Raw genomic sequence first — 57671 nt, 5'->3', positions numbered from 1 at the left:
AAATAACGAGTCAGTACAGGATATTGTTGATCTTTTGACGAAGAAGGGTTTTCTGCGTGAAGACTTTAACATTCAAGACATCAACCAACAGACCGTGCTCAAGGAGTTAATAGATGCTCTTGGGAAACTTGAACGCTCCAATTACGACCTGAAGACAGAAATTGCTCAAGCTAACGGTAAAGCAAACTGGAAGTACGTCAAAGAAGATAAAGATGGCTATGTTCAGTTTGAAAAGACCGCTAATTTTGAACTAGGTGAAAAACTTGGCGATATGTTTTCCAACTATGTCGCTAAAAATCAGAAGGCGGTAGACAACCTTCTTAACGGGACAATTCGCTCCTCCTTCTTTAATCCCGCAGGCAATGACAAAGAATACGAGTACAAAAACCTTCTTGATTATCGAGAAAAGGTTCTTAAGTTCAATGCCGAAACAGACGAACAAAAAGAGAAGAAAAAGGCTGAGCTGGCTCGTGTAGATGCCCTGATTGTTGAAGCAACCAAGGAAGAATATGAAGCGTTTACCGAGCTTACTAAAACAGTAAAAGACAACGAGAAAGCTTTATATGCATTTTCTGAGCTTTTGAGCGAACTGGTGAGCAGACAGCTTCTAAAGACAGGTTTGACTTCTTTGGAGAGCGATAAGATCGGCACTGAAATACGTGTTGACGGAACGCTTCAAGAAAGTATTAAAAATGGTGGCGGTTCAATTGTTGTCGATACTAGTAAGTTATTTTTTGCTGATAATCCGCATATTGTTTTAGACAAAAATGGGAAGAAGGCTTATAAAGAGTCCCCATTTACAGACTTAGCTACTCCCAAAGACAAAGGCACTCCGCCGTCTTATTACGTTCCTCAGAATGTTAAGTTCTTAAATACTCTTCAAGCTCAGATTGAAGAAGGTAAAGCCAATACATTGTCTCTGCTGGCGGGACAAGGCAAGAAGGGCATGGATTATGCCAGAGCAGTTGTCTTGCAGAAACTTCTTAACGGAGGTCTTTCTTTAAGTAATAAGAATCCGCAAGATTCTCCTTATCTTATTGATAAGAAGAAGGGATTGTCGGCTGAAAATGTTGATTGGAATAAGAAAGACCCTGTAACTAAAAAGACTCTTGGCGAACTCGCTGAGATGAAATATTTAGCTGAGCAATTTAAATTAGCAGAAAACGCCGCTTCTAAATTTGCTCAAAGTTCTGCAAAAGCCGAAGAGGATTTAGATGTCGCTTCTGAATTAGTAGCAAACGGTGGTGTTGAAAAACTTCCGACTGCCATCACTTCTTTAAATAGAGAAGTTGCCAAATTTCTTAGTCAGCTTGACCCCAAGTCTCCGATCTATGAACAAATTAAAAAGATCACAAATGAAATAAAGCTAAATACCGCTAGTGCAGAGTTAATGAAGAGCACATCTTCGAGAATGATTGAAAACAAGAATCTCGAAGCTGAAAGACGTGCTTATGGCATGAATTCAACTCAAGCTAGTTGGGAAAAATATCAAGCTGACAAAAAACAAAAATCGGATAATTTTGAACACGAAATAGCTAATCTCGAAGATCAAAAAGCAGAAGCCCAAAAGAGAGGCGAAGACGTTAAAAAGATCGAAGACAATATCGTAAAAGCCAGAGAAGTCTTCAATCAAAATATGTTTGAGCTTGACCAAAAGTGGCTTAGAGATAATGAAACGGTTGGACAAAGTTTAGTCAGACAATGGACTGATCTCTCTAGCGCTTTGGACAACATTCAGTCAGAAATGATGTCGGGATTTATCGACATGACTGAAGAAATGCTGGACGGAAATCTCGATTCTTGGAGGGACTACGCTTATAAGCTTCTGACTCTTATTAGAAGGCAGATTCTTCAGGGCACGTTTGCCCCGTTACTCTCTATGATTAGCGGAACGATAAACAAAGGCATAGCTACTTTATTAGGCGACACAAAAGAAGCAGATAGACAAGATGCAAGTCTTCAGAATTCTGGCAACGTTGGTGTCGGCATGCTTGGTAACGGCTTTTATTCGGCTTTCGGCGGAAAGGCAATTCAAGATTTAATTCTAAGCAAAAATAAATCAAAAGCTACAACGGGGGTTGACTCTAATGGTGTTGAAACCTCTTATACAGGGTCCATTGACGACGGCACCTCTTCGTTGCTAGTTACTGCCGCAAGTGGAGAGGAGCAATCAACTTGGTGGGATTCCTTTACCACTTCTTTTTCTGAAGGATGTGGTTCTCTTTGGAACTCAACGAAGGAAATATTTTCTTGGATGGGAAACGGGATTTCCTCTCTCGCAGATGGGTTCATGGAACTTTGTGGAAGCCCAATTGAATGGCTTAAGAATGCTTTTTCGTCTGCCGCAAATGTGATTGTTGAGTTTATCGCTTCTTTATCTGCAAATAGTTCGGCAAAGGCAGTCACAGGAATAATTACCTCAGTGATTGGCGCTGTTGGCGGTGCTGTTGGCGGGAGTTCAGGGGCGTTTGCAAACGGTTCAGCTGGAGCTACAGGCGTTTCGATGGGCAGTACAGCTGGCGTGGGAATTAAAGTTCCAGATGCTAGTAGTTGGGGTTGGCAACCAAGTTCATTTGCTAATGGTGGCATTATGACCTCGAACGGAGAAATTGATTTACGCAAATATGCCTCTGGTGGCGTCGCAAATTCTCCACAATTAGCTTTGTTTGGCGAAGGCTCTATGCCAGAAGCATTTGTTCCTCTGCCTGACGGTCGTTCAATCCCTGTTTCATTTAGAAATAACGGCGGTGTTTCTGAGACTGCTGGTGGTAATCAAATTAGCATTGTCATAAATGTTAATAACACATCAACAACAAGTTCTTCAGAGTCTTCTTCTACCGACGCTACTCAAGCAAGTAAGGATGCTTCCGATATGACAAAACTTGCGAATCGAATTAAAGCTATTGTGAAGCAAGAAATCGTTGTTCAATCTCGTCCAGGTGGACTTTTAGCACAATCATAGAATGGAATATCCTAAATTTATATGGGCACCTGACTTAGGTGCTAGTTGCGAAGAACAGCCGTTTGTTAACGTTACAAAATTTGGAGACGGCTATGAAGCAAGAGTTGGCTATCTAATCAACTCTACGCCGAAAAATTGGACAGTAACTTTTACTACTAATCTCGAAACTCACACAGCCATAAAAAATTTTTTAAGGGCTAGAAACGCTACTGAAAACTTTGAATGGAAGTCTCCCGATGGGGATGTTAATCGATACGTTTGCCGATCTTGGACAACAAAACAATCGAGTTTTGGCGTTTATGAAATATCGGCAACTTTTGAACAGGTTTTTGAGTAATGACAATTAAAGCGGAACAACAAAAGCTCGCTCCAACTGCATTAATAGAGTTGTATGAAGTTACGTTAAAAGAAGCTCCAGCAAACGAAGAGCCATTTAGATTTCATACTGGAACTTCTGGTCTTAATAAAAATGTTATATGGAGGGGCAATGAATACGTTGCTCTTCCCATTGAAACTGAAGGTTTTGATATAAACACTCAGGGTAGTCTTCCACGTCCAAAACTTAGAGTTGCTAATGTCAACGGTATTTTCTCAGCTTTGCTTAGAGAAACCGAAGACTTAATTGGAGCGACTTTAACAAGAAAACGAACTTTCGTAAGATATTTAGACGCAGTTAATTTCCCTGACGGCAACCCCTCTGCCGACCCTACGCAAGAATTTCCCGCTGATGTTTGGTTTATTGATAAGAAAACACTTGAAACTCGTTACTTGATTGAATGGGAGTTGGCTAGCGCTTATGACTTGCAGGGCGTAAAACTACCGAGACGGCAGATCATTCAAAACTCTTGCCAGTGGAATTACAGAGACGGCAACTGTAACTATCAAGGTAGTTATTTTGATAAAGACAACAAGCCATGTTTAAACAAGAAGGACGACACATGCCCTAAAACATTGAAAGCGTGTGAAATTCGTTGGTGTTCGGTTGGTGGAGGAACTGCAATTCTTCCCTTTGGTGGATTTCCTGGAGCAACAAGAACTTAAAATGAAAATTACAAAAGAACTCTATAACCTGATGAAAGAAGCAGGAATTAAAAACTACCCCAAAGAATCTTGCGGCTTGATTTACAAGAAAGGAAAGAAGGGTGTTCCAGTGGAATGTAAAAACATTTCTAGCGAACCCGAACATAACTTTTTAATCTCAGCCTCAGACTATGCAGAGACTCTCTGTAAGGGGGAAATTATTGGGGCTTGGCACACACATTGCAATTGCGATGCAAAACCTAGTGACGCAGATAGACAAGGGTGTGAAAATACTGAACTTACTTGGTTTATTGGCGAAGTTCATAAAAACGACAAGGGAGAAGTTTACTTCGGCGAAAATGTCGAGGTTTTAGCCCCAACGGGTTTTGCACAACCTCTTCTTGGCAGAAATTATTGTTATGGAACCTTTGATTGCTATACCTTACTTAGAGATTACTACAAGCAAGAGTACAGCATTGATCTAGGTGAATGGGAAAGAGAAGAAGACCCATGGCTTAATGAAGATAATTATTTTGAAAATAAAGCCAAAGAGCTTGGTTTTGAACTGATTAACGGAGAGCCGAGAAAGGGTGACATTTTCCTTATTCAGATAGGACCAAGCGGAGCTGATCATGTAGCTATTTATGTTGGAGAAGATAAGATTCTGCACCACATTAATGGTCGTCTTTCCAATACCGATGTTTATGGCGGGTCTTATTGGCAAATACGCACCCTTTCTCATTGGAGACACAAGAATGTTAACTAAGGTTTACTTAGAGGGGGCTATGGGTAGAAACTTCGGCAGAGAGTGGACTTTAGATATTCATACTCCTGCTGAAGCGTTACAGCTAATACGGGCCAACAAACCGCATTTTGCTCAATGGGTTAGAAACAATCTTAGTCGCTACGAAAAGTGCATGATTATTTGTAAATATGCAGACGGAAGAGTCGAAGCGTTGGATGAAAAAACAATGTTAATGCACAAGGAACCGCAAGAGATTCATTTTGTTCCGACCGTCTATGGTGCGGGTAAATTTATGGGCGCTGTTGTCGGGGCGCTCATGATCGTTGTTGGTGTTGTTGTTTGCATTTGTACGTCATGGACAGGAGTTGGTGCGCAATTTGGTGCTAGCTTAATTGTTGCAGGAGCTGGAATGTTGGTCAGCTCTATTGTTACCGCCATTATGGGAAGGGTAAAAAGAAATGATAACGATGATAAAGGCACATCTTATTACTTCAACGGCGCTCAAAACACCACTCGACAAGGAGTCCCAGTTCCTTTGATTTTTGGTCGCTGTAAAGTAGGTTCCGCAGTAATCAGCTCCTCTATCAACACTTCTGAAGCGAACGAAACTCAGACTGGAAAACCTGGAATTGTTGAGTTAATTAAAGATAGAAAATGACAAATTACGTTGCGGGAGCAGGAGGCAGTAAGGGGAATAAGCAGTCTAATGACGAAAATACTTTATTTTCTATTGCCTCGTTACAAGTTTTAGATTTAATTTCCGAAGGTCAAATTGGAGGTCTTGTTGATGGAGCAAAATCAATTTATTTTGATGATGTTCCGCTTCAGAATCAGTCTGGCTCCTTTAACTACGATAATGTCTACGTTAAAGAAGCCAGAGGTACTCCTTTTCAGGACACGATGCAGGGCTTTGAAAGCACGGTTATTCCTGTCGAGGTCGGAGCTGAAGTCAAACACGATTATCCTGTTGTACGTTCAATTACAGAAACTAATATTGATAAAGTTCGTTGTGGAATTTCAATTCCCTATCTTTATCGAGTTGATAACGGCCTAAAGAAAACCTCTATTGAATTTAAATTTGAGATTGCCATTAACAACGATGATTTTGTCGATTATGGCACTAAAAAAGTTGAAGGCAAAACATCTTCTCAATACCAAAGAAGCTATACATTTGAGCTTCCGCAAAAAGATTCAAAGGGGAAGGCGCCAGAGCGGTGGCTAATCAGATTAACCAAACTGTCTCCTGAAGCGGATGATGATTATGTTGCCGCACTTTCTTTTACAACGATGTTTCTTATTTCAGAAACAAAGCTGAACTATCCAAACTCAGCAATTATTGGTATTTCTGCCACTGCTGAAAATTTAAGCAATATTCCAGCTCGCTCATACATCGTTGATGGCTTATATCTTCAAGTCCCAAGCAACTATGACAAGGCCAGCAATACATATACAGGTGTTTGGGATGGCACTTTCAAACTTGAAGTCTCAGACAATCCTGCGTGGATTTTGTATGGTTTGCTTACTAACCCTAGATGGGGATTGGGTCAGTTTATTAAACCAGAACAAGTGAATAAAGCCAAACTCTATGAGATTGGACGGTATTGCGACGAGCTTGTAGATGATGGTTTTGGAAAAAAAGAAAAGCGCTTTTCCATTAATACACAGGTCACAGAACGTTCTGAAGCCTATGAATTAATCAATTCAATTACGGCAGTTTTCAGAGGTATGACCTATTGGGCAATGGGTCAAGCCAATTTTACCTGTGACAAACCAACCGAACCGTCAGTCCTTTTTACTCAAGCTAATGTCGTAAACGGGGAGTTTAGATATACAGGTTCTTCAAGGGCTGAGCGACATTCTGTTGCTTTGATTACATGGAACGACCCTGACCAAAACTATAAGCAGGTTGTTGAGTACGTTGAGGACAGAGACCTTATAGAAAAATGGGGCGTGCGTGAATCAGAACTGACGCTTTTTGGATGTACATCCAGAGGCCAGGCGATTCGAGCAGGCAGATGGGTTCTTTACACCGAGCAGTACGAATCAGACATGATTTCATTTACTGTCGGTTTGGACTCTGCCCTTGTTCTTCCTGGCGACATCATTAAGATTCACGACCCATACCATGCGGGCAGAAGACTTGGTGGGCGCTTGAAGTCATGTACGTTAACGAGCGCAACATTAGATGCTGAAACGGCGTTTAAAGCAGAGGCTAATCCAAAGATTTCTATCAGAATGCCCGACAATTCGTTCGTCACAAGAACGTTGAAAGTTTCGGATAGCGAAGCAAGAGCAGAGGTCTTCTGGGATGAGCCACTTCCATCTTTACCTGTTGATTATGCAATTTGGATTATTGAGGAAGAGAACCTTGTTCCTCAAATTGCACGAGTGGTCAACATTTCTCAAGGTGAAGAAAAAGGCACTTTCAATATTGACTGTATTACCTACAACAAAGGGAAATACGATCTTATTGAAAAGGGCTGGGAAATTTCGCTTCCCAACACTTCTGAAATTGATCCATACGATGTTGGTAAACCGACGAATCTCAACATATCAATTTCAATTTCAAAGTCCGCCACTGGCCTTAAAACGGGTAATTTGGAGCTGTCTTGGACGCCGGCACAAAATAACTCGTCGTGGATTGTTGAATATCGCATTGAAGATAAAGACGGCAACGGAGAAGCTTGGACCTCTGTAGAAACAAAGTCTCCGTACTACACGATTCCCAATGCTCAGAATGGTCTTTACCATATTTATGTCTATGCCAAAGGCGTTTTGGGAACTTTGTCTGACCCACTTGAGACATTCTATGATTCAGAAGACGGACTACCGTCGCCAGATGATATTCAAGACTTTACCATTATCAAGCGCTCTACCTATCTTGAACTGAACTGGACAGCGGTTGAGGGCGCTTTGGGTTATGAAATTAGAGTTGGCGACTCTTGGGATGCTAGCGAAACGATTATTACTAATTTCGCAGGCACTTCTTTTATTCACGACCAAGATAAAGCAGGGACCTATTATTACCACATTCGTGCAATTAACGCCGATGGTTCGCTCTCTAAGCACGTCACAACAACAAAGCTTGTCTTAGAAGCACCAATAACGCCCGTTAACTTTCAAGTAGTTCGTTCAAATGAGCGACTTGAATTAAAGTGGGACTCCAATCCCGAACCCGATATTACTTTCTATGAAATTCGAGAAGGTGTTAACTGGTCGGCTTCAACACTATTGGTTCAAGTAAAGGTGAACCACTGCACCATTCCTGTTGGTGCAGAAACAAGAAGAAAATTCTGGATTAAAGCTGTTTGTATGCCTGGAATTTATTCTGAATCTGCTGACTGGGTTGAAATTGGTGTTGTTAATGACAAAGACAAGAACATCGTTCTTGAAATGCACGAAAGAAGTCTTGGATTCCCAAATCATCGTGTTTACATGCACAACGAAGGTGATGACTTGGTCATGGATGATGATAGAAGACGTTGTGAATACATCATCCCTGTTGATCTTTACCAAACGCACTATGCTCATAACTCCTTCTCGGCAACTGTTGCATCTGTTGCTTCTTCAAGAGACGACACCACAACTTGGGATGATTTAACATGCGACTTTACTGCGCCAGGAGCAGAGCGATCTTGGAGTTTAGAAGGCGATCAAAACGACGTTGAGTCGTTTAAGCAAATTGCTTTAGCTTATGGACTAAGTTCTTCTGATTATGAAGGGATTGCGCTTGAGGGCAACACAAATACGCTTTCGGGGTATAAAGCGACTAGCGCACAGGAACATTATGATCTTGGCAGATACTCGTCGGGTTTTTTGACAAACCCGTTGACATATGCGAATTGGCAGTTGGTTGATATTCCAGAGCAGTTTAGATTCAGTTTTTGGTTTAAAGCTCAGAATCAAGGTCGTTACATTTGGGCGGAAATTTTGCAATTAACAACGGAAGACGGAAAAGGTTTCTACAAGTTTTATTACAACACAGAAGAAAAAACACTAAATGTTGAATGTAGCGACGGAAAGAATCTTTCTTTTGTTGTTGACATGACGCCTGATGATTATTACTGCATTGCCTTTCACCAAACCCCAACAGAACGTGGTTTCGGTTATGGGATATTAGGTAAACAAACAAACTTTTTTACAGTAGCCGCCACTCCTCAGGGTGTTATGAAAAAATTATCAGTGGGGCGAAGTTCGTAATTTTCTATAAAAAGTTCTTGACAATATTTTGAAATTTATATAAAATATTTTCTTCATAAGAATAAAAATAAAATGAAAAAATCAGATACTTTCAATATAGTTGGTTGCTTAACGGCTGAACTTTTCAAATCTGACGGCACATACGAGGTAACTCACAAACACAACGCCATTCTGAACATTGGATTTGATTTTATTGCAGACTCCATTGGCAACTCTTCATCTCGTCCTGCCCCGATGGGCTACATTGCTCTTGGCACTGGTACAACGGCGGTTACTGGTACACAGACAGAATTAGTTTCACAGTTGATGGCTAAGGCCGCAACATATGCGCACGATGCAGGAACAAAGGTATTTACCTTCGAAACAACCTTTAATAAAGGCGAAGCAACAGGCGCTTTGACCGAAGCCAGTGTTCAGAATGCTGAAACTGGAGGTGCTTTGATCGACCGTGTTGTGTTTCCTGTCATCAATAAAGGGGCTGAAGATACGCTCAAGATGACGTTTACCTTCACAATGTCTCAGTCCTCATAAATGTCCTCCATTGTTATTTCGCCCGCAGAGGCCAAGTGGCGAACATGGGTGAATGAGAATCAAGGATTGGGCACTTGGGATGACGATCGAAATTGGCTTTGGCACTTCCCAACAAATTATGTTGCCAATGTCGAAGAAGAAGTTGCAACCAGTGACTTCTTCGTCAACGATTTAGCTGTTGAAAAGATTGAGCCATTAAGCATTCTTGCCCAAAAGAGCGCAAGACCGCATCTCACTTTTGAAGAGAACATTCTTGCTTCTGACAGTCTCAGCAACACTCTAGTCTTCAATCGAGAGATTGAAGAGAGTTTTGCCTTGACTGAAGTAAGGGAAGCTCTTATTGGGAAAAATTGCGAAGAGATTTTCTTACTGAAAGACGAAATTAGAAAGGATATTGAACAGATTGTGCGTGATGCTTTAATTCTGCACGATCTTTGTGAAAGAAGAATTTCTTGGATTAGAGATTACAGCGAGGTTCTTTCGCTTGATTCTACAAAGAATGAAAAAGACATCAGTGTCTTTAAAGCGCAGACGATCAGTTTTTATGATGCTATCAAAGAGGTCGCTCGGGGCGTCTTGTCTGACATCTTCATTCAGAGCGGCATTTGGTCAAGAGACACGCTTGATAAATTCGTGCGTAATGGTGGCCGTCACGTCGGTTATACAACGTTTAAAGAATTTATTACGGGCGATTACGAATATCAGAAAGCACTGTTCCGACTAGCAATTGAATCAACTTCGGCAGACCGTGGGCTTGTAGAGCAAATTGATATTTCTATTGACGTTGATGACGTTTATGACAGAGGCTCCTGCACCGTCACAGACAGAAACTATGGCGGTAACGTTCAGTTCAGCAGACCTTTCAGTATTGCGCCAGAAGTCACAGTCACCATGCGTTCTGGTAACGCCCTTACAGCCATTAGACCTGTAGTCACAAACGTCACTACTGCGGGCTTCAATGTGATGCTCTACGACGTTGAGGGACAGAAGACTACAGGCACATTCACGTGGACAGCGGCAGGTTACTAATGAGAAAAATAATATCCGTTTCGGGCGGTAAAGACAGTACAGCAGTCGCTTTGCTCGCTATGGAACAAAACAAACCTGAAGACGTCATTTTCGTTTTTTGTGATACAGGAAACGAACATCATTTAACTTACGAATATTTGAATTATCTCGATGAGTTTTTTCAATCAAAGGGTTTTTCAAAGATCAAAAGGTTAAAGCGAGACTGCACCGAAAGATTGAAGCGTAAAGCGGAAAGACTTAAAGACAGACCTGAGATTGCAAAACTCATAAAGCCGACAGGAAACCCGTTTCTTGATATCTGTTTGGTTTATGGAAGGTTTCCCGACTTCAATCATCGGTTCTGCACAAAAGAACTGAAGGTAAAAGTTTTTGATGACTTTGTTAATCAGTTTCTTGAAAAGGGAGAGTCTGTTGAATCTTGGACTGGTGTCAGAGCTGATGAATCGGTGAAAAGATCAAAGCTCCCCGAAAGAGAATTAAGAAAAGAACACAAGAAAACGGGCGCTCAGTGTTGGGATATAAGACCTATTCTTACTTGGACTACAGAAGATGTCTTCAAGAAGATAGAAGAGAGCGAAATCAAGGCTAATCCGCTTTATGAAATGGGATTTTCTCGTGTCGGTTGCACTCCCTGCATCTTAGCTAACAAAGCAGATTTAAAACTTTTAAGTGATCTCTCTCAAATCGAGTTCTACAAAATTGAGATGTGGGAAAAGTATCTTCAAAAGGGTTCAGCTAACGGAACAGCGACTTACTACTACTCAAAGGGTCATGAAGGCGTCTGGGCGAAAGTTCTGTGGGCCAATACTTATATCAAACGGGGAAGGCCGAAAAAGGAAGCGATAGATGGCGGCACAAGGTTATAAAGAAATCCAATTAACGACACCGCTGAAAGATTCGTTGCCGTTAATTTTGCACAATGACGAAGCAAGCATTACGTGTTCGGCAGGAATTGAATTTCCTGAAGAGAACTTAAAGGAAGGCATGCTTTGCTTTCGATCTGACCTACAAAGACTCTTTCAGCGCAGAAGAGGAGTTTGGGTAGACATCCTAGCAAGTCTCGATAACGACATTATTGAGCTTGGTGAAGCGATTGTGGAGGCTTTTAACGAAGTTGACGAAGTGGTATTAAAAACAAAAGCCGATCAATCAGAGTTTGAAAAACTTAAGACAGAGTTTGAAGCGTTCAAAAACAGTGTCTCTGCAAATTATGTCAGCAAAGCAGAGCTTCAAGCTCAGATTGATGAAGCATACGCAAGTCTTGCGGGCACCTAGGAAGAGTTAAATGGCAACATTGAAACAATTGATTCAAAAAGCTGGCGAGGTTGCGGTTCTTAAAGCTCATCCTGTTGGAAGTTACTTTATTACTGAAGAAGACAGAAACCCTGCTGAAATTCTTGGACTGGGGGGGGGTAAGTACTTGGGTTAAACTCGAAGGTAGAGTTTTACTCGGAGCAAACTCAACTTATCCAGTAGGAAGTGAGGGCGGGGAAGCAACGCATACTCTCAGTGGTTCGGAAATGCCAGCTCACACCCACGACAGAGGCACGATGCAAATCACAGGCAACTTCCCGACATTCGATTGTGGCGGAAAAGAAGAACCTTATGGAGCTTTTTACTATGCAGGTGGTGGCAAAACAAGAAGAGAGGGAACTACAAATACTGGTTGGGATTATCGAGTAGGTTTTGAGGCCTCAAGAGCATGGACGGGCTCAACTTCTTCAGCAGGTAGTTCTCAACCTCACAATAACCTACAGCCTTACAGAAGCGCATACATTTGGCGAAGAACAGCGTAAATGAATTTAGAACAACTATTAGAAAAAGCAATTCAGAAAGCAAAGTTAGAAGCCCATCCCGTGGGCAGTTACTACTTTTCTGATGTATCTACCCCCCCCCAGTGAAATTTTGGCGGGACGTGGGTACAGGTAAAAGATAGGTTCATTCTGACCGCAGGAGACACCTATCAACAAGGACAAACGGGCGGTGAAGCAAGCCACACTCTAACGGCATCAGAATTGCCAATACACAGTCACTACATAACCAAACAGATTTTTATGGTTAGTAATCCTGGCGCAGTCTTCACGATCAACGATTCAAACTTTGATGCTTTGGCAGCCACTGACTGCGCCGTTGCAGATGGCGGCGTTATGGTTCCTGACAACTTAAAAAGCATTGTCAACGGCGGTGGTGGTAATCAACCTCATAACAACCTTCCACCGTATGTAGTTACTTACTGTTGGAAACGAACAGCATAAATGAATTTAGAACAAGTTTTAAACAAAGCAATCGAGAAGGCAGTTAAACAAGCAAAACTCGAACTGTATCCCGTTGGTTCCTACTGGTTAACAGAAGGTTCTCAGAATCCCGCTGATGTAATTGGGGGGGGGTATGGGAGAAAGTAAGAGGTCGGTTCCTATACGGTGAAACAGACACAATACCAGTTGGTACATTGGCTGGGGAATCGAACGTCACCTTAACTATAGAGAATATGCCGAGACATACTCACAGAGTGTACAAGGATGATTACTACTCGGCTAATAGCAACGGAGTAACTAACACCACTAATACTTGGAAGCAAGCGTTGGTAAACACAAGCAACACAACTTGCAATATCGCAACTGAATACGTCGGCGGAGGCCAATCGCACAACAATATGCCCCCTTTCCGATCAGTGTTCATTTGGCGCAGAACAGCATGACGAACTTAGAAGAAGTAATCAATAAAGCAGTCGAAAAATCGGTCAAAGAAGCAATATTGGCCGCGCACCCAGTCGGTAGTTTCTACTTTAGTGATAACGACATCAACCCCGCTGAAGTGTTCGGGGGGGGGGTATGGCAACGAATAGAAGAGGCATTTCTCTTCGGTAGAGATACTGCTCCCGCTATGGGTCAGACGGTAGGGGCAAGAGGAGGCGAATATTCTCACACACTTTCACAAGGTGAAATTCCAGCTCATCATCATAGATTAAAGTGGACAAGTCAAGATACATCAGTCGAACCCGCTGGAGATCATTGGTGTTGGGTTCTTAGATTTGGTTGCGGAAGAAACGAATGGGCGTGGGAAGAAGCCGAACCAAAGAAGCAATACGAAACGGTCGGCAGTTCCCAACCTCATAACAATATGCCCCCTTATTACATTACAAATATTTGGCAACGCACGGCTTAAATGACAGAACAAAAAGATTTAAAAGAACTAATCAGAGAAGTTTTGCTTGCGGTACATCCCGTTGGCTCGCTTTTCTTCACTAGTGACGACCGTAACCCCGATGTAATTCTATTCGGGGGGGGGTATTCTAAATGGAAGCGAATTGAAGGAAGATTTATTTACGGAGCTTCTGAGAATCGTCCCATCGGTCAGACTGGCGGTGAAGAAAGTCATACCTTGACATTGCAAGAAATGCCCACTCATAACCATAAAGGTATTTATTGGAGCTATGAGAACGAAGGTGGTTGGCAGGTTGATTTAAACGTTGGCACAATCGGATATGGTTTGTCATGGCAAGGATTGGGCGGTTCGACCACTGGTGGCGGCGGTGCTGGCGACCCAAATAAAGATCTGCAAACTGCTTCAACTGGTGGTTCTCAAGCTCATAACAATCTTCCTCCATTCGCAGTTTATGCGATATGGGAACGAATCGAATAAAAGTTTTCTCATTGAGACGAAACCAAGAAGGTCAATAAAATGGCAACACTAAAAGACTGTATAAACCTAATTCAAGAGCGCCTCGCTGACAAACTAGATAAGAGGGGGGGGGGTAAACAGGGCGATTTAAATGTCAGCGGATGGTGTTCTGTTGATGGCAAGATGTGGATGAATGGTGACGCCGCTGTTAAAAACGAATTTTCGGTTAATGGAACAAGTTGGTTAAATGGCGATACTAATCTCGGTAATTTAACAAAGTACAAAGGCAATGAGATTGGGATTAAAGCCCATGACTTTATCGCAATATCATCTGTTAATGTTACCACTGAAAGCACCGATACGCCTGACTTTTGGAGAAAACAACCAAGAGGGTGCTATTGGTATAACCAATTAAATTGCTTAAAGGCTCAACCTAATCAATATGGTTACTTGATTCATTGGACAGGAAGCGGCAGTGAAGTATTTCAAATGTTCATAGATGCGCCAAGCGGAAGAATGTATACACGTGGGGCAAATAGCAACGGTTGGAACGGCAATGGCACTTGTATATGGTTCAAGGCGAGCAACGAATAAAAGAAAATGCCCTCGGGCATGTTCAAGACCCGAGGGCAACCGAGCTACGTATCGAAATTCATGAGAGGTAATTTCGTAACTCGATCAAACATAAGCGAATAAGCTCATTGTACACAAATTTCTTCGCTTATGTTTGAGGCAATTCAAATTGCCTAGTAAAAGAAAACCAAAGGGGAAACCCTCCTTTTGTAGAGAAAACAAATCATTCAGAGATGAATTTACAGAACTTGTCGTCAAAGATGACGTACAGCGTTCTTCTCAAAACAAAGAATATAACACTACTAAAAGAAGACCATAAAAATGGCGAAACAAACAAAGGCACAAATCAAAACTGCGATAAGAAATGTTCTTGATAAAGTCGCCGTTGGCTCAGAGGGTGGGTCGTTAAGCGGTTCTCTCATCATTGAGGGGGAAGACAATTTTATTAAAGCTCCCAACATTATTGTGGGAGAAAATAAGATTACTGACCTGCTAGATACAAAAGTAAACGTTGATGACGATCAAGTTATCAATGGGAAAAGGGTTTTTACAGGGAAAATAGAAGTTTTTAGTAACGCCATCAATATAAGCAACAAAAATGTAATAAAGGGCGTTACTCCCGCTTCTAATCAATATCAAAGCATTACTTTTAATGCGGGTAATAATCGAGCCATAGATACAGAGTTGAATTCTGGCAGTTATGACACTCGCATGGCCATTCTTGAGCATCAAACCATGGCAGACGGTTCAGTGGATTTTCACATGGGCTGTTATAGAAACGTCGCAGATTCAAGGGATGCTAATTTGCTTCGTATTGGTTTTGATGCTTCTGGTGTCCCTTTTGCTTCTTGTTGTACGCCTGTCGCAAGTTCAAATAGCGGTGCAATTGCCACAACACAATGGGTGACAGCAAAGGCCGACAATTATTTGCCGCTAAGCGGTGGCAAGACCATTACAGGAACCCTTACTGTAAACGGCATTACAACCATCAACAACGAAATGCGAGTAGGGGGTTCTGTCACAAATCAACTTCGCTTGATTTACAACAACAAAGCAGTCATTTGTAGAAACGATGGCGCAAATTTCTATCTCATGACGACTAACACCGACGATGCGTTGGGTGGTTATAACGATCTCAGACCATTGTTTTTCAATTTGTCGAACGGCACTGTGACTATGGGTCACGGATTAAGACTGAACGCTGGTCAAATTACAAAAGCGTCAACTTCGACATCTTGGTGTAAAGGGCGTGACACTGCGCTTTTACGAATTACCGACGGGGAACATTATTGTCCAATATTGTCGATGAAGTGCAATACGGGAAGTTGGGAGGTTGGCTCTTCAGGCTCTGCAAACGGTTCCAATCTTTCGTTCAGTTTTATTTCGGACGCTAATTACAATTCAAACACAAACACACAAACTTTCAATCATAGGTTCGACCAAAACGGCGATTTTATTGTTCATAGAGATATACGAGCGTCTGGTGGTTGGGTTTACGGAAACTCTTTCAGAGTAAATTCCGATAGACGCTTGAAGAAAGACATACAAGATGTCGATTATGAATTGCCAAACGCTTCGCTTAAGACGTTCAAGTTCAAGAACGATATAAAAGAGAAAACACACATCGGTTATATCGCTCAAGACATTAAGACACAGACACCTCAGTTTGTCGATACAGACGAAAACGGAATGCTGAGCTTGGACGAATCAGCTCTTTTGATGACAGCAATCCATGAGATTAATCGTCTGAAAGCTCGCATTGCAGAATTGGAGAAGAAGCTATGACTTGTGGATTTTTGAACTCAGCAGGAACCGACCTCGACTCTTTGTTCTTAGTAAACAATTCAAATGCTGGAGCGCTGGGATTTCAAACCTCAGCCGCTCAGGATTTAGGAAACCGTTTTGCGACGGGTTCACTGGGCTATTCTGTTGGCTACAGAAACAGCGCAAACACAGATATCGGGACCCTGCGAGGAAACAGCTCTGCGCCTGTTTTTTCTGCCTATAACGCAACGATGAACAATCTCTATAACTCTGGGAAAACGCAGTGTTATCACGGCAGTGGCGAGGACCAATACAGTCACGCCCAAAGATACATGCGAGGCTACATTTACGTCACAGGAAGTTGTTCTGGATATGGTTCTTCAGCACCAACATGGCAAGTGTGCATTTGTCACTACCACACTGAAGGCGGATACACACATCACTATCGTCTAGCTGTTGTTGCCGATTCAACCGCCCAAGTAACTCCTTCGCCGTGTCTTGACTTAAATCCAGACAGATTAGCCGCCAATACAGAAGGACCGTGGATAACTGTCAAAAATAACGCAAGCGGCGCAAGCAGATCAATGAACATTGCCTTTGGCCTTTACTCAAATGATGGTAGAGGCGGTAACTCTTATGGCGAATGCATTCGGGTTTATCAACGGTTCTACAACTCCTACGGCACAACTTCTTGGGTTTCAAATTCCTTTAACTTAGGTTCATAACAATGAAAAATCGATACAACATTCAGATTCTCGGCATTTACGATTCCGCAGATAACTTAGAAACTCAAAGAAAAATTTACGAAGCGCTTTCTTTGATTGACGAACTGACATTAAAGGCCGTTTCGGTTGATATGTGGTGTGACCCAAACGGCACAGTCCGTACTTGGGATGACGAAGGAAACGAGATTACCGAGGGCTACATTTCGATTGTCAGACCTCCCGATAACGCCATTGAACCGCCTGTCGTCAATAAAGAAGAGGATGACATTGAGGAGGTTGTGACTAACGACAGCGCAGAAGAAACGACTGCTCAGAAAGAAGAGATTTAAGGAGAAAAAATGGCTTACAAATACAATGTGATGATTAATGCCGTCATTACTGACGAAGATTCGATTTCTGCACAGAAAAGCATCGAACAAGCATTTAAAACCATCGGCACTCCTTATGTCTTGAAGACAATCAATCTCGATCAGGTTTTCGGCTACGACGAGAAGCCTTTGGAGGTAAACCTTCCTGCGCAGACTCCTGAACAAATCATTCAGAGACTCACCATTGAAGTGCAGAAAGTAATGGACGAAGAGGCAAAGAAATTGAATTACGACTCTATCTTTACCGCCATCACTTACGAAAACGACACCAATCCGAAGTTTGCGGCTGAAGCAAAAGCATTCAAAGAGTGGCGTTCTCAGATTTGGACAACTTGCTATGCGGTTTTGGATGAAGTGTTAGGCGGAAAGAGAGACATTCCCACGCATGAAGAACTGATTGCTCTTCTTCCAGAACTCGTTATCTCTTATGACTAAATTAATCGCCGCTCAAAGATTTTATTTTGGCGGTTTACCAATAAGCAAAACCGACCCGTTGACCGTCATGAATAGAATGTTTGCGGGATGGTTCTGCGCAGACAGATTTGGAATACTCAACAAACATTCTTGTTTTGATGTTGCGGAGTTCAACGAAAAGTTCCCTACCGCAAAGAATCTGAAGATCGCTGATATTTGTGATGTAAGGGCAATCGAGCTGATGAAGCAAAACAAGCCGATTGTCGTTCTTTGGTCAGGAGGCGTCGATTCGACAGCAATCGTTTGTTCTTTTCTAAAGAACAATATCCCTCTTGACCAACTGACGGTCGCTTACTCAGCAATGACTGAAGAAGAGTATCCGTACTTTTTACAGGTCATGAAAGCGCAGGGTATTAATGTCATTCGACAAGACGACATTCCGACATATTGCGATGAACTTCGTGACTGTTTAGCCATTAATGGCTGGTGCGCAGATCAGTTGTTCGGCTCAGACATTCATCGATTCAACTCTGAACTCTACAACTATGATTGGATGAATGGCATTAGAGAGATGATGAAAGTAAGACGAATCAGACTTACGGAGCGCTCTTTTAATGTCATCGAACAGATTTATTCGGACTACGCAAAACGTCTGGGACTGAACGTTAAACACTTTTGTGAATTCACGTGGATGTACAACTTCGGCATTAAGTGGTCATATGTGCGTGAAGTTCAAAGAATGCTTTGCACAAGAAATGCCTCAAGAGAATGCGTTGTCAACTTTTTTGAAACAGACGACTTTCAATCTTGGTCGGTAAACAACTTTGAAAACATAAAACTGCACAATGTTTTCAAAGAACCCAAGTGGTACAAGAAAGAACTGAAGCAATACATCTTCGACTACAACCACGACGAGGATTACTTCTTAAACAAACCAAAAGTCAATTCTCGATCGACCGTAAAGCCTGAAGGCAGAAGAGTTTTTGTACTGGACACTGACGGTTATCACATCTTTCAGTACAAGAGTAAATCCGAAGACAATATCTCAGCATTACAACAAAAAATAAGCGAAAAGTATTTGAAGCATGAATACTAATCAGTATGCGACAGCTCGTGGACTGACGACAAATTTTTATGCAAAGTCGATAGCCGCAACGTGGATTTGGGCACCTGCTCTTTTTGTTTCCAGTCAAATTGCTTATCAGTATGGCATTGCTGGATTTTTAATGTTCTTAATTCCCAATGTTCTGACGCTTCTAATCTTCGGTTATATTTGCGACAGATTCAACATAAACGCCTCAACAGCTGTTGAAGCAGTTAAAAAAGCAGGAAGAGTTCAAGAAGTTGAGCATCTAACAATGACGGGCGCATTGTTAATAGGTTCAACATTTGTCCAGATTTTGGGAATCCACGCTTTGCTTTCCCAATGGTTTGAGCTTCCAAGAATCGCTAGCGCCTTGTTGGTTTTAGCTTTGTCCTTCCTGATTATCTTCGGGAAAGGCTTGAGAGCTTGCATCAAAACCGACGCTTACAAGTGGGAAGTGATTTTCTTAGCGGGCGTCGCCTTGGTTTTCGGCGCTGAGCACACAAGCACCTTAAATTTCGGCGGGCATGTTGATTTTAATTTTCTGAATCTCTTCTTGAGTTTCGGTATCCCCACTGCAATTGGTTTGTTGTCAGCACCATATGCAGACACAACATTTTGGCAAAGAGCAAACAGCATTGAGCGAGGACAAAGGTTCAAGACTTTTGCATTTGCCAGTTTGTTCTTTATATCAATCCCAATCATTTTCTCTATCTTGGGATTCTGCGCCCCGACAGTTGAGAATTGGCAGTTGCAGGTTGTCGCATCTAATCCATTCTCAATAATGATTTTGGGCGCCGCTGTACTTTCGGCTCTCATTGCCACGGTTGACTCTAATCTTTGTGCAGTGGGCGCTCTTGCAAAAAAGGGCAGGGAGAACCTAACAATCATAGGTTTTTGTACGTTGCTAACCGCATTGTTCTGTTGGTTGGACAATCTGACAATCGTTGATCTGTTCTTGCTTTACGGGACATTGAGAACCATCGCCTGCGTTCCTACCTTGCTGATTATGACAAAGCGCTATGAGCCTCGCAGATTGCAGATAGCGACAGCGGTTGCAATGATGATCTGCCCTCTCGGTTTTGCGCTTGCCCAACCCTATTCATTTGGTTGGATTTTCACTGTTTTAGCACTTCTAATTCCATTACTAGGATACAAACATGAAACATCCCGACGCATTTCAAGTTCTGATAGCTTTTGACCAACTGCTGAACACATTCATCGGTGGCATGGCTGACGAAACACTGAGCGCCAGAGCTTATCGTCATTCGATCGAAGAGAACGGGAGAGAATGGCCAGCCTGGATTATCAATCACCTGTTTTTCTGGCAAAAGGAGCATTGCTATCAAGCATACTTGAGCGAAAAAGCACGTTCCCACTTACCAAAAGATTATCAATAACTCTCAGAGACTTGGGCAAACGGCAAACAACAATAAAAAGGAAAAAGACATGCCTGACAAAGACCCAAACAATTGGGAACTTACCTTCTGGGCTTTTTTGACAGGTTTGGGATTGGCAGGAGGAATTATTCGGTACATAGAGGACTACCGAAAGGAACTTAAGCACAACCCAAACACCCCTCACAAATTTACATTAGTAGAACTTCTAGGAAAGGCTTTTTCTTCAGCTTTTGCCTGCATTGTCATTTATTTCATTTGTAAGGGTCTCAAAATTGACGACCTTGTTGCTCTTGGGCTTTCTGGCGTTGCGTCGTACTTCGGCACTGAAAGTCTCGGAGTAGTTTTTCAACACTTTAACAAAAACAATAATAACAATGATCACTAAACCTTTTAGCGCCTGGTCTCCTGAATTGGCCGCCGACTTTATTGAAGAATTTGAGGGCAGAAAATTAAAAGCCTATAAATGCACATCGGGCGTTTGGACAATAGGAGTAGGGCACACTAAGAATGTGAAGCAGGGGGATATTATTAGCAATGACGAGGCAACAAGACTTTTTCATCTTGATTTGCACTCTCACGCAAATGGTTTGGCTTCAGCAGTCAAAGTTCCCGTCACAAAGAATCAGTTCATCGCACTGCTTTCTCTCGCCTTCAACATCGGAGTGACAGCGGCAAGAAACTCAGATGCCGTCAAACATTTAAACAACTATGAATATCAAAACTCCGCTGACGCTTTTCTCAACTGGAGAAGGTCTGGCGGAGTGATTTGTCCAGGACTTGTACGGCGCAGAAATGCAGAGAGAAAGCTCTTCTTGGAGGACATGTAAATGAAAAAGCCGTTGGTTTCTCGCCTAATTACGTGGTATCAAAGCGATCACTTCAGAAAAGATGTTGTAGACAAGATTTTAAAGACTGTTCAAATTTTTATCTTTGTCGGTTTTGGTTATTTGCTCGGTTGGTATTCAGTTGCATTAGAAGTGTCTAAATGCGAAATAAGAATGGAACAACTTTCTCATGAAAACACCCGAATGATGCTCGGCATTGCCAAAAAGCATCAAGAGTCTCTTGAGAAACAGCGCAATTCTTATCAGCTTCTAATCAAGAATGAGCTGACGAGTTTGGCTAAAAAGGTTGAGTCTAATAATTATAAGATTCATGAAAACCAAAAACTCATTGATAAAAATAGTCATTTAATAAAGCAAAATCGGAATAATCATGCAGTGGGTAGTGGTAGTAATCGCTAGCGTTATCTGGTTTGCAACTTGTTCGTATTACGAAGAAAAAATTGCAGTGCTCGAAAAAGAACACGCAGTGGCGTTGCAAACTCAGGCTCAAACAAACGAGAAATATTTTCTTGAAGAGTTTCAGCAAGAAAAAGAGAAATATGAAAAACTTTTGCAAGAATATAAGCAGGCTCGGCTCGATGTTGCTGACGTGCGCAGTTCTAACGACAGGATGCGCCAGCAACTGTCCGCCTTGTCCCGAGTGCAAACAAATAAAGATCGAGAAACCTGCATTAGAGAGCTTAATGAATGTCGAGAGGTGGCAGTCGAATTATCTGATCTTGCAGGACAGGCTTACGAAGCATTTGAACTTCAAAAAAGAGCCGACAAAATAACAGGTAAAATAGTAAAGTGATAGATGATATTCTGAACCACTTGAAGATTATGACCAAGATTATTGAAAAATCTGAAAGCCGCAAGACTCAGAGGGAACTCTTGAAACAAGGCTCGACACAAGAAACCATGAAGCGATTCAAAAAAAACTATTCTGAGTATCGCAAGGTTTTTGACTTTCTTAAAGACAAATGATTCAACCAATCACCATTGAGTCTTTAATACAGATTAACGAAATACTTACTCATCAGCCTTGTACCGAAGAGAGAAAGGGAAAAGTTAAAGGGTGTTTGAGTAGTTATTTTTATTACGAAACGCCCGAGGAGCAGGTCACAAGCATTGTTGTTAGTTTAATCAAGGGACATTTCTTTTTAGACGGGAACAAAAGAACGGCTTTGTCTGCTTATCTTGATTTGGCCGAAAATAACAACTTACCATTGCTTGTGAACAAAGACGCTCTTGGGGAGCTTTTTATTGAGATCGCTTCGACTCACAAGAGCATCTCGGAATACTCACAACTTCTCTTCCCGAATCAATAAAGAAATGCGATTTCCTAATATTTTTGACTTGACGTATGGCAGACAATCTTTATAATTAAGTAAACGATTACTTATAAATAAGATTGACGATGCTTCTAAAAATCACAAGTTTGTCGGCGTTTGACAAGACTGAAATTGTCCACTACTACAACAATGAAACCAACGAGATATTTGATGCCCAACTTAAGGAAGTCGATGTCGCCGCATTGACGGGTATTGAAAAAAAACCGTATAAAACTTGTGACAGAGCATTATTCCCGATCAAAAAGACAAGGAGTTTGTCAAAACTCAAAATACAGCTAGGTTTGAAATGCAACTTTAATTGCTCCTATTGTGCCCAAGCCGAGTCTAGGCATCTATCTAAGAGCGATTCTTTGGGTGACGCCGAGTCATTCATTGCTTCTCTCTGCCGAGAAGAACTTTCAATTAAACCTGGCGGGCGAATTGAGTTTTGGGGCGGCGAACCCCTTGTCTACCTTAAAACGCTCAAGAAGCTTATTCCTGCTTTGAGAGATATGTATCCCGAAACAGAGATGCATATCATCACAAACGGGACTCTTTTGACTTATGAACTTGTTGATTGGTTCATCGAACACCGTGTATCTCTTGCTGTCTCACATGATGCTCAAGGCTATTGCTTGAGAGATTTGGTGGACCCGCTAACCGTCACAAGAATTAAAAACGTGTGGCTTTATGCAAATCAAAAGTTCAGAGAAGCAGGTTTAAGTTTCGGCTTCAATGTGGTAATCACGAGAGCTAATTGTGATTTGCTGAGAGTCTACGACTACTTCCAAAGGCACTTTTCGCCAGAAACGAATTTTGGCTTTGAAGGTATCGTACAGCCTTCGACGCCCTGCGACATTCTTTCTGAGAAAGACGCAGAGACTCTCGAAATCCACATTAAATACATCTTGCTTTATCACCAAGAACAATTTAAGAGCATCACGGACTCAGTGAATAAGGTTTTGAGGGCGCTCGCAACCAAGAGACCGATTTCAATGGTTCGTGCCCGTTGTGAAGCACCGAACTCAGACGTGCTTGTGGTTGATTTAAAGGGCAATGTGATTTCCTGTCAGAACTATTCACATGCAACTCACAAGATTGGTGAATTGTCGAATTATGACAACATCCTCTCAGCGCAGTTCAGACATTGGAAACACAAAGATATCGGTTGTAAAGATTGTGTCGTTGTTCAGTTTTGTAAAGGAGGCTGTCCGTTACAAAACGACGAAAACTGCATAAACGACAACATTTTTCATTTAGCAATTTTCAAAACAGCATGGTTTTTGCTTTTCCAGGCTGATATTCAAAAAATAGAAAACTTCGAATCCTTATGATAACTTCCATCATTAAAAGAGACGGTTCAATTGAGCCGTTCAATCCCGCAAAGATTAGTGAGGCCGTTGCTAAAGCGGGCGTTGCAACCAATGAGTTTGGAACAATGGTTGCAAATGAAATTGTTCGTCAAATGGTCATTCCCGCAATCAACGCCCACAAGGGCAGAACAATTTCTGTAGAAGAAGTACAAGATATTGTAGAAAAGGCGCTTTTCAATTCTTCGTTCGAAAGCACCTACAAGGCTTATGCAATTTATCGTCACGAACATACTAAAGCTCGTGAAACGAAGAAAGTCGCTGTAGATGTCGAAAGCTCTATCAACGAATACATCAATCAGGACGATTGGCGAGTTAAAGCCAATGCTAACCAAGGTTATTCCCTTGGCGGAATGATTCTGAACGTCAGCGGAAAGGTAGTCGCTAACTACTGGTTAAGTTCGGTTTACCCGAAAGAAGTTGGACTTGCTCATCGAAATGGAGACTTCCACATTCATGACTTGGACATGTTGTCTGGTTACTGTTGTGGCCACTCGCTAAGAGCACTGCTTAATGAGGGCTTCAATGGTGTGCCGAACAAAGTATCAAGTAATCCGCCGAAGCATTTAAGTTCTGCTCTATCTCAAGCAGTGAATTTTCTCGGCACGCTTCAGAATGAATGGGCAGGTGCCCAGGCTTTCAGCTCCTTTGACACTTACTTAGCTCCGTTCGTTCGTCTTGACAATCTTCCCTATGAAGAAGTCAAGCAGAACATTCAGGAATTCATTTTCAACTTGAATGTTCCAAGTCGATGGGGCACACAAACTCCATTCACCAATTTGACTTTCGATATTCATTGTCCTGACGATCTGAAAGAACAGCATCCGATTATTGGCGGAGAAGAAGTTGATTTCACATATGGCGAACTTCAAAAAGAAATGGACATGATTAATCGTGCCTATATCGAAGTCATGACAGAGGGCGATGCGCAAGGGCGAGTCTTCACTTTCCCAATCCCAACTTACAACATCACGGATGATTTCGATTGGGACTCCGAAAACTCCAAACTTATGTTTGAAATGACAGCTAAGTATGGCCTTCCGTACTTTCAGAATTTCATGAACTCTGACCTTGACCCGCACATGATTCGTTCTATGTGCCCGCTGGCTCCCACTACCAAGCTTAGGGTAAGAATCGGCGAGGTCTTGGAATGCACTGTTGATATTGGCAAATTGTCGGGCATTAAAGACAAAATTGAAGTTCTCTATAAAAACGAATGGCACAGAGCAAAATTAGTTAGAGCTACAAAGCAAAAGACTAGAAAGATTTTCTGCTCTAATGCCGAATATGTGGAAATGGGGGTTCATCACCTTCAGCCCGTGATTATTGACGGAAAGGTCGTTACGCTTGCTGGCTCAGATCTAGCTTGCGGAATGAAACTGCCAAAAGACGATTCTTGTCTCGATTACACAAGAATCATTGATATTCAGGAAGGTGAAGAAAGGGACGACCTTTACTGTTTTGAAGTTGAGAACGAAGAACATCTTTTCACACTTGCGAACGGTTTGGTAACTCATAATTGCCGTCTCCGCCTTGATTTGACAGAGCTTCTGCATAGAGGAAATGGTCTTTTTGGTTCCGCTGAGCAGACAGGCTCTATCGGGGTTGTAACGATCAATTGTGCTCGTCTTGGTTATTGCTTCAAAAACGATTGGGAAGGGCTTTTAAAGCGTTTTGATTACCTCTGCGACCTTGCTAAAACAAGTCTTGAATTAAAGCGCAAAACGATTACTCGTCTGATGAAAGAGGGGCTTTACCCGTATACCAATCGTTATCTCGGCGGCTTCAAAAATTTCTTCTCGACTATTGGCGTTAACGGCGTCAATGAAATGATTAGAAACTTTTCTGGTGACGAATATGACATTACAAGCGTACAGGGCCACACTATGGCGGTAGAGCTTTTACAGCACCTGAATAAGCGCATTCAGCAGTATCAGGAAGAAACGGGCAATCTCTATAACAGCGAAGCGACACCTGCCGAAGGCACCGCTACTCGTTTTGCAAGAGAAGACAGAAAACGCTTCCCAAATATCATTCAAGCTGGAGCAGAAGGCGAGCGTTACTACACCAACTCAACACAGTTGCCCGTTGGTTTTACTGACGACCCGTTTGATGCTTTAGACCATCAGGAAGACTTGCAGAGACTTTATCTTGGAGGAACTGTACTTCACCTTTACATGGGAGAAAGAGTTTCGTCTTGGAAAGCGGCAAGAGACATTGTGAAGAAGACATTCTCTCACTATCAGCTTCCGTACATCACCATTACACCGACATTCTCAATTTGCCCTAAGCATGGCTACATCGCTGGTGCACATGAGTTTTGTCCCAAATGTGATGCGGAGCTAATCACCAAAAAGATGAAACAGAGGGAGAAAGAAAATGCTTAATGAAGGTTATGACGACTGGTTCCGACAAGAAGGTTGGGGCTGGTAACAAACAAAATGCACCCTCTTGATATTGCTTTTATTGGTCTGCTTCTGATTATGTTTGGAAGCGACAGTGTGCAGTTTTGCGGATGTGTGCTTTTAATACTTGCGGCTTTTAAATAGGAGAAAAAATGAATAACGAAAAAGAAGAAATTGAACTGAAAGACGAAGAACGTCAGCCGTGCGAAGTGTGGTCGAGAGTCATGGGTTATCACCGACCTGTTTCTTCTTACAACATCGGTAAGAAGGGCGAATTTCATGAACGCAAGTACTTTACAGAAGACAAGTGCGGCCTGAAGAAAAAAGACGAATGACAAATTACGGTCTTCCTTACAGAGGTTCCAAAAGCAAGTTTGCTGAAAAAATCATCAGCAAACTCCCCTCTGGGGGCGTGTTTTACGACCTCTTCTGTGGTGGCGGGGCGGTAACTCATAGCGCAATGCGAAGCGGCAAATGGGATTTGTTTGTGATGAATGACATCAATACCGCTCAGTCTCAGCTTTTCAAAAACGCACTGGAAGGGAAGTACAAAAACGCTTATGACTGGGTTGGGCTTCAACAATTCAATGCGCTGAAAAACAAAGACGCTTTCATCGCTTCGGTCTGGAGCTTCAACAGCAACAAAAGAAGCTACTTCGTGGCCAAAGACCTTGAAGAACCCTATGAGATTTTGCACAAAACAATTGTCTGCGAAACTCCAGAAGAACGCTTTTCGTATTTCAGAAAGCTGGCAAGGGTTTTGAAAAAGAACCCCGATCTAATCGACAACATGATTAGAAATCCAGTTGTTGGAAGAATTGCTCGTTATAGCGGCGTCAGCAATATTGCTCTTGATTCTTCAAAACTGAAAATCTACAGCTGTGATTACAAAGAAGTGCCTCTGACTGAACAAGGAGTTATTTATTGCGACATTCCTTATTCACGTTCGGAGCTTTACAAAGGTGACGACGGTGAACGGAAAAAGTTTGACTATGAAGATTTTTATGACTGGTGCGAACAACAGACTCTTCCAGTTTTTATTTCTGAATCAAATATGCCGCTAGACAGATTTGATTGCATTGCAATCATGGGACAAAGAGTATCGGCATTTGCAGGAACGGTTGCAACGGCAACAGAAAAACTCTGGGTTCCCAAGCATCAAATTACATGAGGACAATAAATGGTTCAACGATATACAGAGATTCCGAGTTCGGAAAAGATTCGAGACTCTCTTCAGCCGCTTCTAAACAACGACAAAACAGCAATTTCTTGTAACTCTGGTACGACATTCCCGACTACAAATGTTTTTGACGGAATGCTTTGTTTCAGAACTGACGAAAAGAAACTTTATCAGCTGATAGACATCAATGATTTAAAGAACGGATGGAAGCTGATCGCTGATCTGAATGGCGAGTTCCGACATATTGAAGGTGGCGCAGGCAACGCAATAAACTATGACGCCAAGGACTTGAATCTTTGGCAGAAGATGCCTACTGGCTTCTATGAAGGGACAAACATGCTTAATGCCCCTGAAGGCGATAAGCAGTGGCGAGTTCTACAATTCAGACATGGTAATTCTGACGGTTGGGCAACTCAGCTAGCGTTCAGTTTCAATCATGACATCATCATGGTTAGAACTGAAATCGGCGGCGACTGGACTCCGTGGGGCAGAATTTTCTCAGGTTCCACATCAGGCGAAGTCATCAAAGGTATGAACGCTGAGAAAGTTAGTGGATATAAGCCAGGAAACGATTCTGGTCAGATTGCTATCAACAATGGCGTGCTCAACACAAGATTGAATGCCGACATGGTTGATGGGCTACATGCAGGAAACGGCAGTAATCAAGTTTCGATTAACAACGGAACGGTTAACAGCAATCTAAACGCTGATATGGTTGACGGTATCCACGCTGGCAATGGCTCGGGACAGTTGGCGGTCAATAACGGCACACTGAATAAAAATCTGAATGCTGAAATGATTGGTGGCTTCAGAGCTAGCGAGTTGGTGAAAATTGCTGGTGACGGAAAGGTTAACAACCTCCAGGTTTCGCACTCGAATTCTCAGACGTCAAAAATTTCCAACGTTGACGGCTTGGACTACAACGTTTACACAACTCCGAGACAGACGACGACGAAATTTCATAGGTGCAAGGTCGACACCTTTGATGACACGTATGACGTTTTTACTGACTCAGGCGGCTCAGGCGATCTGACTTTGCATCGTACTTTTTTAACAGTTGATACCCTTCCAGAGCTGACAGGAAACGGGAACTACAACATCAACACAATTCTTAAAGCGCTGGTTAAAGCCTCGCATTCTCATCAAGTAATAAGAGAAAGATACAAAGCCAACTGTAATTGTGATTGTCGCTGTGATTGTGATTGCAATGACGACAATTGTGGAGAATAAAAGTGGAACAAAGACCAAGAAGACACATTATCAGTCATAAATTTCCATATGACGTCACGAATTATGCGGCTGACAAAACACGCTTAGCAATGCGTGTTCTTGAAAAAGTCTCGACGCTTTCAGAAGAAATCGAGGAAAAGGTTATGCGCACGCCAGCAAATGGAATTAATCTTTTGCATTCCACGCTGAAACTCGCAACCAACAATGCGTCACTCAATAGAGTCAATGTCAATTTTTCTTTTGAAATTGACGGCGAAAGATACTTCATCTTGCTCGAAGAGATTTTTGACAAAGAAGAGTCGCTCATTCGCAAATCATTTGTTCCAATGGGGAACATTGCTTTTGTTGTCAAAAAGAACGAAGGTATTTTGTCTCTAATTGATACTCAGAAAGAATCTTACATTTCACGCTACCGTTCGGCCTATCAGGCAATTTCTATGGGCCGAACAACCCTTGGTCAAATCTTTTGCCGAGACAAGAGAGACAACGTTGACGAATGCGCCATGTCGTTTTCTACAAAGCCAAACGGCAAGATGATTACCAATCTCAGAGTTGATGACAACACAACCCCTTCTGAGTTCGTCAATGAAAAAGTCGGTGCTTCACGCTACTTAAACATTCTCCCGAGAATGACAGCGCCCGATCACTGCAAGCCCAATGAGCTTGTAGAAATCGAAGTCCAGTTTTATCAAGGCAATACAGATAAAAAGATTGGCGGCGTGGACTGGGACGGCTTAATAATTGAAGCGGTAGATGGGTACGCTCCTCACAAACGAGTCAAGATTCGTGACGGCAAAGGCAAGTTCAAAGTCAGGGCGCTTGACTTGGTTGACGGCGACGTTATGAGAATCAAATTAAACACAAAATGGTATTCGGACAAAGCTGAATGCAAAATCAAAGTTCTTTCAAATCCGTAAATCTGCTTTTCGGCTCGGCTTGCAATCTGCGTTGCGGCTACTGTCTTCAGCAAGAAGAGGGCGAGAAGATGAATAAAAAAGGCGATTCGAAAGGGTTCGCCTCGCAATTCCTGTCCTACCTTGACAGAACAAATACGAAGATCACTTCGCTTCATTACTGGGGTGGGGAGCCGATGCTTTATTGGAAAATCATTAAAGCAGTTTATGAAGAACTTCAGCCTGTCATTCAGGCAAAAAGAAATCGAATTACTACAAACGGAACGCTGATTACAGATGAATATGTCGATTTCTGCAATCAGCATCCCGACATCTTCACCGTCGTCTCTTTCCATGACGGAGACATTAGTCCAGAGCAGTGGAAGATAATCGGGAGACTTGAAAACTTTTCGATTGAAGCGCTCATTCATCACAAAAGAGTCAGCCCTCTGCTTCTGAAAGATGATTATGAGCGTATTTGTGAGCTAATCGGGAAAAGACCACCAATTGGCTTTGACATGATCAAAGCGAACAATGGATGTCATTCTAACTATTGGATGACACACGAAGATGTCATTGCTTACTTTCAAGCGATGATGGGAATTTATGAACTGGCCAATTTCGAGCAAGACCTCTTCTGCAAGACTGTCATTGCTCATTTTTTGTATCGCTATCAAAAGGAACTGAATTACAAGGGGAGAAAGCCGAATCCATGCGTTAACGATAGAATTCTTTCTGTAGACCTGTTCGGCAACACATACAATTGCCACCATAACAATAGCCCGACAAACATTACGGGCAACATTTTTAAACCTTATATCCCAATCAAACCCATCTCGTTCAATCTGGCTAAATTTTCAAATACAAAAGAGTGCCAGAACTGCGAAACCTATGCCTCCTGCGGCGGTGGCTGTTATACATCAAATACACATGATGCGGACTGCCTGTATTACAAACTTCGAGAAAGCATAGCCAAGGTTTGGTTAAAGAACTTAGAAGAACATGAGCGAATTAGAAAACTTCGTCCAAATTTATAACAACCTTAAAGATTTCCCAAAAATTATTGACGTGGCAAATCACTTCCACATCAATGAAAGAACAGTCAGAAAGAAAGCAAAGAAAGCTCGTGATGAAGGATATGTGCTTATCAACAGAGCTAAACAGCTTCTTTCTGAAGACATTAGCTTCTTCAAAGCTGGGTACACAAAAGATGACTGCATTGAAGAGCTTCAGAAAGTTCAAAAGGAAAACGAAGAAAAATTCATCACGAGAAATTTTTATCGCAACCACACACAAACTTCTGATTCGACTTGGAACAGGTTTTTCGGAACATTTGAAGAGTTCAAACGACAGGCTGGACTGACCCTTACCCGCCCTCAGCAACAGCTAGAAAAAGACATTGCAAAACACGCTTCAAGGGACGCATATAAAGCGTTTAACGAAGAAAGACAGCATTATGAAGGTAAGTACCTTAAGCCCAATTCAAATCGCTTTAAAACGGTTCTGATAGCCTCTGACTTGCATGATGTTGAGTGCGACAAATTTTTCTTGAGAACCTTCCTTGATGTGGCAAAAAGGGCGCAACCCGACGTGATTTGCATTGGCGGAGACCTCTTTGATTTACCTGAGTTTGGCAAATATTCTGTTGACCCTCGTGAGTGGAACGTCGTAAATCGCATTAAGTTTGTTCATGACGAGGTGCTGAAACCGATGAGAAAAGTAGCACCTAACTCCCAAATTGATCTTATTGAAGGCAATCATGAATGTATTTCGCTGGACACAGAAGTTCTGACTGATAAAGGCTGGGTTCTGGCACCAAATCTGCGTCTCGATATGAAAGTAGCTAGTTTCTCTCAGTCAGAAGAAAAACTTCATTTCGAAAATCCGATTGCCCTTAAAGGTTTGAAACTGGTACAAGCGGTATTAGTTGAAGGAACGCTTGCAAACGAATGCGTTTCTCTTTCTCACAACATATTTCTTGATGGGAAATTACAGCCTGTAAAACAGTTTGAAAGAAAGGGCTTTAGGGCAAATAGAAAGAAACTGGTGATGAATCTTGAGCACAAAGACTCACCCCCTTTGAGTGATGTTCTTGCGATGATTGAGGGCACAAAGCCAGTTGATTTTGGCGCAATGATGAAGGTCAGCGCTGAAACGCTTAAAGAACTTGAGTCTCATTTGTCAGAGAAATATTTCACTCTCGGCAGAGCTTATACAATGCCGTCAAAAGAGGTTGCCGAAGCTCTTCAAATTGCCTATGTTCTTCACGGCACTCCTTGTGTAGTCAAGGAAATGAAAAAGGAATGGCGTATCAACATTCTCAAAAGATCGCTTAACGCTTTCTGTTCAGTTGAAAGAACCGACAGACAAACAGTTGTGGCAGTTCAGACTGTTGACGGAACACTTATTACAAAGCGTGGTGGAATCGTAAATTTCACTGGCAATTGTCGTTTAATTAAGCACTTGGCAGAAGCAACTCCCGCATTAAGAGCGGTGCTTTCTGATCTGCACGGTTTTACGATTTCAAAACTGCTGGGATTAGACGAATACGAAGTTAATTACATTGCAAAAGCCGATTTACGGGCTTGGAGCAAGCGTGATGAAGAAAAAGAACTCGCAAACAATTACAAGGTTTATTACGACAGTTTTCTCGTTCATCATTTGCCTCAAGCTCGAGATATGGGAATGCCAGGATGTCACGGGCATCACCATAAACATATAGTTTGGAGTTCTTTTTCTCCAACCTATGGAACATATGAGTGGCATCAACTGGGTTGCGGACACAAACGAAGCGCAAGTTACTGCGAAGGCGAAAAGTGGGGATTGGGTTTTGGATTGGTTCATATTGATACCAAGACCAAAGTCACTAATTTTGAATATATCCCCGTTACCAACTTTGCTATTGCTGGCGGTAAGTGGTATGAGCGTGATTTTGCAACCGAATCTCCCATCTAAATATGACAAGAAGAAAAAACACAAGTGAATCCGTAGAGGATTTAGGAAGCCCTAATTCAACCCATATTGAAGGCAAGACAGAAACTCAGAAACGCTACATCGGCGCTATCAAAAGTTTCAAACTGATTTTTGCCACAGGCTCAGCTGGAACAGGCAAAACATGGCTTGCAACAGCAATGGCCGCTCAAGCATTAATGAACGGAAGAACCGACAAGGTAATTCTGACAAGACCTGCGGTAGAGGCTGGGGAAAGTTTGGGTTTCCTTCCAGGAGAAATCAACGACAAGTTTGAGCCGTACTTACAGCCGTTCAAACAAGTTTTGTACGACAGATTAGGCAAGGGCAGAGCTGAATGCATGATGAAGAGTGGCAAAATTCAAGCAATTCCGTTGGCATATCTGAGGGGAATTACGTTTCAGAACTGTTACGTCATTCTTGACGAAGCGCAAAACACTACACCAACCGAGATGAAGATGTTCTTAACTCGAATTGGCGAGAACTGCACCGTCATTGTTAATGGCGATACAACTCAAAAAGACATTCGGGGAGAGAGTGGCTTGATTGATGCAATTGAACGAATCGGTTTTTTACCGTCAGTCAAAGTCATCAACTTCACCAAAGCCGACATTGTTCGCTCAGGTTTGGTTCAGGAAATTGTTGAGGCTTATGAGCGTCCAAAAGAAGATAAACGCCCGTCGAAAGAGTACAAGCGCTTCTATGGGAAAGAGATCAGAAGTTCAGAATTGATGTTGGAGCCGACACCTTATGTCGAAGAGAGGGAGGACCCGCTTGGTCAGTTCCTTTTCAAAAAGATTCGGGAAGTTGTCATTAAGAAATAAATAAGCCGAACGCTAATCTTTTACACCCCGCCACTCATTGACGTTGGCGGGTTTATTTATGGATTGATGAAAACACGAGTACCCTATATATAATATAAATAAGTAATTACTTTTTACTAGAAGTAATTTTTATTGGTCACTCGTGGCGTTTAATTATGGTTAAAACTATACTTCCCTTCTGGTTAGAACCCTACTTCGGGATGGATAAAAGCTTAGAGGAATGTGAGACTTTGTTTCTTTCTTCTTTTACTCCCATACAGCGGGTTTCTGAGTCAGCTCTCTTTTCTTCAAAGTGGTTTGACTATAGAAGACTGCACCCGCTTCAAGCTGATTACTACCTTGCGGAGTGCTACAGACAAAAAGCTCAGTCTTGGATTAGAAAGACAGAGGATTATAAAAGCAAAAAACTGGGCTTGAAAAGGGACTTTTTAGAGTCTAGGGAAGCTGTCAGCATCAATCAGCTAAGAAGACTAGCGGACTCGATTGGCGTTGAATACAAAGCGTTTTTGGGGGCTTTAGAGGGCGGTCTTCGTGTCATGGGAAAGTTAGAAGGGAAATATTATCCCAGACCATCGCTTTTCGTTTACCTAGCGCAAGACAAAGAAGTTTTAAATCTCATCAAGACAGATTTTTGGCAGGGCGACGAAACCTATTACGCAAAGGACCCGTTCTTTCAAAGTGGGCAGTTTATCAGTGACCCGTCACAAATTTTTTTCGAGGACTATTTGTGCGGGCGCATTCACGCCCAAGTGACACCTTTTCAAAAAGCCATGCTTTTAAGAACCTCTATGTATAAGAACAACACAATCAGACTGACAAGAGCTTTACAAGAATTTGGGCTTGGGGTCGTCAAAGAAGCTCAAATGTAGATTTAGGAACTATTGCTTCTCCATATATAACTAATCGCTTACTTATGTATAATTCAAAAATAAAAAGGGAGAAAGTATGAGCGAATCAGTGATTCCCGTCGCTGAGAAAGATGGGAAACCGATTAAATATAAGTTTGATGAAGCGTTTCAAAAAGCGCTTGTGATCTCCGCTTTGCGTGACGAAAATTTCATGCGCAGAGCAAACGGCCTTTTGTTGCCTCAGCATTTTGACAGCACAGCTTTAGCTTTGGGTTGTAAAGTCGCAAAGGACTTTTATGAGCGGTATAAAACCGTGCTGAACGATGCGCTTGTGACAACGACCTTAAAAGACTACATCAAAAAGCATATATTCACAAAGGAAGAAGTTTCCGAGGTCATTCCTGTACTTAAAGAAGCTTATTCTCCAACTGTTTCTCTTCCGCCTTGCGACGCCCTAATTGACCATTTAGTAGAGTTTGCACGTTCAAGCGCCGTTACAGCATCAATTTATGACTCGGTCGAGCTAATTGATAAGCGAGATTGGGCGACGATTGAGAAAAAACTGAAAGAAGCTTTATCAGTTGGGGCAGAGGACGAAGTAAAGTCCTATGACTACTTTGAAGAAATCAAAAAACGAACAGAAACAAGAAAAGACATTGAAAGTGGGATTTTGCCCCCAAGCGGCATAACTACAGGTTGCAGAGAATTTGACGAATGTCTTTATCACAAAGGCTGGGGCCGAAAAGAGCTGTCTTTGATGATGGGTACTGCAAAATCTGGTAAATCCTTAAGTCTCTTGTTTTTTGGACAATCTGCGTGTCTGAAAGGCTATAACGTTTTGTACGTGACGCTTGAAGTCTCAGCAAGGATTATTTCTGATCGAATTGACGCTTGTATTTCTGACACCTCAATGAAAGATTTAGTGTCTCATAGCTTGACGGTTCAAAGAAAGATTGAAAGTTTGCGAGATAAAGCCATTGCAACAAAAGACGATATTAAACCCCAAGTTGGACTCTTTCATATTCGAGAGTACCCGTCGGGCACGCTCAAGGTTTCAACGCTGAAACGTTATCTTGAGTCGATGAGAGAAAAGGGTGTGCAGTACGACCTTATTTGTCTTGACTATGCTGATTTGATGGCGCCAGAACAAAGGTCAACAAACATCACTGAAAACTTCAGAACAATTTATGTCGATTTGAGAGCTTTGGCGTTTGAGTTCAATGTTGCGATGCTGACTGCTACGCAAACAAACAGAGAAGGCTCCAAAAGCAAAGTTGCAGAAATGGAGCATGTGGCTGAAGACTTTAACAAAGTCAGAACAGCTGACATTGTTATCTCTATCAACGTGTCACAAGAAGAAAGAGAGAAAGGTGAGGCTCGTCTCTATTTTGTAGCCAGTCGAAACTCAGAATCAGGACTCACGATCACGGTAAAACAGAATGTCTCAAAGATGCAGTTCATTACCGACGTTGTGAAGGTTGAGGGGAGTCGTGCAAGTAAAACTATCGGTTCGTTTGTTGTACCTGAAACAGAAGGGGTTTAAGGAGAAAATATGAGCATATTTAAACATTGGCCACACATGGACAACCTTTATCAAATTGATAAACAAGCTTTGAAGGACCACGCAAATGATGTCGTGTACATCACGGAAAAATGTGATGGCTGTAATCTTTGTCTGGGCAAAGAACCCAATCAAGATTGGCGCATCTTTTCACGCAATGGCGAAGATTGGTCTCAAAACAGAGATGTTAAAACAGCAATGGAGAGACTCAAATTAATGCTTAACAGTATTGATGTTGCAGTTTCTAAACAGTATCCATACATCAATGGATATGCTCTTTATGGCGAATTAGTCAACAGTCAAAAGCTTCATCGTCTTTGGTATGGTGACAAGAAACCACAAATTCTTTTGTTTGGATTTGCAATTCGCACCGAAATTGGTTGGCGTTTTAAAAATTTTCAAGACTTAATCAACGTTGCGATTCAGCTCAACTTCACTGCGCATCCTACAGATATGACTAGGTTTGTAGTGCCGATTCTGAACAAAAAGCGGCTCAAAGACATTAACTTTGAACAGCTTTCTCAAAATAGCGTACTGACAGAGAACGGAATTTGTGAAGGAGTTGTTCTGCACAACATTAGTTCTGACCTGTCGTTTAAGCTCAAGTTTGCGGGATTTGAAGAAAAAGCAAAATCAAAACCAACAGCTGAAGAGTTGGAATTAAAGCGAACGATCAAAGGCGCCAATAGCTTGTTCGTGAATTACTTTACTGAACAGCGAGTTTATTCGGTGCTTTCAAAAATGAATGCTACAGACGCAAAAGAAATACCAAAAATTGTTAAAGCGCTGACTGTAGATGCAACTGAAGACTTTATGAAAGATCATCCAGAATTTGTTGGTCATGAAGAACTCAAGAAGATTCTGAATGTTGGCGCAAAAGGTTTTTTGCTGGTTAAGAAAGTGCTGAGTCAACAAAATGAATAATTTATCTGAAGCGATTGACGCCCTTGATATCGAATATTGGCTAGATAGAGAAGGTATTCAGTATCGAAAAACAACGGGCAGTCATGGTGTACAGCTCAACGTAAAAACTTGCCCCGTTTGCGGAGGTAGCAAATGGAAAGTTTATCTCAATGCAGAGACGGGGCTTGGCAATTGTTTTCACGGTGATTGTCAAGCAAAGTTCAATAAATGGAAGTTTATTTGCGCTGAGTTAAAAAACCTTTCTAAGAAAGATGTCGCTCGTCATATTCAAGAAGTCTCGCAAGAGACTGGATGGAGACCGAAGAAAGAGGTGAATCATGCTCAAGAGAGCGTGTTCAAAGACACAAGATTTTTCATGCCCTCCATGATTGATATTGCTGAGACGGTTAAGCAACAGGGGGCGGGCTTTGCGAGTGCAAAATACCTTCTTGACAGAGGAATCTCTCTTGAATCGATCGAATACTTCAAGTTGGGCGACTGCACCAATGGGTATTTTCAATATCGAAAACCTGACGGGAATATTGGCTATCAAGATTACTCAGGTCGCATCATAATTCCCATCTTTGACATAAACGGTAAAACCGTCACCTTTCAGGGAAGAGACTATACGGGGATGAGTCCAAAGCGTTATCTGTTCCCGCCAGGACTGAACGCTACAGGCACTCTCTTTTACAACGGTTGGAATTTTGACGGACACGATCAGATTGTTATCGGGGAAGGAGTCTTCGACTGCATTGCCATCAGACAAGCCTTTAGGGGAAATTCTGCGTTTGCAAAAATTCTAGCCGTCGCTTCTTTCGGTAAGCACATCTCACTTAGCTCTGGTGGACAGATCGATTACTTAAGAAAATTGTGCGAAAAAGGGCTTCGTGTGTGTACTTTTATGTGGGACGGAGAAACGGAGGCTCTAAAAGACGCCGCAAAATACGCTTTAGAGGTCGCAAAGCTAGGACTGACGGTGCGTATCGCCGTTTTACCGAAAGACAAAGACCCTAACGAATGTACCCCCTCTGAAATCATCGAGGCGTTCTGGGAGGCAGTTGCTATCAATAAGATAAGCGTTATCAAGTTCCTGCTTTCTTTACGATAAAATATAAGTAAATACTTACTTAAGTAAACAAGATAGATGCAATTGAAATTGAAAAACATTAAACATGGGAGAAATCAATGAATTATGATTCACTCGGTGCGACAGTAAAAATTTCTGACGAAGAAGCAAAAAAAATTGATGGGATTTTAAACAGTTTATCTGCTACTTCTTCACGCAAGGAAAAAGAAGTAATTCTTAAATCAAATGTTTCTTATGCTCCTCTTTGGTATGTTTTTAGAGAAGCGCTGAACCCTTATTACAATTATTTTAATGCTGGTGAAAGAATTATTTCTGAAGAGCAGTCAGACAAAATAAAAGGGTTTTTGATTAATGACATTCTGAAAAGAATTCATTCAAACGAGATTAATTTAAATACCGACGATGGTATTAAATTATTCAGTTCTATGTATTGGGGACTTTCGTTTGAAAGTCGCAAAATTCTCAAAAGCATTGTCGATAAAGACATGCGTGTCGGGGTTGGTGCAAAGACGCTCAACAAGGTCAAACCTGCAATCATTCCCATCATTCCATACATGCGTTGTAGTTTGCCCAATCAGGTTCCGTTTGAGTCAGTTGATTGGTCAAGTGCACTCATTCAAGAAAAATGCGATGGTGCATTTACCAACATCAATAATTATGCTGACAAAGCAGAGTTGGAGCTGTACACCCGCACGGGTATGAAGTATGACCCAAGCCTTTTGTTTGATGATGAGACGAGAGCAATTCTTAGCATTGCTCTTTTGAGCGATCATCAATCTCATGGCGAGATGCTGATTGTTGATAAGAAAACTGGCGAAGTTCTGCCCAGAGAGAAAGGAAATGGGATTCTTAATTCTGTTCTCTCGGGTTCGAAGGTTCCCGACGAATATCGTGTAAAGATGGTCATTTGGGACTCTGTGCCTCTGGACTATGCGTTGACGGGGACAGAATACAAAGTGGCTTATAAAGATCGCTTTGCAAAACTGCTCAGTCAGTACAAAGCCGCATTAGTTCACTTTGCTCAGCATCATTCTGAATCAGAGCCTCTGCTGGTTGAGCATTTAGAAATCGTCAAAACAGAATTGGTCAAGAGTTTTGACGATGCTCAGAATTTTTATCGCAAGATGTTGAATCAGGGCAAAGAGGGCGCAATCATCAAACTTTTCTCTGGCACTTGGAAGGACGGGACTTCAAAAGCTCAAATCAAGATGAAACTTTCGGTTGACTGCGATCTGAAAATCGTCGGTTATGAAGAGGGTAAGGGCAAGTTTGAAAATAATGTTGGCTCTATCGTATGCGCAACCTCTGATGACACGCTTCAAGTTTCGGTTTCGGGGTTTGACGACGCCACCCGATCATTCATCAATGAGCATAGAAACGAGTTCTTAAACTCCATTGTTACAGTGCGCTTTAACTCAATTATGGAACCCGAAGAGGAGGGCGGTAAGTATTCACTTTTCTTACCTCGTTTTGTTGAGTTTAGAAAAGACAAGACTGAGGCTGATGACTTACAGAGAGTGCGAGATCAGTTTGAAAATGCGATTAGGAGTGTTTAATGGCAACCGAAATTGAGGTCAGCCCAGAAGTTGCTAACAAGATTCGCACTTGTGATATGTCTCGTTATGCAGTGATATTTGCTACAGCAATCTTTGGCTCAGTTCTTCATTATTTTTTAATCTCAAATTACATTGAAATAATTGTTATAGATGCGGCTTTTGTTCTTTTGGTTCTGCTCATAAGAAGATGGCATGATGCAATTTTGGGATTGGTTCTGTGCACCCAATACCAATACGAAGTCCACAATTTCATATGTGTCTCAAGAGAAGAGTTGCAGAAAGAATTTTATTTGCGAGTGACTGAGTTCTATAGAGACTTGGTACAAAAAAACGAAGATCTGACTAAGTTCAAAAAGGAGTCTCAAAAAACAATGCTCGAATTAAATCAAGAGAACGAACGTCTCTTGAAAGAAAACGAGCGATTGCTGGACGAACTAAAGAATTTCGGGGTTGGGTAACTCTTTGATTTTTGCGAAAGGGGATGAACTAATTTACTAGTACAGCCCCTTTCTTATTTATGAAAATCAAGTCTTCGTTTACTCCTTTTCTTTACGCTCCCTTTGTTTTCTCATTTGAACATGAAGAGACGTGTTTGGAAGTTTCGGGATGTCTATGTGAAAGTCAACGTTCTTAATGTAATCAAGCATGGTTTCAAGCCGAGTCTTTTCGCCATAAACGTCAATTGTGATGCACTGACTGGAGTGCCCAGCGATTGATTGACGAATTTCAAGGGGCACTTGCATTCTTTGAAGCTCGGTAATGAATGTGTGTCTATAGCTGTGAAAAACCTTACGTTGAGAATTAGAAGTGTCAGAACATTGTTTTTTTAGATAAAGACCAAGAGCAGAACTAGTAGAGGTGGCATTACACAAATTTCCTTCCTGTTTCATAAAATAGAAGAGGTTTTCCCACCGACACATCTTAATCTTCTCAACGTAATCTTTAAAGCCAAGAGCGAGAATTTTAGGATGAAGCGGTATGTCCCGAATGGAACTTTTGTTTTTTACGTACTTGTTTCCATTGACATTGATAGACAAGTATGGAACTGAAGTGTCAAAGAAAACATCGGTGACTTGTAATTGCAAAAGTTCCGAAAGTCTTGCGCCTGTAAAAAGCGCAAGAACTTGAAGCCAGTAACGTTCTGGATATTTTCTGGAATACTTTAACAAATCATCTGAGAAAATCCTTTTTAAATCTTCTAAAGAAAAAGACGCATACCCCGTCTTGTCAAATGACTTTTTCTTTTTTGGTATGAGTGTTGCATTAATCGGATTTTCTTCAAGAATGTTTTTGAACATAAGATAGTTAAGATAAGACTTGAATGCCGTTACTGTTCCAGTTGCAGAACCATAGGGTCTTGGCGACAGTCCAACATTAAGTATCTCTTCCAGAGATGATTTTCTGTCGTATCTTGCGGGCAATTGATAAATTATTTTTAAGAAATCTGATACAAATTTTTTATCCTTTAAATCAGATAATCTTGCGTCTTTTAAAACAAACTTTAATTCTTTGAAATGCTGAAAATACAATATTATCGTTTTTGAGGAATAATTCATTGAGCGCATATACTTAAAAAAATCATCCTCATATGCAAAAATAAAAGGTGAGTCTGGAATGACTATGTCATTTAATTCATGACTTTTGTTTTTCGCCTTATTTCCGCTCAAATTATTAATCGCTTTTGTGACCTCGTCCAGAGAACCTTCTAATTTGATATTCATGTTTCCAATTGAAACATTTGCCATAAATGCAAGGATGATATCGGAGGAATTTGATTGGTTTGAATTTTTGTACATGATTTTAGAGCAAGTTTCTCGTGCAGAAATAAGTAAATGATTACTTAATTCTAGCAAACTCTTGGCTTTGAATATCGCCTCAATCTCATGTTTTGTCTTCAGCGAAAGCAGAAACTCTCTTGCCGAGTCGTGATGACGAACGTCATCGGGTATCACTTTTCTAAAGTAATAATAGCCATTCTTGCGTTGAGTAAGACATTTCATAAGCAAACAGAATTTTGTGGCAACTTTTGTTGCAATGTGCTTATCGAAGTGGTGTAGCTATATGGATTTCTATAATATTCAATAGGTTGCGTGAAATTTACAAACATTACCGCAAAATAATAGGAATATTTACAGAACGAAATATTATTTTCTCAATCTGAGAAAACAAAGCGGAAGATGAATAATCTTCCGCCTAAAGAATTTGGCTCGCTTGATCCGGCTCAAACGAGAAAGCCTTGGGGTTCCGCTCTCTTGTGAGCCGGAACGGGAACAAGTCTAACCAGAAATTAGCTAATGGTTATTACCTAACGCCCGAAATAGGCGAGAGGCTGAATACTAATAGCTTTAGCTCTTGAGGTATGCCGATATTGGGGAGGTTATGTAATCTGCGGAGCTTCCATCTAATTACACTGTCGCTCATTAGTTAGTTAAATAATATCTAGACTGACACGCAGTATAAAGAAGGTTAATCATGGCAGTAAGCGGATCGAACGAAATCTCGATATTTCAAATGGGCCTCGGATTGCTTCCAGTACTCATCGCATTGTTTTTGTCCATTAAACACCGCTTGGGGCTTACCAAGTCTTTAATCATCGGGGTCGCTCGCGGAACGGTTCAGCTCGTTGCGGTGAGCTATATTCTGCTTTGGATTTTTAAAGAAAATAATCCTTGGGTCATCTGCGCCTTTCTGATTTTTATGGTTGCCGCAGCTTCCCAAGCTGCAGTGAAGAGAATTACCGGACTTAATACAAAAAAAGCAAAACGTATCTACCAAAGAATTCTCTTTGTGTCGATTTTCTTGGGTTCCATCTGCACGCTAGGTTATCTTCAGTTTGTTGTTGTACGCTCCCAGCCGCTGTGGGAAGGTCGTTATATTGTTTCATTAGGCGGCATGCTTGTAGCCCAGGCCATGAATGCTGCATCTTTGGTGATTGAGCGCTATCGAAGCGAACTTGAACTAAGAGCTGATGAAATCGAAACACTCCTTGCAATGGGCGCCAATGTTGAGCAGGCGACAGCCCGTACGGTGCGTGCGGCATCTGCGGCCGCCATGCTGCCTGCGATTAATATGCTGATGGTCCTTGGTATCGTGGCACTTCCGGGCATGATGAGCGGCCAAATTTTAGCCGGAGTTAATCCTCTTTTAGCCGTTCGCTATCAGCTTCTTATTTGTTTCTGTATTGCTGCGGTAGCTGCAATTGTTGCGTATGTGGCGATCAAAATGACAGAACGTCTCTACTTTACAAAAGCGGATCAGTTTATGCAGATCAGAGATACGGACGGCTAGAAAGTCCGGCAGCGATCAGCCTGCGCCATTTTGTATATCTAAGGGAAACTCTGCGGCGTCTGAAGCCGCTAAAATCTAAGAATACTTCTTCCCGCTTTTTTAGGCGGGCCTATCTGGTGCTTTTAGATTTTCAATGCCTAAGCTAGACAGACGATGCGCTTATTACACAGAGTCGAAGGAGATTCTAGGTCTCATGGTCAGACTTCTGGATGTTAAGCCGGAAGATCGAGTGTTCGAGCCTTCTGCTGGAGAAGGTGCTATCGCTGACGCCGTACTTTCCGCAGTTCTCCCTTCGGAATTTATTTTGTCGGAAATCGATGCGCGGTCCGCCGCATTGCTAAGCAGTAAATTCCAGGGCCGGTGCTCGGTTTTCTGCGGTGACACTTTGCTGTCTTCGCAGGTGGACGAACTAAAGGGGAAAATCGATAAGATTATCGGGAATCCGCCTTATGGAGCGTGGCAGACACAAGAAAAACGTCAGATTCTGAGAAATAAATTTCCTGATTCGTACGTAAAAGAGAGTTACTCGTTGTTTATCGAACGCTGTATCACGCTTTTAAAACCTGGCGGGCGGCTTGTTTTTATTGTTCCCGATACATTCTTGTACCTTAATCGTCATAGACACCTTCGGGAGTTTCTGTTTGCCCGGTGTTGTATTGAGGATGTGTATTTGTTTCCGTCTAAATTTTTCCCGGGCTTGAAATTCGTTTACTCGGGACTTTGCATTATTAATCTTAAAAAAGGTCGTAATAACGAGATGCTTTGCCGAGTACACAGCGGTTTCAAGGAAGTGACAGATCTTGGTTGCAGCAGTGAATCCGTAAGTCAGATACCTCAAAGTGATCTCTTATTTCCAGAGGTGCTCCGTTTTTATGCAAACGCTCCGGTACTTGGAGATGAGGCTTCTGTCGTGACAGGAATTTGTACGGGAGACAATAAACGATTTATTTTCTCAGAGCCTGATGAGGGACGTGTACCGCTTGCCAAGGGAGCAGGGTCCAAAGCGTACAGTTACGGGATAGACAGATTTTGGATACTCTGGGATGAAGAAGCGATTCACCACTATAAGACGGATAAGAAAGCGAGGTTCCAGAATAGGACCTTTTACTTTAGAGAAGGAATCGGTATGCCGATGGTGAAGTCTAAAAAGGTTAGGGCTTTTTACATGAAAGATAAAGTCTTTGACCAATCCGTAGTCGGCATTTTTCCTCATCAGTCGGATCGACTGGATTATTTATTGGCTTTCCTGAACTCTGACGCAGCCGATAGGTTGATTCGGACAATCAATCCCACCGCGAATAACTCATGCAATTATCTTAAACGTCTCCCGATTCTCCCTTGCAGTGAAAATAATGAACATAGGATCGGAGACTTCGCTCGAATCCTTCGACAAGAAAAAATCTCCGCTTCCGAGCGATTGTCGCTGGAAGCGGAGATCAATGCGTTCTTTAATCGTCTCTATCGATTTTAGTCGGCGTTAAGAAGCACCCCGGCCTGCGGTACAAAGGAAGCATTCAGCTTCGTTCCGGCGGAAATAAGCTGAGCTCCGGGCAGGAAAGGAATAGACATGGAGTAAGTCTTGCTGCTATCTGTGTTGAGAAGCTTAAACAGATAATCAATGCGGTCACCTTCAAAGAGCGCATTTGAAATTTCTACAGCGAGACCGTTTTCCGTTTCAGCCGGGAGCAGATTTTCCGGGCGAACAACAAGAAGGGCATTGCCGCCGACTTTCGGCGGATTGAGAACACCCATGCGTGCTGTGATTTTTCTTCCGTTGACGTCGATGGTGCCAATGTTGTTTTCAATAGACAGGAGTTTCCCAGGAATCAGATTGGCCTGTCCGATAAAGTCCGCAACAAACGCGGTGGCAGGGTCATCATAAAGCTTCATCGGAGTGCCGATCTGCTCGATTTTGCCGTGGTTCATAACCATGATGCGGTCTGACATTGTCAGAGCCTCTTTCTGGTCATGGGTCACATAAAGACAAGTAAGCTGAAGTTCCTGCTGAATACGGCGGATTTCTGTTCTCATGTGCAGTCTCAGCTTCGCATCCAAGTTTGAAAGCGGCTCGTCCATAAGAATTACCTTAGGGCGAAGCACTAAGACTCGTGCCAAGGCCACACGCTGCTGCTCGCCGCCGGAAAGCTGATTAGGATAGCGATGCTCGGCTTTTTCTAATCCAACCATCGCAAGAGCCTCACGAACTTTGGATTTAATTGCGTCGCTGCTTTCGTTGCGAATCTTTAAACCGTAGGCAACGTTGTCAAAGATCTTCATGTGCGGGAAGAGGGCGTAGTTCTGGAAAACAAAGCCCATCCTCCTCTCGTTCGCAGGGATCTTTGTAACGTCCTGATCCCCGAGAAGAATCTGACCGCTGCTCGGCGTTTCAAAACCGGCAATCATGCGAAGCGTGGTTGTCTTTCCGCAGCCGGACGGCCCGAGGAAGGTCAGAAACTCCCCATCCTTTACTTCAAGATTAACGTTGGAGACCGCCAGAAATTCCTCATTGTCTTTGACATAACGGCGGGTAATGTTTTTAAGAGTAAGAGAAACAGACATTTAGCGAAGACCTCCGGAAGCATCGCCGACCGGGCAAAGGACCTTGGCGAGAAGGGCCATAATGCTGGAGGCGGCAAAAACGATAAGGATTAAAACAATTGAAAAAGCACAGGCCTGTGCAAACTGCAGTTCGGTCATGCACTCAAGAATTCGGCAGGTAATCAGACTCCATTGGACGGAAACTAAGAAAATAGTCGCGCTGATCGCGGTCATGGAATGAATGAACAAATAGCGCATGCCAGTGAGAACTGCAGGAAGAACAAGAGGAACAGTGATCTTCCTGAATGTATATGCGGATGAGGCGCCAAGACTGGTGGACGCTTCTTCAATAGAAGGATCAATCTGCGAAAGCGCGGCAATAACGTTTCGAATACCGGCAGAAGAATAACGGAACACGTATGCGGCAATCAGAATGTAAACCGTACCTGTCAGTACGAGCGGCTTGTCGTTGAACGCGATAATGTACGCGATACCGACAACTGTACCCGGCAGAGTGTAGTTCAGAAGCGAAACGGTCTCAAGCGTCTTATGACCTCTAATTTTCAGCCACTTGCATACATAGCCGATAAGAACAGCCAGGAGGCCGCCGATCGGTGTGCCGACGCAGGCAATCAGCAGCGTGTCTTTAATCGCCTTCATGCCAAACGTGAATACGTAGTGATAATTCTCAAGAGTGAAACTGTTGTCTACACCCCAGACCTTGACGACAGAGCCGACAAAAATAATGGCGTAGAGATAAATCACAAAAGCGGTAATAAAAGCGATAGTGCCGATCACGATACCGGAAATCAAAGTCCCCGGTCCCTTGATAGAGCTTCGGCCGCCTGCTTTTCCGCTCACGGTCACAAAGCTCTTTCGGCCGACCCAGAAGTTCTGAAGAGCGTAAACAATCAGAGCAGGTACGAGCAGAAGGAAGGAAAGCGCGGCACCGCCGTTGAAATCATACATGCCGGTAATCTGCAAATAAGCCTGCGTCGGAAGAACCGGGAAGGAGTGTCCGCCTAAAACCAGCGGAGTCGCAAAGTCCGCAAGAGAGCAGGAGAAAACCAGCAGGAAAGCGTTTGCTAAACCCGGAACTGACAGCGGGAATGTTACGCTTCGGAAAACGTTAAACGGGGAGGAACCGAGTGAGTAGGCGGCATCCTCTAAATTTGGATCGATACGCTGAAGAATGGTCGTCAGCGTCATAAATGCGATGGGGAAGTAGGTCAGCGTTTCTGAAATGAACGTTCCCCAAAAACCGAAGAAGTTGAAGTTTTCCAGCCCGAGCGCGGAAAGAATAATGCCGTTCGGACCAAGACAAAGTGTTAAAGCAATACTGGAAGTAAAAGGTGGAGAAATTAGAGGGAGCAGCGTCACCGCACTAATAAAGAAGGTCAGCCAGCGCGGCAGAGAAAGCCGTGTAACAGCAAATGCAAAGATGAATCCGATCGCAGTTCCCGCAACACCGACAGCGGTAGCCAGAATGATGCTGTTGACGATAGCTCGGCGGTCATACCAGCTTGCGAGAAAGGGCATGAGGTTTTGAAACGATAAGTGCCCGTCTACGATAAACGTCATCGCCAAAAGACGGACGACCGGATACAAAACAAAGACACCCATAGCGAGCCAAAGAACACATATGGTGAGAAGGGTCACCGGGTCTCTTTGCCGCTTAATGCCGCTCGTCATAAATTACTCCCAAAAATCAGGGAACTGATACAGGCATAATTCCCTGCCTAACAGACATGCCAGATGCCGATCAGCTTTGCTGTCGGCACTGACATTTTCAAATAGCGATTTAAATGCAAAATAAGGAAATTACTTGATCACTTCATTGATCCAGCGATTTGTGTATTCCTTGCGTTTTTCACCCTTCCATGCAACGTCAACGTCTTTCATGTTGATCTTGGAGAGATCAAGCAGAGGGTTATCTGTTTTAACATCTGCACGGGTGGGAACGTAGTTGATCTTGTTGGCGACGATAAAGTCGGCGAATTTCTTACTGGCTGCCCAGTCAACAAATTTTTTGGCGGCGTCCATGTTCTTGGCGTTCTTGACAATACCTGTTGCCTCGATACCATAGGAAACACCGTCCTTCGGATAGGTGATTACAACGGGATAGCCCTGCTGTTTGATGTCAAGCGCGTCAACAATGTAGAAGATGCCGGATGCACACTGGCCGGTAGCGATCGGCATCGCACCGCCCGCGCCGCTCTTTGTATACATCTGGATGTTGCCATTCAGCTTCTTCTGATATGCAAAGGCAGGGTCCTCGCCCATAACTTTAACGAGGGAATAGATGCGTTCAGTCGCTGTTCCGGAGGTACGGGCATCAGCCATCTGAAGATTGTTTTTGTAATGCGGATCAAGCAGGTCGTTCCATGTTTCAGGGGCCTTCATGTTGTTCTTTTCAAGGAACTTGGTGTTTGTCAGGAAACAAAGCGGAATGATGCCGATACCGGTCCAATGGTTCTGCGGGTCACGAAGACTTGCGGGGATCGCGTCGGAATCTTTCGGACGATACTGCTCGAAGATGTCTTCCTTAACACCGGCCGCATAGGTGTCGGCCGGGCCGCCTAACATGACGTCAACCTGAGGATTTTTCTTCTCAGCGTTGAGTCGCGCCAGCGCCTCGCCGGAAGAGAATCTCATGAAGTTGACTTTGATGCCGGTATCTTTAGTAAATTCAGAGAAAACCTTGGATGCGTATTTCTCTGGCATGATTGAGTATGCGTTGAGCTGTTCGGCGGCGTTGACGCTTCCTGTGATAAGAGCCAAGGCCATAGCAGCGGCGGTAAGTAATTTCATAAAGACCTCTGTGTTAAACGACGAAGTGTCGCGATAGGCTGATTTTAACAACAGGAAGGCATATTTGTGACATTTTTATTTGACCGCCAGGCCTTGTACGTTCTCAATATGACAGGTTTTTCCCGTTTTATGCAAAAAAAATTGCGGCGCTCCGGCCGCAATTTGTCCGAAAGTTCAATCAACTAGACCGGAGAGTTTTCACCTTCGAGAACAGAGGGAAAATCTCGGAAATCCAAGGAAGATTTTTTAGCTTCTTTCTTGTTCGGGAGAACATGATGAATCGGATCGTTATGCTGCAGAGACAAGACCAGGGCGTGATACTGCTCTTCATCCATAGGAATGGAAATATCCGGACCGTTCGAAAGGCGGAAACGAACTTCGCTTGTTCCGTGCTGCGGTTCGATCAATACGGTTTGATTGAGATTGAGGATTTTTCCGTCAGTGAAAACAACAAACATTATGTGCTCCTAGCCATCTGGTTTTTTATGATGTGATACTGTGCATTTTAACTGACGAAGAGCTGGTAAAGCTGCTGACTGGCTATTGGAATTATCTCGTATAAAACACTCAGGCGGAGGAATAATGGCGGAGGGATTAGTTAACTGCGGAGAAATCACAGAGCTGGGCAGAAAGGACGCTGAATTCATCGTCATCTTCCTTCATGGTCTCTCTTCCACCGGTAAATCGTTTCTTCCGGTTGCTGAATATCTCTTGCGGAAATTAGGCGACAGCTGGCGTTTCATTCTTCCAACGGCGCCCACAGTCAAACTCACACTCTCCGCCTCTTCGGTGCCTGCATGGTTCGATATTAGGAATCAAGACTTAACCAAGGATCAGGACGGAGAAGGGATTCTTCGCAGTTCAAAGTTTACGCAGTCTCTTATCCATAGTCTTATCACTGGAGGCGTGAAGCCCGGTCATATATTTGTTGGCGGATTTTCCCAAGGCGGCTTGATTGCTGCAGACGCCGTCTTAACTGGATCTGATCGAATTGGAGGCGTTTTTTCCCTTTCCTCTCTGATTGCCGATGTTTCTGAACAAAGATTTTCTGGTTTGGAGATACCGGTATTTATTGCTGTCGGAAACGCTGATCCGCTGATCCCGGGAATAAAAGCGCAGATAGATAATCAGCTTCTTCGCCGACACTGCATTCAGACCGACTTCAGAATTTACGATCAAATGAAGCACGAAATGAAAAGCGGAGAACTGAATGATCTGGCCGCTTGGCTTCTGGCGCAGGTGGGGCGGAACTCGAAATAAAATCCGCCGAAGAACCTAGCCATCGACGGATGCTTAACTTCAAGAGTATTTACTTGCCTCTTATTCTATCAGAAACTAGGTATAAATACTATAAATTTTGATTTAATTAAGAATTAAATACCGTTAATTAGTTATTGATTTAACTTAATAGTATTGAAAATACTATTCTTTCTATTAATTATTTAATGGATTACGATTTGAGTGCCTTTTGATAAATATCAATACCTAAGACTTGGTATCGGTGTAGGATTAAAAGTGCCTCAATCCTCAAACTACAAGGAGATTACTCATGTTAGGAGTTATTTTGACTTTGGCAGCCATTGGCTTAGTGGCTTACTTTGTCATAAAAAATTATTATCCGCCGATCATTCTTTTGCTGATTGGTTTAGTTCTGCTTTTCATTGCGTATTTCACTGGTGTAGCTCCGGTTGCGGCAAAGAATTCAACACACTTCTTTGCTTTTGACGTCGCACAGGCGTTTACCGATTTAATGAAAGGGCGCCTGCCCGGTCTTGGCCTGAACATTATGGCGATTGCCGGTTTTGCGGTGTACATGGACCGCATCGGCGCGAGCAAATCTCTGGTAAAACTCTGCGTTAAACCGCTCCAGGCGATTCGCTCCCCTTATGTTCTGCTGGCACTCACTTATGTTGTGGGTCAGTTCATCGCGCTCTTTGTTAACTCCGCTGTCGGCCTCGGACTCCTTTTAATGGCTTCCGTCTATCCGCTCCTTGTTGCGCTCGGCGTATCCAGAACCTCGGCCGCCGCGGTTATCGCAACGACATGCTGTTTGGACCTCGGACCGTCGAGCTCCAATGCGATGCGTGCTGCGGATCTGTGCGGAATGGACGTAGTTACATATTTCATTCAGGGTCAGGGTCCGGTTGCGCTGTGCACGATTGCCTCCGTTGCGATCGGTCACTTCTTTGTTCAGCGCTGGTTTGACCGGAGAGAAGGAGCCAAGGCCAATGCTGAGAACGGCCCTGAAAGCACAATGGATGTTGATAAGGCTCTTGAAGGTGCCGGTCCCGCTTACTACGCGATTCTTCCGATGCTTCCTCTCTTCCTGCTCGTCATCTTCTCTCCGCTGGTCTACAAAGGCATTAAGCTGAGTCTTGTCACAGCCATCATCGTCTCTTTAATCATCACACTGGTTATTGATATCCTGACGCGCCGCGACTTCAAGCAGTGCTGCAAAGATTCTCAGGCAATCTTCGAAGGCATGGGCAAAGTATTTACTTCCACAGTCAGCCTGATTGTCTGTGCGGAGCTCTTTGCGCTGGGCCTCAATAAAATCGGCGGTATCTCAACAATGATTCAGGCGGCTGCTTCTATGCAGAACGCGGGTTTAGTCATCATGCTTCTTGTGATGCTTGTCATCATGATTGTTGCTGCGATTGTGACCGGATCCGGAAATGCGGCATTCTTCGCTTTCTCTCCGCTGCTCCCTGAAGCGGCTTCCTCTGTTGGTATTCCGACTCTGGCGCTCGTTGTGCCGGTTCAGCTTTCTGCCGGTATCGCACGAACTATGAGCCCGATCGCCGGTGTGATCATTGCGGTTTCTGGCATTACGGGCCTGACACCGATTGATTTGATCCGCAGAACAATTCCCGTGATGATCATCGCGGTTGTTGTGTCTGTGGCAAGCAGCCTTATTTTCCTCTAGGAGACATGAAACATGGCTTACCTTATTAAAAATGCTCATCTCTACAATCCGGACGACATGGGCGTCCAAGATGTACTCGTTGTCAACGACAAAGTCGCCGCGATTGGCAAAGATCTCACCGTTGTACTCCCCGATCTCGAAATGGTTGATGCCAAAGGCATGATCATGACGCCGGGCTTCATTGATCAGCATATTCATGTTACCGGCGGAGGCGGAGAGGGCGGTCCGAAGAGCCGCACACCGGAAATCGTACTGTCTGAACTCGTTGAATGCGGTACAACCAGTCTTGTCGGAGTTTCCGGAACGGACAGCGTTTCCCGTTCCATTCCCAATCTTTTGGCAAAAGTCCAGGCCCTTACTGACGAAGGGGTTTCTGCTTGGATGTACACAAGTAACTATGCCTATCCGCCGACAACGCTTACAGGAAGCGTGAAAAACGATCTTCTGATGGTTCACGAAGTTTTAGGCGTGAAAATCGCGCTCGGTGATCACCGTTCCTCTTTCCCGACAACACAGCAGGTCCTGGATCTTCTCACCCAGATCCGCGTTGGCGGAATGATCGCAGGAAAAATCGGAGTACTTCATATCCATCTTGGCAATGTTCCCGGCGCATTTGAAATGTTTGAGGACATTGTGAACCGCGGATTCCCGATCCGTCATATCCGTCCGACGCACTGCGCTCGAGACAAGTATGTCTTTGGTAAAGCGCTGGAATTTGGTAAACGCGGCGGCCGCATCGATATTACAACGGGTGGTTCATGTGCCTTTGAAAGCCCGGCAGATGCAGTTGAAGCGGCTTGGGACGCCGGTGTTGATCAGTCGCTTATCACCATGAGTTCCGATGGACACGGTTCTGTTCCAAGATTTAACGAGAAAGGCGAAATGGTAGGTCTTGGTATCGGCGGAGTGGCCTGTAACCTGCGTGACCTCAAGAAACTGATTTCAAGAGGACATGAAGTTCAGAAAGTTCTTCCGCTGCTGACTCGCAATGTGGCGCAGGGGCTCGAACTTAGAGGCAAAGGTGAAGTTAAGTGCGGCGCAAGCGCAGACTTCTGCCTCTTTGATCAGAACTGGGAGCTCAAGGATGTATTCGCTAAGGGTGCTGCCATGATGCGCAATGGTGAAATCCTCAAAAAAGGAACTTTTGAGTACTAATCCCTCTCGCTGATTTGTATAAGACTAAAAGCACCTCTTCATTCAATTGAAGAGGTGCTTTTCCCTTATGGTTTTCCTTGAGTTCGCGAAAAATCGCAAAGCAGGGAATCCGAAAGCGCATAATTTCAAGAAACAAGGAGAATATATGAAAAGAACCATTCCAATGCTTTGTTCTGTGCTCTTCTTATTTACTGTTGCTGCAGACTGCGAAGCGGCAAGGCTTGGAGGACGCACAACCATTAGACCGTCACGACCTGCAGCCGTTCCTCAGAGAACCTATCCGAGACCGACCTACCGGTCTTCATCGCCTGCGGTTCGTAATCTAAACAATACTCAGTCGGGCTCTGCTGCCCCAATGCCTATTTTTATTCCACCAGTTATTGGCCGACAGAACTTAATCAAAATTGCTGACGAGTTTTACGTGATCAAGACCGGCATACGCAGAAAAGGCGACGAGGTCTATTTTTGGACGATGCAGAATCGCGGATTCATTCCTGATTCAAAATCTTCCAAAATTCAATATGTCATTGACTGCGCACAGAATCAGTATGCGCCTTTAGCGATTGCGGCCTACGCTGAAGCAGACGGGAAGGGCGCTAAAGTTAAACAGCAGCAGTTTGATCGCAAGATGAGACCGATCGTCGATAAAAGCACAATGTCTGTGCTGTATAAAGGATTCTGTAAGAAGGCAGACGCGCCGACACAATCGTCGCCAGCTCCGCAAAACTAAACAGGAAGTGTAAGGATGTCTCAGTTTTTAATTAAACCGGCCAGAAAAGAGGACTGTCCGATTATTTTGGACTTAATTCGCGGATTGGCCAAATATGAAAAATTAGAAGATCAGTGTGTGGCTACCGTTGAGCTTCTTGAAAAGTCGCTTTTTTCCGAAAAGCCGGATTGTTACTCTGTCATCGCTTGGGAATTGGATGAGTTAGGTGATGAGATTCCGGTGGGATTTGCGCTGTATTTCTTTAACTACTCCACCTTTTTAAGCAGACGCGGTCTTTATCTCGAGGATTTATTTGTTGTGCCGCAGTTCCGAGGCAAAGGCTACGGGAAGCGAATCATGCAGTTTTTAGCGAAGACTGCGGTAGAGAAAGGATGCGGCCGCTTTGAATGGAGTGTCTTGGATTGGAACCAGCCGGCGATTAATTTCTACCAAAAAATCGGCGCGGTTGTTATGCCGGATTGGCGTATCTGCCGTATGACAGGCGAGAGCCTAAAGAGCTTTGCCAAATAAATCGGGCTGACGAAACACTATGGAAAGTATGAAAAAGCACATTATTTTGTCTGTTGTTTTTTCGTACTTTCCCTTTTCCTTCCTTCCGGGTTGGTATTGGCGCAAGACTTAGCGATCGGTGTCTTGGACAGAACGCTGACAGCAGAAGATAAAAAGGCGATCGTTTCGTTAACGATGGCGCAGCTCGAGATGTTCTTTCAAAGGCGGTGTTCGCGCGGCCGGGATCTACATATTGGCTGGTTCAGAATAAACTGCGCTATCCGGATGAAAATGCGATCGACTTGCTTTCCGGCCGCATTGCCGGCAAAAACGCTGCTGAAGCCAACTAGCATGTAAAACTTGAAGACGCTTTCTCAATGGAAGAAAGCGCAGACAAAAACAAAACTTCCCGCGCTAACGTCGTATCAGGTGCGGGAAGTTTTGCGGTTTTAAGAGTTGCTCTAATTGTTATAGAAGCGGCCCTAAATTGTTTCTGTCTAAATCCGCGGAATCAGCGGTAAGACTTTCTGTAGATTTCAATACAGTCTTCCTTTGTCATTTCTGCCGGGTCATTGGCGAACATTTCCGGAGTGACCGTTTTCGCTTCGATTCCGAATTGTTCCATTTCATTAGCTTTGATTCCGAAATCACTCATCTTCAGATCAGCGACGCCGCAGTCCTTAAGAAGATCCTCCAAGGCTGTCAGAAAGTCTTCAGGCTTATTCGCGTCTTTTATCCCCATAGCCTGAGCCATTTTGATGAATTTTTCCGGGACAGCGCCGCAGCTGATGAAGTGGCCGAAGTAGGCGCGGCATAATAAGATGAGTCCCGCACCGTGAGGCAGAGAAGGATAGTGCGCGCTCAGCACATGCTCCATAGCATGCTCGCTGGTGAGACGACCCGTCGCCATAACAAATCCGCCGAGTGTGTTGGCAAAAGCCATATGCTCGCGAGCCTCGAGGTTTGTACCGTCCTTAATCGAAATCGCTAAATATTTGGAGACGTTCTCAATTCCGGTCAGAGCAAACATCTGGTTGAAGAGATTGGATGTTCTGGAAATATAGCCTTCGGCTAAATGGAAGAATGTATCAAGTCCCTGATACGCTGTTTGCGCCGGTGGTACAGAAAGCATTAGTTCAGGGTCAACAACAGAAAGCGTCGGGAACATGCGCGGATCACCGATGCCATACTTCTCGCAGGTTTCAGTGTTGCTGATAACCGCGCCTCCGTCTGCCTCAGAACCTGTGCCGGCAGTGGTGGTGACGCATACAATCGGAAGAGGCTGATTCTGGATAGGAAGACCTTTTCCGGTTCCTTTGACGCAGTAATCCCAAAGGTCACCGGGGTTGGTAGCCATCACCGCAATGACTTTCGCACTATCCATAGGAGAGCCCCCGCCAAGCGCTGTAATGAAATCACAGTTCTCTCTGCGGGCAGCGGCAGCCGCTTCCATGATGCTGTCCTTAGTCGGGTTCGGACGAATACCGTCATAAACCATGTGTTCGACTCCGGCAAGATCAAGCTGCTTTTCGAGTTCGGCCAGATATCCGTGCTTTCTTGCCGATTTCCCCTGCGTAATGACGATAAGCGTTTTTTTACCCGGCAGTTGTTGTTTGTGAAGCTGTTTCAGAGCACCGGCTCCAAAGAGAAATTTTGTCGGTATGCAGAAGGAAATCATGATGTTTTACATTAGGTTGATGGAAGATGCATATTAAATCATGAAGACAAAAACGGCGCACCCCCTGAGAAATGCGCCGTACACAAAGTTTAACTATTCCGATTACTTCAGAATATTTTCAATGTCAGAGACGATCTGAGGAACGGTCAAGCCATATTTTTCTTCCAGTTCGTCCGGATTGTAGCGATCGACAAATTCTTTCTTTAATCCGTATGTCAGGCATCTCATAGAGGTAGGAGCCGCTGTTTGTGCGACTCGACCGCCAAAGCCGCCCTCAATGCTTCCGTCCTCGAGTGTGACGATAAGTTTGTGGTCTTTTTCCAGAGAAAGAATGAGTTCTTCATCAACGCCGGAGACAAAGCGCGGGTTGATGAGTGTGGCTTGAATACCTTTCTTGGCCAGTTCATCCGCTATCTGTCTGCCTTTAACAAAGAAGTCACCGGCAGCGATGATCGCGACATCTTTGCCGCTGCGGACGACCTTAAATTTGTTCAGATCGCTGTAGTCGGTATCTACAGATCCGTCTGCGAGTTCAAAGCTATAAGTCGGTACTCGAATCGCAACTTTATGCTGATTTTTGCTTAATGCCCAGTCCATCATTGCCTTGTACTCTTCCGCGTTTGTCGGTGCAAGATAAACAATGTTCGGAATAGAGGCAATCATCGGGATGTCCCAAAAGCCCAAGTGGGTTAAATCGGTGAGTCCTCTGATGCCGGTGTGCAGTACAGGCATGACGGCAGGAGAATCATTCATTGCCCAGTCCTGTTCCAGTTGGTCATAAGCTCTTTGAAGGAATGTGGCGGCGACCGGGTAGATCACCTTTGCGCCTGCGCGGGCCGCGCCGGCCATTGTGGATACACCGGTCTGCTCCGCGATCGCAACGTCGATGTATTGTTCACCGCATTCCTTGCGTTCTTTTTCCATGAATCCGAATACTTCAGGGGTTGCCGAAGAAATAATGAGAAGTGTCGGATCTTCTTTTACCTTCTGAAGGAGGTAATCGCGGGTGACGGTGATGTAGTCCGGGCTGTTGGACTGTACAAGCGGCTCTCCGTCTGCGACGTCGTACGGAGCGGAGAAGTGGAATTCTTCGCGGAGCGCTTCCGCGGGCTTATAGCCGAGACCTTTCTGAGTGTTAATGTGAACGACGACCGGTTTATGAGAGTCCTTGACTTTCTTATAAGCCTTAATGAGAGCTTCTAAGTTATTGCCGTCACGGACGTAAACGTAGTCGTAGCCAAGAGTCTTAAAGAAGTTGTTCGAGCTCTGACCGTTCGTTTCTCTCAGCTCCTGAAGGTTGTCATAGAGACTTCCGTGATTCTCGGCGATGGCCATCTGATTGTCGTTGACGATGACAATAAAGTTGCTGTTCAGTTTCCCTGCAGCGTCCAGGCCTTCAAACGCGACACCGCCGCTGAGTGAACCGTCACCGATAAAGGCGACGATATTGCAGCTTTGTTTTTTGAGTGCTCTTGCTTTAGCTAAACCGAAACTTAGGCTGATTGAGGGAGAAGTGTGGCCGGCGTAAAAGAGGTCATACTCCGGACTTTCTTTTGGATCGGTAAATTCTCCGATGTCGCGGAACTTATCCTTCTCCAAATAATACTTGGCTCTACCGGTCAGCATCTTATGGACAAAGTCTTGATGCGAAACATCAATGACGAGTTTGTCTTTCGGAGCGTCAAATACATAGTGAAGTGCAATGAGCGCTTCCACATCGCCGAGGTTTGGCCCGACATGGCCGCCGATTGTGGATGTGTAATTGACAATGGCACTGCGCATTTGAGAGGCTAAATCCTTTAACTCGTCGATGCTGAGGTTTTTAATATCTTTCGGAGACTTGATATCAATAAGTTTCAATTTCTTTCTCCCTACAAAAAATCAATGTGAAGAAAGATAATTGGCAGAAGACTGATAGGCAGTTCTCGGTCGTCCAAAAAGAACAAACTGCTATGTATTGTTACAAAGGAATAAGGGGTTATTTAATTTAAAGGACGAAGAAACCCTAGGGCAGAGCTGCTTCGGGTCTGCCTAATGCGAGCGAAAAAAATATTGCCTCGTTATTTCTTACTCTTTCTCCGTTCTCGAACAGTAAGACCTCCAATCCCGTAATTGTCCATTGGAATTTCTTCAATGACGACAACCAGATTTGAAGTATTTTTGCCGAGAACGTCGCCAATGAGTTTGGTAACGCCTTCGATAAGTTTTTGTTTCTGCTCTTTTGTCGGAGCTTCTTCGTCGCCGGTGACTTTTATATTGACATAAGGCATTTTTTCTCCTTTGTTCGTTGGAGGTTACAGGATAATGCAGAGACAACTCAGTTTTCGTTTGAATCAGTTCACTTACTATCGATTGGCAGTATTTGGAAGTCGTTTTCACTGACGTTCCGGATGATGCGTCGTGTGTCCGTCTTTCTTTGCGTATAGGCAAGTTTCAACCGCAAAGGCGGATCCTTAAAAGCAGGTGATTCCTTTAGTCTGCCTGTTAATTTAAATTGATAAAAGCCTCAGGGTGTTTTCATTGAAAAGCGGCAGTAAAAAATTGGCTTCTAACCGTGTCTTGTCCTGAAAAAAGTTGACTACTTAGGGAGTCAACAATGAAAGTTGAAGAACAGATATCTACACTAATGAAA

General features: G+C 43.3%; 57 protein-coding genes and 2 pseudogenes (1 of these 59 running past the window's edge). 51 read left to right on the top strand and 8 right to left on the bottom strand.

Features of this window, described 5'->3' with window-relative positions; translation table 11 throughout:
- The 44 genes and pseudogenes from E5987_RS04115 to E5987_RS03910 all read left to right on the top strand — a co-directional run.
- Positions 1–2962 carry the 3' portion of a hypothetical protein gene (locus tag E5987_RS04115; protein WP_160334826.1) on the top strand. Its footprint begins 3227 nt before the window's first position, so 2962 of the gene's 6189 nt are visible here — the last part of the coding sequence; the start codon falls outside the window, past its left edge; its stop codon occupies positions 2960–2962.
- Between the two features lies 1 nt (position 2963).
- Positions 2964–3299, top strand: coding sequence for a phage tail protein (locus E5987_RS04110; RefSeq protein WP_160334825.1), 336 nt, complete (start codon positions 2964–2966; stop codon positions 3297–3299).
- Entirely contained in the window at positions 3299–4003 is a 705-nt protein-coding gene (locus E5987_RS04105; protein ID WP_160334824.1) for a phage minor tail protein L, read from the top strand. Before E5987_RS04110 ends, E5987_RS04105 begins: the two co-directional genes overlap by 1 nt.
- On the top strand, positions 3924–4748 hold the full coding sequence (locus E5987_RS04100; protein ID WP_160334823.1) for an NlpC/P60 family protein: 825 nt from the start codon (positions 3924–3926) through the stop codon (positions 4746–4748). The genes E5987_RS04105 and E5987_RS04100 overlap by 80 nt, the downstream gene beginning before the upstream one ends.
- A complete protein-coding gene (locus E5987_RS04095) occupies positions 4738–5385 on the top strand; it encodes a tail assembly protein (protein WP_160334822.1) in 648 nt (215 codons plus the stop codon). Before E5987_RS04100 ends, E5987_RS04095 begins: the two co-directional genes overlap by 11 nt.
- Positions 5382–8927 carry a TipJ family phage tail tip protein gene (locus E5987_RS04090; RefSeq protein ID WP_160334821.1) on the top strand — a complete coding sequence of 1182 codons (3546 nt, stop codon included), beginning with the start codon at positions 5382–5384 and terminating at the stop codon, positions 8925–8927. Before E5987_RS04095 ends, E5987_RS04090 begins: the two co-directional genes overlap by 4 nt.
- A 72-nt stretch (positions 8928–8999) precedes the next feature.
- Positions 9000–9458, top strand: a complete 459-nt coding sequence (locus tag E5987_RS04085) for a hypothetical protein (RefSeq protein WP_160334820.1) — start codon at positions 9000–9002, stop codon at positions 9456–9458.
- Complete coding sequence (locus tag E5987_RS04080; protein ID WP_160334819.1) at positions 9459–10487, top strand: H-type lectin domain-containing protein; 1029 nt, start codon at positions 9459–9461, stop codon at positions 10485–10487. It abuts the gene before it with no gap.
- Positions 10487–11353, top strand: coding sequence for a phosphoadenosine phosphosulfate reductase domain-containing protein (locus E5987_RS04075; RefSeq protein ID WP_160334818.1), 867 nt, complete (start codon positions 10487–10489; stop codon positions 11351–11353). The genes E5987_RS04080 and E5987_RS04075 overlap by 1 nt, the downstream gene beginning before the upstream one ends.
- The gene (locus tag E5987_RS04070) at positions 11334–11762 is read left to right on the top strand and encodes a hypothetical protein (RefSeq protein ID WP_160334817.1); all 429 of its coding nucleotides are present in this window, start codon (positions 11334–11336) and stop codon (positions 11760–11762) included. The genes E5987_RS04075 and E5987_RS04070 overlap by 20 nt, the downstream gene beginning before the upstream one ends.
- A 10-nt stretch (positions 11763–11772) precedes the next feature.
- On the top strand, positions 11773–11916 hold the full coding sequence (locus tag E5987_RS04065) for a hypothetical protein (protein WP_160334816.1): 144 nt from the start codon (positions 11773–11775) through the stop codon (positions 11914–11916).
- Complete coding sequence (locus E5987_RS13440) at positions 11885–12283, top strand: phage baseplate protein (RefSeq protein ID WP_420901716.1); 399 nt, start codon at positions 11885–11887, stop codon at positions 12281–12283. The genes E5987_RS04065 and E5987_RS13440 overlap by 32 nt, the downstream gene beginning before the upstream one ends.
- A 123-nt stretch (positions 12284–12406) precedes the next feature.
- Positions 12407–12742: pseudogene (locus tag E5987_RS13435) on the top strand (phage baseplate protein); the annotation flags it as partial.
- A gap of 137 nt (positions 12743–12879) precedes the next feature.
- Positions 12880–13185, top strand: a pseudogene (locus E5987_RS13430) (phage baseplate protein); the annotation flags it as partial.
- On the top strand, positions 13182–13652 hold the full coding sequence (locus E5987_RS04055) for a phage baseplate protein (RefSeq protein ID WP_160334814.1): 471 nt from the start codon (positions 13182–13184) through the stop codon (positions 13650–13652). The pseudogene E5987_RS13430 and the gene E5987_RS04055, both read left to right, overlap by 4 nt.
- Positions 13653–14129: a phage baseplate protein gene (locus E5987_RS04050; RefSeq protein ID WP_160334813.1), complete on the top strand. Its 477-nt coding sequence runs from the start codon at positions 13653–13655 to the stop codon at positions 14127–14129.
- A gap of 39 nt (positions 14130–14168) precedes the next feature.
- Positions 14169–14702, top strand: a complete 534-nt coding sequence (locus E5987_RS04045; protein WP_160334812.1) for a pyocin knob domain-containing protein — start codon at positions 14169–14171, stop codon at positions 14700–14702.
- 300 nt (positions 14703–15002) lie between these two features.
- Complete coding sequence (locus tag E5987_RS04040) at positions 15003–16466, top strand: tail fiber domain-containing protein (RefSeq protein WP_160334811.1); 1464 nt, start codon at positions 15003–15005, stop codon at positions 16464–16466.
- Positions 16463–17170: a hypothetical protein gene (locus E5987_RS04035; RefSeq protein WP_160334810.1), complete on the top strand. Its 708-nt coding sequence runs from the start codon at positions 16463–16465 to the stop codon at positions 17168–17170. The genes E5987_RS04040 and E5987_RS04035 overlap by 4 nt, the downstream gene beginning before the upstream one ends.
- Before the next feature lie 2 nt (positions 17171–17172).
- Complete coding sequence (locus E5987_RS04030) at positions 17173–17499, top strand: hypothetical protein (RefSeq protein WP_160334809.1); 327 nt, start codon at positions 17173–17175, stop codon at positions 17497–17499.
- A gap of 9 nt (positions 17500–17508) precedes the next feature.
- Positions 17509–17973, top strand: a complete 465-nt coding sequence (locus E5987_RS04025) for a hypothetical protein (RefSeq protein ID WP_160334808.1) — start codon at positions 17509–17511, stop codon at positions 17971–17973.
- Between the two features lie 67 nt (positions 17974–18040).
- Positions 18041–19048 carry an adenine nucleotide alpha hydrolase family protein gene (locus E5987_RS04020; RefSeq protein ID WP_160334807.1) on the top strand — a complete coding sequence of 336 codons (1008 nt, stop codon included), beginning with the start codon at positions 18041–18043 and terminating at the stop codon, positions 19046–19048.
- On the top strand, positions 19038–20237 hold the full coding sequence (locus E5987_RS04015; RefSeq protein ID WP_160334806.1) for an SLC5/6 family protein: 1200 nt from the start codon (positions 19038–19040) through the stop codon (positions 20235–20237). Before E5987_RS04020 ends, E5987_RS04015 begins: the two co-directional genes overlap by 11 nt.
- Positions 20197–20436: a pseudouridine synthase gene (locus E5987_RS04010; protein ID WP_160334805.1), complete on the top strand. Its 240-nt coding sequence runs from the start codon at positions 20197–20199 to the stop codon at positions 20434–20436. Before E5987_RS04015 ends, E5987_RS04010 begins: the two co-directional genes overlap by 41 nt.
- A gap of 49 nt (positions 20437–20485) precedes the next feature.
- A complete protein-coding gene (locus E5987_RS04005) occupies positions 20486–20821 on the top strand; it encodes a phage holin family protein (RefSeq protein ID WP_160334804.1) in 336 nt (111 codons plus the stop codon).
- On the top strand, positions 20811–21263 hold the full coding sequence (locus tag E5987_RS04000) for a lysozyme (RefSeq protein WP_160334803.1): 453 nt from the start codon (positions 20811–20813) through the stop codon (positions 21261–21263). Before E5987_RS04005 ends, E5987_RS04000 begins: the two co-directional genes overlap by 11 nt.
- Positions 21264–21680, top strand: a complete 417-nt coding sequence (locus E5987_RS03995) for a hypothetical protein (RefSeq protein WP_160334802.1) — start codon at positions 21264–21266, stop codon at positions 21678–21680.
- Complete coding sequence (locus E5987_RS03990) at positions 21652–22074, top strand: hypothetical protein (RefSeq protein ID WP_160334801.1); 423 nt, start codon at positions 21652–21654, stop codon at positions 22072–22074. The genes E5987_RS03995 and E5987_RS03990 overlap by 29 nt, the downstream gene beginning before the upstream one ends.
- 169 nt (positions 22075–22243) lie before the next feature.
- Positions 22244–22591 (top strand): type II toxin-antitoxin system death-on-curing family toxin, encoded by a 348-nt coding sequence (locus tag E5987_RS03985; protein WP_160334800.1) that lies wholly within the window; start codon positions 22244–22246, stop codon positions 22589–22591.
- Between the two features lie 89 nt (positions 22592–22680).
- On the top strand, positions 22681–23928 hold the full coding sequence (locus E5987_RS03980; RefSeq protein WP_160334799.1) for a radical SAM/SPASM domain-containing protein: 1248 nt from the start codon (positions 22681–22683) through the stop codon (positions 23926–23928).
- Complete coding sequence (locus E5987_RS13030; protein WP_237178724.1) at positions 23925–26351, top strand: ribonucleoside triphosphate reductase; 2427 nt, start codon at positions 23925–23927, stop codon at positions 26349–26351. Before E5987_RS03980 ends, E5987_RS13030 begins: the two co-directional genes overlap by 4 nt.
- Before the next feature lie 170 nt (positions 26352–26521).
- Positions 26522–26704: an anaerobic ribonucleoside-triphosphate reductase gene (nrdD, locus tag E5987_RS03970; RefSeq protein WP_160334798.1), complete on the top strand. Its 183-nt coding sequence runs from the start codon at positions 26522–26524 to the stop codon at positions 26702–26704.
- Complete coding sequence (locus E5987_RS03965; protein WP_160334797.1) at positions 26701–27540, top strand: DNA adenine methylase; 840 nt, start codon at positions 26701–26703, stop codon at positions 27538–27540. Before nrdD ends, E5987_RS03965 begins: the two co-directional genes overlap by 4 nt.
- 9 nt (positions 27541–27549) lie before the next feature.
- The gene (locus E5987_RS03960) at positions 27550–28779 is read left to right on the top strand and encodes a pyocin knob domain-containing protein (protein ID WP_160334796.1); all 1230 of its coding nucleotides are present in this window, start codon (positions 27550–27552) and stop codon (positions 28777–28779) included.
- Positions 28780–28781: 2 nt separating this feature from the next.
- Positions 28782–29696, top strand: a complete 915-nt coding sequence (locus tag E5987_RS03955) for a hypothetical protein (protein ID WP_160334795.1) — start codon at positions 28782–28784, stop codon at positions 29694–29696.
- Positions 29666–30709, top strand: a complete 1044-nt coding sequence (locus E5987_RS03950; protein WP_160334794.1) for a radical SAM/SPASM domain-containing protein — start codon at positions 29666–29668, stop codon at positions 30707–30709. Before E5987_RS03955 ends, E5987_RS03950 begins: the two co-directional genes overlap by 31 nt.
- Complete coding sequence (locus E5987_RS03945; protein ID WP_160334793.1) at positions 30675–32627, top strand: metallophosphoesterase; 1953 nt, start codon at positions 30675–30677, stop codon at positions 32625–32627. Before E5987_RS03950 ends, E5987_RS03945 begins: the two co-directional genes overlap by 35 nt.
- A gap of 2 nt (positions 32628–32629) precedes the next feature.
- Entirely contained in the window at positions 32630–33466 is an 837-nt protein-coding gene (locus E5987_RS03940) for a PhoH family protein (protein WP_160334792.1), read from the top strand.
- Between the two features lie 155 nt (positions 33467–33621).
- Entirely contained in the window at positions 33622–34335 is a 714-nt protein-coding gene (locus E5987_RS03935; protein WP_160334791.1) for a hypothetical protein, read from the top strand.
- A 76-nt stretch (positions 34336–34411) separates the two neighbouring features.
- Positions 34412–35857: a DnaB-like helicase C-terminal domain-containing protein gene (locus E5987_RS03930; RefSeq protein WP_160334790.1), complete on the top strand. Its 1446-nt coding sequence runs from the start codon at positions 34412–34414 to the stop codon at positions 35855–35857.
- 9 nt (positions 35858–35866) lie between these two features.
- Entirely contained in the window at positions 35867–36799 is a 933-nt protein-coding gene (locus E5987_RS03925) for an RNA ligase family protein (protein WP_160334789.1), read from the top strand.
- Positions 36792–37889: a toprim domain-containing protein gene (locus tag E5987_RS03920; protein ID WP_160334788.1), complete on the top strand. Its 1098-nt coding sequence runs from the start codon at positions 36792–36794 to the stop codon at positions 37887–37889. Before E5987_RS03925 ends, E5987_RS03920 begins: the two co-directional genes overlap by 8 nt.
- A 77-nt stretch (positions 37890–37966) precedes the next feature.
- Positions 37967–39424 (top strand): ATP-dependent DNA ligase, encoded by a 1458-nt coding sequence (locus tag E5987_RS03915; RefSeq protein WP_160334787.1) that lies wholly within the window; start codon positions 37967–37969, stop codon positions 39422–39424.
- Positions 39424–39882 (top strand): hypothetical protein, encoded by a 459-nt coding sequence (locus E5987_RS03910; RefSeq protein WP_160334786.1) that lies wholly within the window; start codon positions 39424–39426, stop codon positions 39880–39882. Before E5987_RS03915 ends, E5987_RS03910 begins: the two co-directional genes overlap by 1 nt.
- Positions 39883–39960: 78 nt before the next feature.
- Here E5987_RS03910 and E5987_RS03905 read toward each other — a convergent pair whose 3' ends face one another.
- Positions 39961–41424 carry a tyrosine-type recombinase/integrase gene (locus tag E5987_RS03905; protein WP_160334785.1) on the bottom strand — a complete coding sequence of 488 codons (1464 nt, stop codon included), beginning with the start codon at positions 41422–41424 and terminating at the stop codon, positions 39961–39963.
- A 472-nt stretch (positions 41425–41896) separates the two neighbouring features.
- Here E5987_RS03905 and E5987_RS03900 point away from each other — a divergent pair, with 472 nt between their 5' ends.
- Both E5987_RS03900 and E5987_RS03895 read left to right on the top strand, forming a co-directional pair.
- Positions 41897–42712 (top strand): ABC transporter permease, encoded by an 816-nt coding sequence (locus E5987_RS03900; RefSeq protein WP_160334784.1) that lies wholly within the window; start codon positions 41897–41899, stop codon positions 42710–42712.
- A gap of 193 nt (positions 42713–42905) precedes the next feature.
- The gene (locus E5987_RS03895; protein WP_160334783.1) at positions 42906–44183 is read left to right on the top strand and encodes an HsdM family class I SAM-dependent methyltransferase; all 1278 of its coding nucleotides are present in this window, start codon (positions 42906–42908) and stop codon (positions 44181–44183) included.
- On the opposite strand, the gene E5987_RS03890 is transcribed toward E5987_RS03895, so the two are convergent.
- From E5987_RS03890 to E5987_RS03875, 4 genes are all read right to left on the bottom strand, one after another.
- Positions 44180–45271 carry an ABC transporter ATP-binding protein gene (locus E5987_RS03890; RefSeq protein WP_160334782.1) on the bottom strand — a complete coding sequence of 364 codons (1092 nt, stop codon included), beginning with the start codon at positions 45269–45271 and terminating at the stop codon, positions 44180–44182. The genes E5987_RS03895 and E5987_RS03890 overlap by 4 nt on opposite strands.
- Positions 45272–46942, bottom strand: coding sequence for an ABC transporter permease (locus E5987_RS03885; RefSeq protein WP_160334781.1), 1671 nt, complete (start codon positions 46940–46942; stop codon positions 45272–45274).
- Between the two features lie 129 nt (positions 46943–47071).
- The gene (locus E5987_RS03880) at positions 47072–48061 is read right to left on the bottom strand and encodes an ABC transporter substrate-binding protein (protein WP_160334780.1); all 990 of its coding nucleotides are present in this window, start codon (positions 48059–48061) and stop codon (positions 47072–47074) included.
- 182 nt (positions 48062–48243) lie between these two features.
- Positions 48244–48519 carry a hypothetical protein gene (locus tag E5987_RS03875; RefSeq protein ID WP_160334779.1) on the bottom strand — a complete coding sequence of 92 codons (276 nt, stop codon included), beginning with the start codon at positions 48517–48519 and terminating at the stop codon, positions 48244–48246.
- Positions 48520–48643: 124 nt separating this feature from the next.
- On the opposite strand from E5987_RS03875, the gene E5987_RS03870 reads away from it, so the two are divergent.
- The 5 genes from E5987_RS03870 to E5987_RS03850 all read left to right on the top strand — a co-directional run bounded on the left by E5987_RS03870 (position 48644) and on the right by E5987_RS03850 (position 53382).
- The gene (locus tag E5987_RS03870; RefSeq protein ID WP_160334778.1) at positions 48644–49321 is read left to right on the top strand and encodes an alpha/beta hydrolase; all 678 of its coding nucleotides are present in this window, start codon (positions 48644–48646) and stop codon (positions 49319–49321) included.
- 289 nt (positions 49322–49610) lie between these two features.
- On the top strand, positions 49611–50987 hold the full coding sequence (gene dcuC, locus E5987_RS03865; protein WP_160334777.1) for a C4-dicarboxylate transporter DcuC: 1377 nt from the start codon (positions 49611–49613) through the stop codon (positions 50985–50987).
- A 12-nt stretch (positions 50988–50999) separates the two neighbouring features.
- On the top strand, positions 51000–52142 hold the full coding sequence (gene iadA / locus E5987_RS03860; RefSeq protein WP_160334776.1) for a beta-aspartyl-peptidase: 1143 nt from the start codon (positions 51000–51002) through the stop codon (positions 52140–52142).
- Positions 52143–52287: 145 nt separating this feature from the next.
- Positions 52288–52872: a surface-adhesin E family protein gene (locus E5987_RS03855; protein ID WP_160334775.1), complete on the top strand. Its 585-nt coding sequence runs from the start codon at positions 52288–52290 to the stop codon at positions 52870–52872.
- Between the two features lie 15 nt (positions 52873–52887).
- The gene (locus E5987_RS03850; RefSeq protein ID WP_160334774.1) at positions 52888–53382 is read left to right on the top strand and encodes a GNAT family N-acetyltransferase; all 495 of its coding nucleotides are present in this window, start codon (positions 52888–52890) and stop codon (positions 53380–53382) included.
- 490 nt (positions 53383–53872) lie between these two features.
- Here E5987_RS03850 and E5987_RS03845 read toward each other — a convergent pair whose 3' ends face one another.
- From E5987_RS03845 to E5987_RS03835, 3 genes are all read right to left on the bottom strand, one after another.
- Positions 53873–55039 carry an iron-containing alcohol dehydrogenase gene (locus E5987_RS03845; protein ID WP_160334773.1) on the bottom strand — a complete coding sequence of 389 codons (1167 nt, stop codon included), beginning with the start codon at positions 55037–55039 and terminating at the stop codon, positions 53873–53875.
- Between the two features lie 102 nt (positions 55040–55141).
- Positions 55142–56899 (bottom strand): 1-deoxy-D-xylulose-5-phosphate synthase, encoded by a 1758-nt coding sequence (locus tag E5987_RS03840; protein WP_160334772.1) that lies wholly within the window; start codon positions 56897–56899, stop codon positions 55142–55144.
- A 200-nt stretch (positions 56900–57099) separates the two neighbouring features.
- On the bottom strand, positions 57100–57309 hold the full coding sequence (locus E5987_RS03835; protein WP_160334771.1) for a tautomerase family protein: 210 nt from the start codon (positions 57307–57309) through the stop codon (positions 57100–57102).
- Positions 57310–57671: the final 362 nt, after the last annotated feature.

Origin of the sequence: Parasutterella muris, from assembly GCF_009767915.1 — a bacterium.
GTDB lineage: Bacteria > Pseudomonadota > Gammaproteobacteria > Burkholderiales > Burkholderiaceae_F > Parasutterella > Parasutterella muris.
The sequence above is the reverse complement of the archived record's forward strand: the minus strand, read 5'-3'. Positions and strand labels throughout refer to the sequence as shown.

Coding starts and splice junctions, on each gene's coding strand:
- E5987_RS04110 (WP_160334825.1), top strand. CDS start 2,964: ATGGAATATCCTAAATTTATATGGGCACCTGACTTAGGTGCTAGTTGC.
- E5987_RS04105 (WP_160334824.1), top strand. CDS start 3,299: ATGACAATTAAAGCGGAACAACAAAAGCTCGCTCCAACTGCATTAATA.
- E5987_RS04095 (WP_160334822.1), top strand. CDS start 4,738: ATGTTAACTAAGGTTTACTTAGAGGGGGCTATGGGTAGAAACTTCGGC.
- E5987_RS04090 (WP_160334821.1), top strand. CDS start 5,382: ATGACAAATTACGTTGCGGGAGCAGGAGGCAGTAAGGGGAATAAGCAG.
- E5987_RS04085 (WP_160334820.1), top strand. CDS start 9,000: ATGAAAAAATCAGATACTTTCAATATAGTTGGTTGCTTAACGGCTGAA.
- E5987_RS04080 (WP_160334819.1), top strand. CDS start 9,459: ATGTCCTCCATTGTTATTTCGCCCGCAGAGGCCAAGTGGCGAACATGG.
- E5987_RS04075 (WP_160334818.1), top strand. CDS start 10,487: ATGAGAAAAATAATATCCGTTTCGGGCGGTAAAGACAGTACAGCAGTC.
- E5987_RS04070 (WP_160334817.1), top strand. CDS start 11,334: ATGGCGGCACAAGGTTATAAAGAAATCCAATTAACGACACCGCTGAAA.
- E5987_RS04065 (WP_160334816.1), top strand. CDS start 11,773: ATGGCAACATTGAAACAATTGATTCAAAAAGCTGGCGAGGTTGCGGTT.
- E5987_RS04055 (WP_160334814.1), top strand. CDS start 13,182: ATGACGAACTTAGAAGAAGTAATCAATAAAGCAGTCGAAAAATCGGTC.
- E5987_RS04050 (WP_160334813.1), top strand. CDS start 13,653: ATGACAGAACAAAAAGATTTAAAAGAACTAATCAGAGAAGTTTTGCTT.
- E5987_RS04045 (WP_160334812.1), top strand. CDS start 14,169: ATGGCAACACTAAAAGACTGTATAAACCTAATTCAAGAGCGCCTCGCT.
- E5987_RS04040 (WP_160334811.1), top strand. CDS start 15,003: ATGGCGAAACAAACAAAGGCACAAATCAAAACTGCGATAAGAAATGTT.
- E5987_RS04035 (WP_160334810.1), top strand. CDS start 16,463: ATGACTTGTGGATTTTTGAACTCAGCAGGAACCGACCTCGACTCTTTG.
- E5987_RS04030 (WP_160334809.1), top strand. CDS start 17,173: ATGAAAAATCGATACAACATTCAGATTCTCGGCATTTACGATTCCGCA.
- E5987_RS04025 (WP_160334808.1), top strand. CDS start 17,509: ATGGCTTACAAATACAATGTGATGATTAATGCCGTCATTACTGACGAA.
- E5987_RS04020 (WP_160334807.1), top strand. CDS start 18,041: ATGAATAGAATGTTTGCGGGATGGTTCTGCGCAGACAGATTTGGAATA.
- E5987_RS04015 (WP_160334806.1), top strand. CDS start 19,038: ATGAATACTAATCAGTATGCGACAGCTCGTGGACTGACGACAAATTTT.
- E5987_RS04010 (WP_160334805.1), top strand. CDS start 20,197: ATGAAACATCCCGACGCATTTCAAGTTCTGATAGCTTTTGACCAACTG.
- E5987_RS04005 (WP_160334804.1), top strand. CDS start 20,486: ATGCCTGACAAAGACCCAAACAATTGGGAACTTACCTTCTGGGCTTTT.
- E5987_RS04000 (WP_160334803.1), top strand. CDS start 20,811: ATGATCACTAAACCTTTTAGCGCCTGGTCTCCTGAATTGGCCGCCGAC.
- E5987_RS03995 (WP_160334802.1), top strand. CDS start 21,264: ATGAAAAAGCCGTTGGTTTCTCGCCTAATTACGTGGTATCAAAGCGAT.
- E5987_RS03990 (WP_160334801.1), top strand. CDS start 21,652: ATGCAGTGGGTAGTGGTAGTAATCGCTAGCGTTATCTGGTTTGCAACT.
- E5987_RS03985 (WP_160334800.1), top strand. CDS start 22,244: ATGATTCAACCAATCACCATTGAGTCTTTAATACAGATTAACGAAATA.
- E5987_RS03980 (WP_160334799.1), top strand. CDS start 22,681: ATGCTTCTAAAAATCACAAGTTTGTCGGCGTTTGACAAGACTGAAATT.
- E5987_RS13030 (WP_237178724.1), top strand. CDS start 23,925: ATGATAACTTCCATCATTAAAAGAGACGGTTCAATTGAGCCGTTCAAT.
- nrdD (WP_160334798.1), top strand. CDS start 26,522: ATGAATAACGAAAAAGAAGAAATTGAACTGAAAGACGAAGAACGTCAG.
- E5987_RS03965 (WP_160334797.1), top strand. CDS start 26,701: ATGACAAATTACGGTCTTCCTTACAGAGGTTCCAAAAGCAAGTTTGCT.
- E5987_RS03960 (WP_160334796.1), top strand. CDS start 27,550: ATGGTTCAACGATATACAGAGATTCCGAGTTCGGAAAAGATTCGAGAC.
- E5987_RS03950 (WP_160334794.1), top strand. CDS start 29,666: ATGCAAAATCAAAGTTCTTTCAAATCCGTAAATCTGCTTTTCGGCTCG.
- E5987_RS03945 (WP_160334793.1), top strand. CDS start 30,675: ATGAGCGAATTAGAAAACTTCGTCCAAATTTATAACAACCTTAAAGAT.
- E5987_RS03940 (WP_160334792.1), top strand. CDS start 32,630: ATGACAAGAAGAAAAAACACAAGTGAATCCGTAGAGGATTTAGGAAGC.
- E5987_RS03935 (WP_160334791.1), top strand. CDS start 33,622: ATGGTTAAAACTATACTTCCCTTCTGGTTAGAACCCTACTTCGGGATG.
- E5987_RS03930 (WP_160334790.1), top strand. CDS start 34,412: ATGAGCGAATCAGTGATTCCCGTCGCTGAGAAAGATGGGAAACCGATT.
- E5987_RS03925 (WP_160334789.1), top strand. CDS start 35,867: ATGAGCATATTTAAACATTGGCCACACATGGACAACCTTTATCAAATT.
- E5987_RS03920 (WP_160334788.1), top strand. CDS start 36,792: ATGAATAATTTATCTGAAGCGATTGACGCCCTTGATATCGAATATTGG.
- E5987_RS03915 (WP_160334787.1), top strand. CDS start 37,967: ATGAATTATGATTCACTCGGTGCGACAGTAAAAATTTCTGACGAAGAA.
- E5987_RS03910 (WP_160334786.1), top strand. CDS start 39,424: ATGGCAACCGAAATTGAGGTCAGCCCAGAAGTTGCTAACAAGATTCGC.
- E5987_RS03905 (WP_160334785.1), bottom strand. CDS start 41,424: ATGAAATGTCTTACTCAACGCAAGAATGGCTATTATTACTTTAGAAAA.
- E5987_RS03900 (WP_160334784.1), top strand. CDS start 41,897: ATGGCAGTAAGCGGATCGAACGAAATCTCGATATTTCAAATGGGCCTC.
- E5987_RS03895 (WP_160334783.1), top strand. CDS start 42,906: ATGGTCAGACTTCTGGATGTTAAGCCGGAAGATCGAGTGTTCGAGCCT.
- E5987_RS03890 (WP_160334782.1), bottom strand. CDS start 45,271: ATGTCTGTTTCTCTTACTCTTAAAAACATTACCCGCCGTTATGTCAAA.
- E5987_RS03885 (WP_160334781.1), bottom strand. CDS start 46,942: ATGACGAGCGGCATTAAGCGGCAAAGAGACCCGGTGACCCTTCTCACC.
- E5987_RS03880 (WP_160334780.1), bottom strand. CDS start 48,061: ATGAAATTACTTACCGCCGCTGCTATGGCCTTGGCTCTTATCACAGGA.
- E5987_RS03875 (WP_160334779.1), bottom strand. CDS start 48,519: ATGTTTGTTGTTTTCACTGACGGAAAAATCCTCAATCTCAATCAAACC.
- E5987_RS03870 (WP_160334778.1), top strand. CDS start 48,644: ATGGCGGAGGGATTAGTTAACTGCGGAGAAATCACAGAGCTGGGCAGA.
- dcuC (WP_160334777.1), top strand. CDS start 49,611: ATGTTAGGAGTTATTTTGACTTTGGCAGCCATTGGCTTAGTGGCTTAC.
- iadA (WP_160334776.1), top strand. CDS start 51,000: ATGGCTTACCTTATTAAAAATGCTCATCTCTACAATCCGGACGACATG.
- E5987_RS03855 (WP_160334775.1), top strand. CDS start 52,288: ATGAAAAGAACCATTCCAATGCTTTGTTCTGTGCTCTTCTTATTTACT.
- E5987_RS03850 (WP_160334774.1), top strand. CDS start 52,888: ATGTCTCAGTTTTTAATTAAACCGGCCAGAAAAGAGGACTGTCCGATT.
- E5987_RS03845 (WP_160334773.1), bottom strand. CDS start 55,039: ATGATTTCCTTCTGCATACCGACAAAATTTCTCTTTGGAGCCGGTGCT.
- E5987_RS03835 (WP_160334771.1), bottom strand. CDS start 57,309: ATGCCTTATGTCAATATAAAAGTCACCGGCGACGAAGAAGCTCCGACA.